Origin of the sequence: Streptomyces sp. NPDC088554, from assembly GCF_044752945.1 — a bacterium.
In the GTDB taxonomy this organism is placed as follows: Bacteria; Actinomycetota; Actinomycetes; order Streptomycetales; family Streptomycetaceae; genus Streptomyces.
This window is the reverse complement of record NZ_JBIVMF010000002.1, coordinates 1-56,373: the sequence shown is the minus strand read 5'-3', so window position 1 is coordinate 56,373 and position 56,373 is coordinate 1. Positions and strand designations below refer to the sequence as shown.

General features: G+C 70.1%; 52 protein-coding genes, 1 tRNA gene and 1 riboswitch (1 of these 54 only partly in view). Of the genes, 17 read left to right on the top strand and 36 right to left on the bottom strand.

Annotated features, from left to right (window positions below):
• A protein-coding gene (locus ACIP8W_RS02280; RefSeq protein ID WP_402150034.1) for a DUF397 domain-containing protein crosses the window boundary here: on the top strand, nt 1-170 show its 3' portion. 40 nt of this gene lie to the left of the window's left edge; 170 of the gene's 210 nt are visible here — the last part of the coding sequence; its start codon lies beyond the left edge, outside the window; its stop codon occupies nt 168-170.
• A gap of 256 nt (nt 171-426) precedes the next feature.
• On the opposite strand, the gene ACIP8W_RS02275 is transcribed toward ACIP8W_RS02280, so the two are convergent.
• Nucleotides 427-1,368, bottom strand: coding sequence for a nuclear transport factor 2 family protein (locus ACIP8W_RS02275; protein WP_401952404.1), 942 nt, complete (start codon nt 1,366-1,368; stop codon nt 427-429).
• A 262-nt stretch (nt 1,369-1,630) separates the two neighbouring features.
• On the opposite strand from ACIP8W_RS02275, the gene ACIP8W_RS02270 reads away from it, so the two are divergent.
• Complete coding sequence (locus ACIP8W_RS02270) at nt 1,631-1,954, top strand: hypothetical protein (RefSeq protein ID WP_402201830.1); 324 nt, start codon at nt 1,631-1,633, stop codon at nt 1,952-1,954.
• A 237-nt stretch (nt 1,955-2,191) separates the two neighbouring features.
• On the opposite strand, the gene ACIP8W_RS02265 is transcribed toward ACIP8W_RS02270, so the two are convergent.
• The 3 genes from ACIP8W_RS02265 to ACIP8W_RS02255 form a co-directional block, all read right to left on the bottom strand.
• A complete protein-coding gene (locus ACIP8W_RS02265) occupies nt 2,192-2,581 on the bottom strand; it encodes a DUF6193 family natural product biosynthesis protein (protein ID WP_402201625.1) in 390 nt (129 codons plus the stop codon).
• A gap of 61 nt (nt 2,582-2,642) precedes the next feature.
• Nucleotides 2,643-7,484, bottom strand: coding sequence for an RHS repeat-associated core domain-containing protein (locus tag ACIP8W_RS02260; RefSeq protein ID WP_402201624.1), 4,842 nt, complete (start codon nt 7,482-7,484; stop codon nt 2,643-2,645).
• Nucleotides 7,485-7,779: 295 nt separating this feature from the next.
• Nucleotides 7,780-9,126, bottom strand: coding sequence for a DUF445 domain-containing protein (locus ACIP8W_RS02255; protein ID WP_402201623.1), 1,347 nt, complete (start codon nt 9,124-9,126; stop codon nt 7,780-7,782).
• Nucleotides 9,127-9,229: 103 nt separating this feature from the next.
• Here ACIP8W_RS02255 and ACIP8W_RS02250 point away from each other — a divergent pair, with 103 nt between their 5' ends.
• Complete coding sequence (locus ACIP8W_RS02250) at nt 9,230-10,648, top strand: GDSL-type esterase/lipase family protein (RefSeq protein ID WP_402150026.1); 1,419 nt, start codon at nt 9,230-9,232, stop codon at nt 10,646-10,648.
• A 313-nt stretch (nt 10,649-10,961) separates the two neighbouring features.
• Nucleotides 10,962-13,442 (top strand): transglycosylase domain-containing protein, encoded by a 2,481-nt coding sequence (locus ACIP8W_RS02245; RefSeq protein ID WP_401952391.1) that lies wholly within the window; start codon nt 10,962-10,964, stop codon nt 13,440-13,442.
• Here ACIP8W_RS02245 and ACIP8W_RS02240 read toward each other — a convergent pair.
• The 3 genes from ACIP8W_RS02240 to ACIP8W_RS02230 form a co-directional block, all read right to left on the bottom strand.
• A complete protein-coding gene (locus ACIP8W_RS02240; RefSeq protein WP_402201622.1) occupies nt 13,436-13,756 on the bottom strand; it encodes a DMT family transporter in 321 nt (106 codons plus the stop codon). The genes ACIP8W_RS02245 and ACIP8W_RS02240 overlap by 7 nt on opposite strands.
• A gap of 34 nt (nt 13,757-13,790) precedes the next feature.
• Nucleotides 13,791-13,863, bottom strand: a riboswitch (guanidine-III (ykkC-III) riboswitch).
• Nucleotides 13,864-13,924: 61 nt separating this feature from the next.
• Entirely contained in the window at nt 13,925-14,227 is a 303-nt protein-coding gene (locus tag ACIP8W_RS02235; protein ID WP_401952821.1) for a GroES family chaperonin, read from the bottom strand.
• Nucleotides 14,228-14,368: 141 nt separating this feature from the next.
• The gene (locus ACIP8W_RS02230; protein WP_401952386.1) at nt 14,369-14,725 is read right to left on the bottom strand and encodes a DUF3618 domain-containing protein; all 357 of its coding nucleotides are present in this window, start codon (nt 14,723-14,725) and stop codon (nt 14,369-14,371) included.
• A gap of 145 nt (nt 14,726-14,870) precedes the next feature.
• On the opposite strand from ACIP8W_RS02230, the gene bcp reads away from it, so the two are divergent.
• The 4 genes from bcp to ACIP8W_RS02210 all read left to right on the top strand — a co-directional run bounded on the left by bcp (nt 14,871) and on the right by ACIP8W_RS02210 (nt 17,092).
• Entirely contained in the window at nt 14,871-15,338 is a 468-nt protein-coding gene (gene bcp / locus ACIP8W_RS02225) for a thioredoxin-dependent thiol peroxidase (RefSeq protein ID WP_401952383.1), read from the top strand.
• Nucleotides 15,339-15,506: 168 nt separating this feature from the next.
• The gene (locus tag ACIP8W_RS02220; RefSeq protein WP_402201621.1) at nt 15,507-16,133 is read left to right on the top strand and encodes an HNH endonuclease; all 627 of its coding nucleotides are present in this window, start codon (nt 15,507-15,509) and stop codon (nt 16,131-16,133) included.
• On the top strand, nt 16,130-16,999 hold the full coding sequence (locus ACIP8W_RS02215; protein ID WP_402201620.1) for an HNH endonuclease: 870 nt from the start codon (nt 16,130-16,132) through the stop codon (nt 16,997-16,999). Before ACIP8W_RS02220 ends, ACIP8W_RS02215 begins: the two co-directional genes overlap by 4 nt.
• A 16-nt stretch (nt 17,000-17,015) precedes the next feature.
• Nucleotides 17,016-17,092: transfer RNA gene (locus ACIP8W_RS02210), tRNA-Leu, on the top strand.
• Nucleotides 17,093-17,154: 62 nt separating this feature from the next.
• On the opposite strand, the gene rdgB is transcribed toward ACIP8W_RS02210, so the two are convergent.
• The 4 genes from rdgB to ACIP8W_RS02190 form a co-directional block, all read right to left on the bottom strand.
• Nucleotides 17,155-17,757 (bottom strand): RdgB/HAM1 family non-canonical purine NTP pyrophosphatase, encoded by a 603-nt coding sequence (gene rdgB / locus ACIP8W_RS02205; RefSeq protein WP_401952378.1) that lies wholly within the window; start codon nt 17,755-17,757, stop codon nt 17,155-17,157.
• 30 nt (nt 17,758-17,787) lie between these two features.
• A complete protein-coding gene (locus ACIP8W_RS02200) occupies nt 17,788-18,183 on the bottom strand; it encodes a hypothetical protein (protein ID WP_401952376.1) in 396 nt (131 codons plus the stop codon).
• 119 nt (nt 18,184-18,302) lie between these two features.
• Entirely contained in the window at nt 18,303-19,034 is a 732-nt protein-coding gene (rph, locus tag ACIP8W_RS02195; RefSeq protein WP_402201619.1) for a ribonuclease PH, read from the bottom strand.
• A 228-nt stretch (nt 19,035-19,262) separates the two neighbouring features.
• Complete coding sequence (locus ACIP8W_RS02190; RefSeq protein ID WP_401952372.1) at nt 19,263-19,496, bottom strand: glucose PTS transporter subunit EIIB; 234 nt, start codon at nt 19,494-19,496, stop codon at nt 19,263-19,265.
• Between the two features lie 171 nt (nt 19,497-19,667).
• On the opposite strand from ACIP8W_RS02190, the gene ACIP8W_RS02185 reads away from it, so the two are divergent.
• Nucleotides 19,668-20,924, top strand: a complete 1,257-nt coding sequence (locus tag ACIP8W_RS02185; protein WP_402153127.1) for a PTS transporter subunit EIIC — start codon at nt 19,668-19,670, stop codon at nt 20,922-20,924.
• A gap of 122 nt (nt 20,925-21,046) precedes the next feature.
• Here ACIP8W_RS02185 and ACIP8W_RS02180 read toward each other — a convergent pair whose 3' ends face one another.
• The 8 genes from ACIP8W_RS02180 to clpS form a co-directional block, all read right to left on the bottom strand.
• Nucleotides 21,047-21,799, bottom strand: a complete 753-nt coding sequence (locus ACIP8W_RS02180; protein ID WP_401952367.1) for an MBL fold metallo-hydrolase — start codon at nt 21,797-21,799, stop codon at nt 21,047-21,049.
• Between the two features lie 252 nt (nt 21,800-22,051).
• Nucleotides 22,052-23,002, bottom strand: a complete 951-nt coding sequence (locus ACIP8W_RS02175; protein ID WP_401952364.1) for a PLP-dependent cysteine synthase family protein — start codon at nt 23,000-23,002, stop codon at nt 22,052-22,054.
• Entirely contained in the window at nt 23,002-23,304 is a 303-nt protein-coding gene (locus tag ACIP8W_RS02170) for a MoaD/ThiS family protein (RefSeq protein ID WP_401952362.1), read from the bottom strand. The genes ACIP8W_RS02175 and ACIP8W_RS02170 overlap by 1 nt, the downstream gene beginning before the upstream one ends.
• A gap of 124 nt (nt 23,305-23,428) precedes the next feature.
• Complete coding sequence (locus ACIP8W_RS02165) at nt 23,429-23,551, bottom strand: putative leader peptide (RefSeq protein WP_402149780.1); 123 nt, start codon at nt 23,549-23,551, stop codon at nt 23,429-23,431.
• A gap of 111 nt (nt 23,552-23,662) precedes the next feature.
• Entirely contained in the window at nt 23,663-24,076 is a 414-nt protein-coding gene (locus tag ACIP8W_RS02160) for a Mov34/MPN/PAD-1 family protein (RefSeq protein WP_401952357.1), read from the bottom strand.
• Nucleotides 24,077-24,194: 118 nt separating this feature from the next.
• The gene (locus tag ACIP8W_RS02155; protein WP_401952354.1) at nt 24,195-25,652 is read right to left on the bottom strand and encodes an amino acid permease; all 1,458 of its coding nucleotides are present in this window, start codon (nt 25,650-25,652) and stop codon (nt 24,195-24,197) included.
• A gap of 314 nt (nt 25,653-25,966) precedes the next feature.
• Nucleotides 25,967-26,560 carry a DUF2017 domain-containing protein gene (locus ACIP8W_RS02150; protein ID WP_401952352.1) on the bottom strand — a complete coding sequence of 198 codons (594 nt, stop codon included), beginning with the start codon at nt 26,558-26,560 and terminating at the stop codon, nt 25,967-25,969.
• Nucleotides 26,560-26,865 carry an ATP-dependent Clp protease adapter ClpS gene (gene clpS / locus ACIP8W_RS02145; protein ID WP_401952350.1) on the bottom strand — a complete coding sequence of 102 codons (306 nt, stop codon included), beginning with the start codon at nt 26,863-26,865 and terminating at the stop codon, nt 26,560-26,562. The genes ACIP8W_RS02150 and clpS overlap by 1 nt, the downstream gene beginning before the upstream one ends.
• Nucleotides 26,866-27,061: 196 nt before the next feature.
• Between clpS and ACIP8W_RS02140 the strand changes: the two genes are divergently transcribed.
• The gene (locus ACIP8W_RS02140) at nt 27,062-28,438 is read left to right on the top strand and encodes a nicotinate phosphoribosyltransferase (RefSeq protein ID WP_401952347.1); all 1,377 of its coding nucleotides are present in this window, start codon (nt 27,062-27,064) and stop codon (nt 28,436-28,438) included.
• Between the two features lie 154 nt (nt 28,439-28,592).
• Nucleotides 28,593-29,192, top strand: coding sequence for a nicotinamidase (locus tag ACIP8W_RS02135; RefSeq protein WP_401952344.1), 600 nt, complete (start codon nt 28,593-28,595; stop codon nt 29,190-29,192).
• A gap of 48 nt (nt 29,193-29,240) precedes the next feature.
• On the opposite strand, the gene ACIP8W_RS02130 is transcribed toward ACIP8W_RS02135, so the two are convergent.
• Both ACIP8W_RS02130 and ACIP8W_RS02125 read right to left on the bottom strand, forming a co-directional pair.
• Nucleotides 29,241-29,561: a hypothetical protein gene (locus ACIP8W_RS02130; RefSeq protein WP_401952342.1), complete on the bottom strand. Its 321-nt coding sequence runs from the start codon at nt 29,559-29,561 to the stop codon at nt 29,241-29,243.
• Nucleotides 29,562-29,720: 159 nt separating this feature from the next.
• The gene (locus tag ACIP8W_RS02125) at nt 29,721-32,144 is read right to left on the bottom strand and encodes an immune inhibitor A domain-containing protein (RefSeq protein ID WP_401952339.1); all 2,424 of its coding nucleotides are present in this window, start codon (nt 32,142-32,144) and stop codon (nt 29,721-29,723) included.
• Between the two features lie 463 nt (nt 32,145-32,607).
• Between ACIP8W_RS02125 and ACIP8W_RS02120 the strand changes: the two genes are divergently transcribed.
• A complete protein-coding gene (locus ACIP8W_RS02120) occupies nt 32,608-32,886 on the top strand; it encodes a hypothetical protein (protein WP_401952336.1) in 279 nt (92 codons plus the stop codon).
• Here ACIP8W_RS02120 and ACIP8W_RS02115 read toward each other — a convergent pair.
• On the bottom strand, nt 32,872-33,579 hold the full coding sequence (locus tag ACIP8W_RS02115) for an RDD family protein (RefSeq protein ID WP_402201618.1): 708 nt from the start codon (nt 33,577-33,579) through the stop codon (nt 32,872-32,874). The genes ACIP8W_RS02120 and ACIP8W_RS02115 overlap by 15 nt on opposite strands.
• Before the next feature lie 165 nt (nt 33,580-33,744).
• Nucleotides 33,745-35,178, bottom strand: coding sequence for an RDD family protein (locus ACIP8W_RS02110; protein ID WP_401952331.1), 1,434 nt, complete (start codon nt 35,176-35,178; stop codon nt 33,745-33,747).
• A 436-nt stretch (nt 35,179-35,614) separates the two neighbouring features.
• Here ACIP8W_RS02110 and ACIP8W_RS02105 point away from each other — a divergent pair, with 436 nt between their 5' ends.
• Nucleotides 35,615-36,091: an SsgA family sporulation/cell division regulator gene (locus ACIP8W_RS02105; protein ID WP_401952329.1), complete on the top strand. Its 477-nt coding sequence runs from the start codon at nt 35,615-35,617 to the stop codon at nt 36,089-36,091.
• Between the two features lie 16 nt (nt 36,092-36,107).
• On the opposite strand, the gene ACIP8W_RS02100 is transcribed toward ACIP8W_RS02105, so the two are convergent.
• Complete coding sequence (locus ACIP8W_RS02100) at nt 36,108-37,475, bottom strand: FAD-binding oxidoreductase (RefSeq protein ID WP_401952326.1); 1,368 nt, start codon at nt 37,473-37,475, stop codon at nt 36,108-36,110.
• Nucleotides 37,476-37,591: 116 nt separating this feature from the next.
• Between ACIP8W_RS02100 and ACIP8W_RS02095 the strand changes: the two genes are divergently transcribed.
• The gene (locus ACIP8W_RS02095; protein ID WP_401952324.1) at nt 37,592-39,025 is read left to right on the top strand and encodes a tetratricopeptide repeat protein; all 1,434 of its coding nucleotides are present in this window, start codon (nt 37,592-37,594) and stop codon (nt 39,023-39,025) included.
• A gap of 131 nt (nt 39,026-39,156) precedes the next feature.
• Here the strand turns inward: ACIP8W_RS02095 and hppD are convergent, their stop codons facing one another.
• Nucleotides 39,157-40,302: a 4-hydroxyphenylpyruvate dioxygenase gene (gene hppD, locus ACIP8W_RS02090; protein WP_401952322.1), complete on the bottom strand. Its 1,146-nt coding sequence runs from the start codon at nt 40,300-40,302 to the stop codon at nt 39,157-39,159.
• 179 nt (nt 40,303-40,481) lie between these two features.
• On the opposite strand from hppD, the gene ACIP8W_RS02085 reads away from it, so the two are divergent.
• Nucleotides 40,482-40,958, top strand: a complete 477-nt coding sequence (locus ACIP8W_RS02085; RefSeq protein ID WP_401952319.1) for an Lrp/AsnC family transcriptional regulator — start codon at nt 40,482-40,484, stop codon at nt 40,956-40,958.
• Nucleotides 40,959-40,968: 10 nt separating this feature from the next.
• Nucleotides 40,969-41,223 (top strand): hypothetical protein, encoded by a 255-nt coding sequence (locus ACIP8W_RS02080; protein ID WP_402201617.1) that lies wholly within the window; start codon nt 40,969-40,971, stop codon nt 41,221-41,223.
• A gap of 292 nt (nt 41,224-41,515) precedes the next feature.
• On the opposite strand, the gene ACIP8W_RS02075 is transcribed toward ACIP8W_RS02080, so the two are convergent.
• The 10 genes from ACIP8W_RS02075 to ACIP8W_RS02030 all read right to left on the bottom strand — a co-directional run bounded on the left by ACIP8W_RS02075 (nt 41,516) and on the right by ACIP8W_RS02030 (nt 53,717).
• Nucleotides 41,516-41,761 carry a hypothetical protein gene (locus ACIP8W_RS02075; protein WP_402201828.1) on the bottom strand — a complete coding sequence of 82 codons (246 nt, stop codon included), beginning with the start codon at nt 41,759-41,761 and terminating at the stop codon, nt 41,516-41,518.
• Between the two features lie 117 nt (nt 41,762-41,878).
• Nucleotides 41,879-42,676 (bottom strand): PDZ domain-containing protein, encoded by a 798-nt coding sequence (locus ACIP8W_RS02070; protein ID WP_401952297.1) that lies wholly within the window; start codon nt 42,674-42,676, stop codon nt 41,879-41,881.
• An 83-nt stretch (nt 42,677-42,759) separates the two neighbouring features.
• Nucleotides 42,760-43,401 (bottom strand): IclR family transcriptional regulator, encoded by a 642-nt coding sequence (locus ACIP8W_RS02065; RefSeq protein WP_401952294.1) that lies wholly within the window; start codon nt 43,399-43,401, stop codon nt 42,760-42,762.
• 530 nt (nt 43,402-43,931) lie between these two features.
• Nucleotides 43,932-45,719, bottom strand: a complete 1,788-nt coding sequence (locus ACIP8W_RS02060) for a DEAD/DEAH box helicase (protein WP_401952291.1) — start codon at nt 45,717-45,719, stop codon at nt 43,932-43,934.
• Between the two features lie 237 nt (nt 45,720-45,956).
• Nucleotides 45,957-47,474, bottom strand: a complete 1,518-nt coding sequence (locus tag ACIP8W_RS02055; RefSeq protein ID WP_401952289.1) for an MFS transporter — start codon at nt 47,472-47,474, stop codon at nt 45,957-45,959.
• Between the two features lie 184 nt (nt 47,475-47,658).
• A complete protein-coding gene (locus ACIP8W_RS02050) occupies nt 47,659-49,962 on the bottom strand; it encodes a xanthine dehydrogenase family protein molybdopterin-binding subunit (RefSeq protein ID WP_401952286.1) in 2,304 nt (767 codons plus the stop codon).
• Nucleotides 49,959-51,305 (bottom strand): (2Fe-2S)-binding protein, encoded by a 1,347-nt coding sequence (locus ACIP8W_RS02045; protein WP_401952284.1) that lies wholly within the window; start codon nt 51,303-51,305, stop codon nt 49,959-49,961. Before ACIP8W_RS02045 ends, ACIP8W_RS02050 begins: the two co-directional genes overlap by 4 nt.
• A complete protein-coding gene (locus tag ACIP8W_RS02040; protein ID WP_402201616.1) occupies nt 51,302-52,195 on the bottom strand; it encodes an FAD binding domain-containing protein in 894 nt (297 codons plus the stop codon). The genes ACIP8W_RS02045 and ACIP8W_RS02040 overlap by 4 nt, the downstream gene beginning before the upstream one ends.
• A 443-nt stretch (nt 52,196-52,638) precedes the next feature.
• Complete coding sequence (locus ACIP8W_RS02035; RefSeq protein ID WP_401952279.1) at nt 52,639-52,932, bottom strand: DUF3039 domain-containing protein; 294 nt, start codon at nt 52,930-52,932, stop codon at nt 52,639-52,641.
• A gap of 224 nt (nt 52,933-53,156) precedes the next feature.
• Entirely contained in the window at nt 53,157-53,717 is a 561-nt protein-coding gene (locus ACIP8W_RS02030; RefSeq protein ID WP_401952276.1) for a YqgE/AlgH family protein, read from the bottom strand.
• 297 nt (nt 53,718-54,014) lie between these two features.
• On the opposite strand from ACIP8W_RS02030, the gene murA reads away from it, so the two are divergent.
• Nucleotides 54,015-55,355: a UDP-N-acetylglucosamine 1-carboxyvinyltransferase gene (gene murA, locus ACIP8W_RS02025; RefSeq protein WP_401952273.1), complete on the top strand. Its 1,341-nt coding sequence runs from the start codon at nt 54,015-54,017 to the stop codon at nt 55,353-55,355.
• A gap of 120 nt (nt 55,356-55,475) precedes the next feature.
• On the opposite strand, the gene ACIP8W_RS02020 is transcribed toward murA, so the two are convergent.
• Complete coding sequence (locus ACIP8W_RS02020) at nt 55,476-55,757, bottom strand: HU family DNA-binding protein (RefSeq protein ID WP_003954777.1); 282 nt, start codon at nt 55,755-55,757, stop codon at nt 55,476-55,478.
• Nucleotides 55,758-56,373: the final 616 nt, after the last annotated feature.

Here is a 56,373-nt window from a genome sequence, read left to right as displayed (position 1 = left end):
TCAAATCCTCGTACAGCGGCGGCAATACGACGGAGTGCGTGGAGGCCGCGTGTCTCCCCCGCTCGACCGCCGTCCGGGATTCGAAGGACCCCGAAGGGCTACGTCTCGCCTTCGGCCGAGCCGCCTGGTCCGGGTTCATAGAGGCGTTGCGGCGCCGGCGGCTCGGCTGACCGTCCCGGTGGCGGCAGGCTCTTCCCTGCGGCCTTCGCATGATCTGCGCGTTCCTCGGCCAGAGCGCGAGTTCAGGCGGAGGCCGCCTGGGGAGGGCATAGCTGGCAAGCCCGTTCTGTGCGGGTGGCGAGGGTGGCAGACCAGCGGCGGCCGGCGCTGGAACACCACCGTCGGCCGCCGGAACACCGTCAAGGCGCTGCCGCGACACCACCAGGTCACCTGGCGGGCCACTGTGGCGCCACCCCAAATCCCTTCCTAGAACATCGTGTTGTCGTTCGCTGACTTCTCCGGTACGTCCTGCACGACATCCCAGTGCTCGACGATCTTCCCGCCCTGGACCCGGAAGAGGTCGATGATCGCCTGGCCCCGCTGCCCCGGCGCTGGAATGTAGTTGCTGTGCACGGCCACGAGGTCGCCCTCGGCAATGACCCGCTTGGGCTCGACCTTCAACTCCGGGAACTGGGCGAAGTACGACCCCAGCCCGGCCTTCACACCCGGGATCCCGTTGGGAATCGTGGGGTTGTGCTGCTGGTAGCCGGAGCCCCAGTAGCGGTCCAGGGCGGTGAGGTCCTTGCGGACCAGGAGCTGGTCGAACGCCTTGGACACGAGCTTCTTGTTGTAAGCCGTCAGCCGCGCGGGGCCCGGCTGCTCGGTACGCGGCCAGGTCACCGTCGAGAACATGTCGTTGCCGTTGGCCGAGGTCTCGGGCACGTCCTGCACGGTGTCCCAGTGCTCTGCGATCTTCCCGCCCTGGAAGCGGAAGATGTCGAAGACGGCCGAACCCTTGGCGCCCGGGGTGAGCACGAGATTGGAGTGGACAATGACCAGGTCGCCCTCGGAAATCACCCGCTTGACGTCGTACCTGAGGTCGGGGAACTGCTGCCGCATCACCCCGGCAAGGTTCTTCAGTGGCTCGGAGCCGTCGGGCGCGACCGGGTTGTGCTGGATGTAGTCCGGGCGGACGTATCGGTCGACGACGGACGCGTCACCCTGCTCGAAGACACCCTTCAGGACTCGGACAGCTATGTCCTTCTGGTACGCGAGGCGGTGGGAACCGGAGCCGGTGACGGCCGCGTAGCCCTGTCCGCCGTACGACGGAGAGGCCGAGGCGAGCGCCGGAACGGCTGCAGTGGCGGTGAGTGCGGCGGCCGCGAGCACGGCGACGAGGACCCGACGGGCGGATGCGCTGGGGGACACAGTTGTTCCTTCCAGGACAGGACTGTTCCTATGAGCTTGAAGTTTCAAACTCACCGGGATACTAACCACGAGAGAGCGCCAACCGCCAGATAGTGCAAGGGAGCGGCAGCGAGCCCCACCCGCCGTGCGCAGACGCTACGTACGACCTGTCACGTCGGGCAGGCCCGGCCAGGTCAGAACGCGCTGGGGGCCAGGCCAACGCGCGCCGTTAGGGTCGGGCCCAGGCAGACAGACCTATACGAGAGGCGAAAAAGTGACAGCCATCCCGAAGATCCCCGCGACAGCCGTGGCGGCGACCGGCATCATCGGCGGGTACGCAATCGCCCGCTGGACGAAGAAGCGCCCCCTCGGCGGCGTCGCCCTGGCCGCCGCGGGCGCGGTGGCCGCGTACGAATGGCATCGCGCCGGCGGGTCCAAGGCATCGGTCGGGCTGAGCACCGCCTACATCGCCGCCTTCGCCGGATCCCACCCCCTGGCGAAGAAGATCGGCGCCTGGCCCGCGGTCTTCACCGCCGCGGGTACGGTCTCCGCCGCGTCCTGGGCGGTCACGCGGCGCGCCAAGGCGTGGGCCGGGCAACCAGCCTGAGGAGTGGGGCCGGGTGCTTCGTCACTGAACGCCGAGCAGGTGTGGATGCCCCGGGTCCACCGGGCAGATGAAGACGCACAACCGGCCACGCCCTGGCGACACCCCTGTCGGTGTGTTGGCTCCCATCCGTCCGATCTCGGGCCGGTACTCCAACGGAATCCAGCTCAGCGTTTCCACCCGGCCGCTACCCAGTCGCGAGACGGGGCGCGACGGCAAGAGGAAGGAGCCGGATGAGCTTCAGGCCAGGTCATCGGCCGTGCCCTCAATCGCTGATCCACAGCCGGGAGGAAGATTCGCGACGATCAGGGCGATGGCCTCTTCCAGAGTTTCCGGCTCACCCACAATGCTGTACTCGGTCCGCAGTGGAACATTCATACGGAGGACTGTAAAGCCGCCACCCATGCGTCGGAAGAGCGCAGGAACATCTCTCGTATAAGGAATCCTTGTACAGCGGCTCAACTGTAGCGATCCGTGACTTACCGCGGGAAAGAGAACCCGCAGGCGCGGATGACTGTAAGCAGCCCGGACCATTTTCGAGTCGATCAGATCGTCATCCATCCCCAAAACAAGCCGCCATTTCGCGGCAATCAAATCTTCAACTTCAGAGTTTCCATCCCGCAAGGACATAACATTCTCCTATACATTTTCGATCATGGGGGAAAATTTCTTCGAAAGTCAGTTCATCGATTCAGCCACCCCCCTTTCGGTGGAACGGATCAAGTTCCGGAATATTTGGCTGCACCACATTCTCTATCCGCTTGTTGCCGGAATACCAATCTATAGAATCCCACGAGCGTCCGCCCAGGTCGGGATCGGCATTGAATAGTTTGACATTTCTTGCGATAACGCTCATCTCCCAGGCTGTACCATTCCCGGACGGGGGTGGATCCTGTCCGTTCCCCAACCCCCATCCCTCTCCTCGCTGAACGGCTACCTGAAAAGCCTCGGCAATCGATTCCGGTGTATTCCAGTTCCCCAGCACTCCCTCTCGGTTCGGCATCCCATCCAGAGTGACCGAAAGAGAAGTATCCCGATCGCGCACGGCGTTTATAACATTGGTCATCCACAGCGGAGCCCCTGCGTCGATCTGATCGAATGGCTTACCGTTGTACGTATGCGCACCCGGATCGCCATTGTTGCGAAGGTGTTCTGCCAGGCGGTTCGATTGCTGGCGCTCATCATTGACACCGAGTACCACACTATGCCTGTGCCCATGATCGGCATGCGGGCTCAGACAGGGTGCCAGGCCCAGCGGGTCTATGAGTGTCGTGGGGTTGTGGACATATGTCACCGTGTTCGGGGACGCGACGAGGCCCAGTGGGTCCGGTGACAGGTAGCGCGCTGTTTCCGGGTCGTAGTGGCGGAATCGGTTGTAGTGGAGGCCCGATTCGGGGTCGAAGTACTGGCCGGGAAAACGCAGCGGTGTGTACGCGGTGGCTGTACGGCTCCAGGTGGTCGCGCCCCATAGGGTGGTGCGGGTGCGCCAGGCGATGTGTCCTGTCTCATCGATGAGTTCGCGGGGTGTGCCCACCAGATCGGTGATGATCGCGAAGAAGCGCCTGTCGATCTCGCGCTGGGACGCATCGGCGGATATCTTGCGCTCGGTCTGCGCCACCGGCTTCGGACCGTCGTAGTCCCAGGTGAGCGATGTGCTCATCTGGGAGTCCGCGGTGTGGGTGGTCTGCTCACAGAGCGTGTCTCCGTCCCAGGTGAAGTCCACCTGTTCCAGGACCTGTTGGCCATCGACGGCCAGTCGTTGCTTGGCGATACGACGGCCGAGAGGGTCGTACCGGTAGCGCCACACCGCGCCATCAGGGGTGGTGACCGAGGTCAGACGGTCCTCCGCGTCCCAGCTGTATCGCCAGGTATCGGGGCGACGGGACAGCCGGGTCTTCTGCCGGAGCGTCACGCGCCCCTGAGCATCGTGTTCGTAACGGACGTCGCCCGCGCGGGTGATCCGGGTGCCCCGGTAGGCGCGGGGGCCGGTGGATTCGCGGGCCGGGTGGCAGTCCGGCCAGGAGGCGTCGGTCTGGTTGCCCGCTTCGTCGTAGGCGTACCGCTCGTTCCAGCTCCGGGACGAGACGGCCGTAACGCGGCCCGACCTGTCGAGGGTGAAACTGCGGGAACCACCCAACGCGTCTTCGGAGGCGATCAGTTGCCCGTCCGCCCGATAGGTGTAGCCACGGCGCTGGATCAGGACATCGTCACCGCCGATGACCGACTGACCCGTGAGGCGACCGTGGGCGTCCCAGCTCTGCTCCAGACCTATGGATTCACCGATCCGACGTGAAATCTCGCGTCCGGCCTCATCGAATTCGAAGGTCAGCGTGTGACCGGATATGTCCAGCTCGGCTCGTCGTCCCGCCGGATACTTCCAGGTGCTCTCCGCCCCCGCCGGTGTGGTGCGGCGGATTCTGCGCCCCAGCTCGTCGTAACCATGCTTCAGCATCCGGCCGTTGCATGTTTCCGAGAGGACGCGTCCCGCGATGTCTCGATGAAATATGAGCTCCGCGTCGGGGCCGTTCGCTGCCGACAGCCGTCCCAGGGCGTCGTACCCGAAATATGTGACAGCACCTGCCACGTCCTTGGTGACGACACGTCCGAAGCCGTCACGCTCGAACCTGATTGTCTCGTCCGCCCCGTTGGTGCGGGAGGCCAGTCGGCCGACGGCATCGTGGGTGTAGTGGAGCGTACGGTTGTCGAAGTCGGTCTCGGAAATAAGGCGCCCGGCCCGGTCGTACTCATAACTCCATGACAGGCCCAGCGGATCGATGACTTCGGCGAGACGCAGTTCGGTGTCGTGTGTGAACTCGTACCGTGTGCTGTCCGGCAGCGTCCGCGCGGCAAGCAGGTCGAAATGGGTGTACTCGAATCGGGACAGTCCGCCGAGTGCGTCAATATGGCTCAGGCAGTTTCCCTCACCGTCGTAGCTCCAGGATTCCTCGGCGCCTTCTGGTCCGATCCGGCGAGCAATCCTTCCCTCCACGGTCCATTCCAGTTCCGTGGTACTGCCGAGCGCATCCGTAATGCGGCGCGGTCTGCCGAACGCGTCGCGTTCGTAGCGTGTGACCGTGCCCGATGGCCCCATGACCGCGAGGGGCAGACCGGCGGCATCGCAATGCACCCGCTCACGGATGCCCTGCCCATCCATGGTCGCGGTGAGGTGTCCGGCCGCGTTGTACTCGTACCGGGTGATCGCTCCGTCCGGAAAGGTGGAGGAGACACGATTGCCGCGTTCGTCGTATGTCTGTTTCCAGACCGAGCCGTCCCGCATGGTCAGTTCAGTGAGCAGGTTCAGCTCGTTGAACACGAGGCGGGAGAAAGCACCGTCCGGCAGACGGGCGCCAGTGAGATTTCCCGCTTCGTCGAAGGACCAGGTCGTTGTATGGCCGAGCGCATCGGTACGGGACAGAAGACGGTCGTAGTGGTCCCAGGTCTGGTGGACGGTGTTGCCGAGCGGGTCGGTCTCGGCGATGACCTGGAGGTGGTCGTTGAGTTGAAAGATGCTGGTGGCGCCGGTGGAGTCGGTGTAGCGGGTTGTTCGTTGGCCGGTCTCGCCGTGGATCTCGTACGCGAAGGTGGAGGAGAGGTAGCCGTCCGGGCCGATGGTGCGGACGACGCGGCCCGCCGGGTCGTAGACGTAGCCGAAGGTGGAGTTGTTGCGGTCGGTCCACGAGGTGATGCGGCCGTGCGGGTCGTAGGTGAACCGCATGGGCAGCCCGGAGGAGTTGGTGACGCCGGTGAGGTGCCCGTGGTCGTCGTAGCCGTAGGTGAGGAGCGGGACGCGGCCCTCGGGGGTGCGCAGGGCCAGGGCGGTGACGCGGGTGTCCTCGCAGGAGAGCTGTGCGGTGTAGCCGCCGCTGTGGGTGACCGTGGTGGGGGTGCCGTCGGGGTGGCGGGTGAGGATGATGTGGTTGTCGTTGCGGTCGCTGATCCCGGTCAGCCAGTAGGCGGGTGAGGTGCGGTAGGGGCTGCCGGTGAAGGAGCGGGTCAGACCGGAGTGCGGATCGGTGACGCGGTACGCGGTGTCCTCGCCGTCCTGTCCGCCGTGGACCAGTGGCAGCCGGGGGCCGTGCAGGGGCAGGACCGGTTCGCCGCCGGGGTGGGGCAGGGCGGGGTAGACGAGAAGCGAGCCGTCCTCGCGGGCCCAGATCGCGCCGCCGCCGAGCGGGTCGAACTCCAGGCGCTCGTCCAGGGTGGAGGCCCAGCTCGGGCCGAACCACTGCCCGTACCGGTAACCCGACAGATGCGTACGACGCAGTACGAGCGGCAGGACACCCGGGAGCGACAGGTCGGTCTGCGGGAGCGTCATCTCCCCTCCGGCCACATCCACCGGATCGCCCTTGCAGGTCTTGCCCTCCAGCGGAATGGCGTTCCTGCGGGCCTCGGGCCTGGCGTCGCGGAGCGCGTCCGGCTTCGTACGAGCGGAGTCCCCACCGGACGCGCGGCCGGCGGGCGGCCTGCCGCCGCCGGAACCGCCGTCGTCCTTTCCGCTCCTGTCGCGCACCCCCGCGATACGGGTCCTGATGTCGTCGTCGATCTTCTTCTGGTCCTTGGAGATCCGCCGGACCGCCTGGGGAAGCTTTTCGCCGAGGTGGTCGCCCATCTCCTTGACGGCCTTCTCCAGCGCGTCCATCGCCTTGTCCGCCACCGGATCGATGACGTTCGCGATGCTGTCCCTGCCCCGGGTACGGCCGTGATGGCGTTTCGCCGTGGCCAGCTTCCCCGCCGTCGTACCGAGCACACTGACACCGACCAGGTTCAGCTTCGTACCGGCACGGGCATGCTCGGCATGATCGATACGGACACCGTCCCCGGCCCCCGGGCCCACGCCCGGCCCCGTGCCTCCCCCGGCGGACGCCAGACTCAGAGCGTCCTTCGCACCGTCGGCCCCCTCGCGAAAGCCCTCCTTCCCCGACTGTCCGACCTGACCGAGGTCCACCCCGTCCCGTACACCCAGCGCGTTCGCGCCGAGCTGGATCACCAGCTCGGCCGCCATGTTCTCCAGCGCCGCGACCGCGGGCTCCGTCAGCGCCGCGACGAGGTACCCGACCGCCTCCTCCATGCACTCCTTGATCAGCCGCTTCACCACCTCCTGGGTGGCCCGCATCGCCGCACCCCCCAGGAGCAGCGACAGACCGCCGGTCACCGGGATCAGCGACAGCGCGATGCCCGCCTCGGCCGCGAGATACCCCAGCTGCACCAGAGCGGCGACCTTCATGCCCTCGATCGCACCGGCCGCCGTGTCCAACGCCCCCGCGACAATGCCCGCCGCGCCCGCGATATCCGCGATGTGCTTGTCCTTGACCTTGCCCCAGTGGCCGTTCAGGGCGTCCATGGCCTCGCCCCGCCCGGACGACAGCAGGCGCTGCACATGCTGGTTGGCCTGCCACCCGTCGTCCTTCAGGTCCTCGGCGAACTCCCGCAACGCGTCCGCCATGTCGCGGTAGGCGTCCTCGTCCACGTTCGGCCACGCGACACCGATGACATCCAGCAACGTATCGGCCCAGTCAGGCACTATGACAGCCACGAACCGTCCCCCGACGAAGTGTCAACAACGGCATCAGTCATACCAGATGACCAACAAAACCGGTGGGTGCGGATCTCCCGGCCTCACCACGCCGTCACCACGCCGTCACCACGCCGTCGGCCCGCCGCCGGCCCGCCTCTGGCGCACCGCAAGAATCTTCGCGCCCCCTTGAACGCCCCCGGCCCCGCCTCCGTACTCATGGGCAACTCCCCCATGGTGGCTGGGCGCGTGAACGGACGACAGGGTCCTCGTCGCGCGCCCAGCAATCTTTCCGGCGGGTACGGCCGAGGGGCGGTCAGCCGCCCAGCGCGTGGGACAGGGTGTAGATCAGCAGGCCGGCCAGGGCGCCGACCACTGTGCCGTTGATACGGATGAATTGCAGGTCACGGCCGATGTGGGCCTCGATCTTCTTCGAGGTGTCGGCCGCGTCCCAGCTCGCCACCGTGTCCGAGATCAGCGACGTGATCTCGCCCCGGTAGGTGGAGACGACGTACGCCGCCGCCTCCTCGATCCAGCCGTCCAGCTTCCCCTGCAACCGGTCGTCCGTCGCCAGCCGCGAGCCCAGCGACAGCAGTGAGGCGCGGGCGCGCAGGCGCAGTTCGCTGCGGTCGTCCTCGGCTGCGGACATGACCATGGCGCGTACGGAGGACCAGGCCGAGGCGATGATGTCCTGCACCTCGGGGCGTGCCAGCAGCTCGGACTTGAGGCGTTCGACGCGGGCACGGGTGTCCGTGTCCGACTGGAGGTCGGCGGCGAAGTCCCGCAGGAAGCGGTCGACGGCGCCGCGCGCCGGGTGGGTGGGCATGTCGCGCATCTCGCTGATGAAGCGCAGCAGCTCCTTGTAGACGCGGTCCCCGATCCTGCGGTCGACGAAGCGTGGCGTCCAGCCGGGCGCGCCGCCCTGGACCGCGTCCATGACCGAGTCACCGTGCTCCACCAGCCAGTCGTGCGCGCGGGAGCAGATCAGGTCGACGGCGCGGTGGTGGGCGCCGTCCGCGACGACCTTGTCCAGGGTCTTGCCCAGGCCGGGCGCGATCTCGACCGCTTCGGCGCGACGGGTGATGGCCTCGCCGACGACCGCCTGGACGTCGGCGTCCCGCAGGACGGTCAGCGCGCCGCGCAGCGCCGTGGCGAGTTCGGCGGTGACCCGGTCCGCGTGGGCGGGCTGCGCCAGCCACGTACCGAGCCTGCCGCCGACGCCGAGGGCGCGCAGCCGGGTCCGTACCACCTCGGCCGAGAGGAAGTTCTCCCCGACGAACCGGCCGAGCGAGGCGCCCAGTTGGTCCTTCTTGTTGGCGATGATCGCGGTGTGCGGGATGGGCAGGCCGAGCGGATGCCGGAAGAGCGCCGTCACCGCGAACCAGTCGGCCAGCGCGCCCACCATTCCGGCCTCGGCCGCGGCGGCGACATAGCCGGTCCAGGCGCCCGCGCCGGAGTTCTTCGCCCAGGTCGCGAGGGCGTAGACGAGCGCGACCAGCAGGAGCAGTCCGGTGGCGGTGGCCTTCATGCGCCGGACGCCGCGCAGCTTCTCCTCGTCGTCGGCGGTGTACGAGAAGGAGCCGAGGGTGGGGCGGGCGCCGGCCGTGGCCTTCGACACCCCCCTGACCGCTCTACCCGTTCCGACCGGATCCGTGCTTTTCATCCACTCCCACCGTTCCACCGTTCATTCCATGCCCGCCGAAGCGCTTCCCCCCGCACATTGTCCCTGGCTTCCTCCGCGATGTCGGATGATGTGTTCTGTGGCCATGATCAAACAGCGAGGATGGGCCCTGCTCGGAGCGCTGGTGGGGGCGGTGGCGCTGATCTGCGGCACGCTCTTCGCCGCGTTCGGCCTCCTCGGTACGAGTGCGGGTGCGGGCGCGAGCCGTGCGGGCGCGGGTGTCAGTGTGGGTACGGGACCGGGTACGGGATCAGGCTCCGGCTCCGGCTCCGGTACGAGTACGGGCAGGCCCGTCGCGCCGGTCCCCTCCGATGGCTGGACCGGCACCTGGACCACGGCCCCGGCCGGAGTGGAGCCCGAGGCGCCGACCGGATATCCGGGCAGCTCCATCCGTAACGTCGTGCACACCAGCATCGGCGGCACCGAGGTGCGCGTCACCTTCTCCAACATCTACAGCCCCACCGCGCTGCTGATCGGCCACGCCTCCATCGCGGTCCGCGCGGGCGACGGCGCCGGGGCGGCCCCCGGGAGCATGCGGCGGCTGATGTTCGAACGGCGCGCGGCCGTGACCGTACCGCCCGGCGGGCAGATCGTCAGCGATCCGGTGGCGTTGGCCGTGCCGTACGCCGGTGAGCTGCTGGTGACGCTCTACACCCCGGCGGCCGGTGGGCCCGTCACCTACCACCCGAACGCGCTCCAGACCTCCTACCTCGCGGACGGCGACCGTACGGAGGACCCGGCCGGCGACGCGTACACCCGGCCCACCAAGGCATGGCGCTACCTCACCGCGGTCGATGTGCTGAACCACCGCACGGCGGGCGCGGTCGTCGCCTTCGGCGACTCGATCACCGACGGGGTCGGCTCCCGCACCGACGCCAACCACCGCTGGCCCGACATCCTCGCCGCCCGGCTGCGCGACCAGCACATCGGCGTGCTCAACGAGGGCATCGGCGGCAACCGCGTCCTCGCCGACTCCGTCGACCTGGCCAAGGGCGAGAGCGGTATCGCGCGCTTCCGCCGCGACGCCCTCGGCCGGGCGGGGGTCCGGGTCGTCATCGTCGACCTGGGCGTCAACGACATCCTGCGCGGCGCCGAGACCGACCCGGCCAGGATCGTCAACGGCCTCCGGGAGCTGACCCACCAGGCCCATGAGCGCGGGCTGCGCGTCATCGGCGCCACGCTCACCCCGTTCGGCGGGCACCGGGGGCACAACGCCACCACCGAGTCCGTACGCGCCCGGGTCAACGCGGAGATCCGGGCGGGCCGCGTCTTCGACGACGTCGTGGACTTCGACCTGGTCGTACGGGATCCGGACGCGCCCGAGCGGCTGAGGCCCGCGTACGACTCGGGCGACCATCTGCACCCGAGCGACGCGGGATACCTCGCGATGGGGGATCGGCTCGACCTCCGGATACTGGAGAAGGCGCTGAACGTACCCTTGACGGAACCGTCGACCGGCCCGACCGGCCGCCCGGCGGAGAAGGCGCTCGCGCGGCGGCTGTGAGGCGCGTCCGCCACGCCGACTCCCCGCGCCCCCACACCACTCCTCGCACCGCTTCTCGCGCCACTTCCCCACCCCTGTCCACGCGCCCGGCCCGTCGTACCGGAGCGCCCCACCTGCCGAAGCGCCCGCTCGTAGCCGTAGTCCACAGGGGCCCGTCGCCACTACCGAATATTCGGTCGGTACCACTTCTCCGTTCTGGCAGTGTTTTATAGGACTGCACAGCGTTTCTTGTGGATGCGGCGCTCATCGCCTGATACGACACCGTTATGCCGGAGAGTGAACCGCCGGCGGCGTCCGAGGAGTCTTCACACGTATGAGTGACGAGCCACAGCAGCAGGGCTGGGCCCCCCGGGACCCCTCGGCCCCAGGTCCGATCCCCCCGGCCCACGGCGGCAAGCGGGCCGAACGCAGGGCCCGGCGCGCCGCGAAACGCCTGGAGCGCAAGCGCCGGCGGACCGGGCTGCGCCGGCTCGTACCGACCTGGCGCATGCTGCTCGGCACGTTCCTCTTCTGCGCGCTCGTCCTCATCGGCGGGTTCTTCCTGGGCTACCGGCTCGTCGACATCCCCGCCGCCAACGCCTCGGCCACCGCGCAGTCCAACGTGTACCTCTACGCGGACGGCACCCAGATCGCCCGCGACGGCGAGATCAACCGCGAGAACATCTCGCTCGCACAGGTGCCCAGGACCGTCCAGCGGGCCGTACTCGCCGCCGAGGACCGCGGCTTCTACAACGAGCCCGCCGTCGACCCCCAGGGCATGGCCCGCGCCGCCTGGAACACCCTCACCGGCAAGGGCACCCAGGGCGGCTCCACGATCACGCAGCAGTACGTGAAGAACTACTACCTCGGCCAGGAACAGACGATCGTCCGCAAGGTCAAGGAGTTCTTCATCGCGATCAAGCTCAACCGCGAGGCGACCAAGGAACAGATCCTCCAGGGCTATCTGAACACCAGCTACTTCGGCCGCAACGCGTACGGGATCCAGGCCGCCGCCCAGGCGTACTACGGCAAGGACATCGAGGACATCAACGCCGCACAGGGCGCCTATCTGGCCTCCCTGCTCAACGCCCCCAGCGAGTTCGACGTCGTCGTCCACCCCGAGAACAAGAAGGCCGCCGTCGCCCGCTGGAACTACGTGCTCGACGGCATGGTCAAGGAGAAGTGGCTCAGCCCCGGCACCCGCGCCACCACCACCTTCCCCGAGCCCGGAAAGGTCAGGACGTCCTCCACCGGACTCTCCGGACAGCGCGGCTATATCGTCCAGGCCGTCAAGGACTACCTCACCAGCCACCGGATCATCGACGAGAACACCCTCGCCGCCGGCGGCTACCGCATCACCACCACCCTCGACCGCACGAAGCAGGCCGCCTTCGTCAAGGCCGTCAAGGACCAGGTCACCTCCCAGCTCAGCCCCGACCGCGCGGCCGACCGCAACGTCCGCGTCGGCGGCGCCTCCATCGACCCCGCGACCGGCAGACTCGTCGCGATGTACGGCGGGATCGACTACACCAAGCAGTACGTGAACACCGCGACCCGCCGGGACTACCAGGTCGGCTCCACCTTCAAGCCGTTCGTCTTCGCCGCCGCCGTCCAGAACGGCTCCGAGACCCAGGACGGCCGGCCGATCACCCCGAACACCGTCTACGACGGCAGCAACCGGCGCATGGTCGTGGGCCCGCAGGGCCCCACCGGCTACGCCCCGGCCAACGAGGACGACGTCGACTACGGTCCGATCACCGTCAGGACCGCCACCGACAAGTCCGTCAACTCCGTCTACGCGCAGATGGCCGAGGACGTCGGCCCCGCCACCGTCAAGGAGACCGCCGTCGCCCTCGGCCTCCCCGCCAACACCCCCGACCTGACCGCCTCCCCCTCCATCGCGCTCGGCCCGGCCACCGCGAGCGTCCTGGACATGACGGAGGCGTACGCGACCCTCGCCAACCACGGCGCGCACGGCACGTACACCCTCGTCGACAAGGTCAGCAAGAACGGTACGGAGGTGGTGCTCCCCACGAGCCGGAGCAAGCAGGTCATCAACCGCGAGGCCGCCGACACCACCACGTCCATGCTGCGCAGCGTCGTCGACGGCGGCACCGGCACCGCCGCCCAGTCGGCGGGCCGCGCGTCCGCGGGCAAGACCGGTACGGCCGAGGACGACAAGGCGGCGTGGTTCGCCGGATACACCCCGGACCTCGCCACGGTCGTCGCCGTGATGGGCGCGGACCCGACGACCGCCGCGCAGAAGCCGCTGTACGGTGCCCTCGGCCAGGCCAGGATCAACGGTGGCGGGCCGCCCGCGCAGATCTGGGGCCAGTACACCGCCGCCGCGCTCCAGGACAGCCCGGCCCGGGAGTTCGATCTCCAGCTGGAGCCGGGCGCGGAGGTCGCGTCCCCGGATCCGCAGCAGTCACCGCCGTCCCAGGGCCCGTCCGAGCAGCCCACCGCGCCCGGCCAGTCACAGCCGCCCGCCACCCAGGGCGGGACGGGCGGCGCCGCCACCACGGGGGGCCAGGACCAGGGCTCCACCACCGGCACCACCCCGGTCACCCCCGGCACCCCCGGTTTCCCGACCACGGGCGGGACGACCACCGACGGAACGGCCACCACCGGCGGAACGGGCGACACCACGGGCAGCACAGGCACCACGGGCACCACCGACACCGGCGGCGGCGGCGGTGCTGCGGACGGCACCAGCACCGGTACGGACACCGGCACCACCACCGGGACCGGCACCGACACGGGCGGCACCGGAGCGGACGGCCCCGGCCCCGGCCCCATCACGCCCTTTCAGTGACCGGACGTCGCCTTGAGCCCGACCACCGCGACCAGCAGCAGCGACACGAAGAAGATCCGGGCGGCGGTCACCGGCTCACCCAGCACCACCATCCCGACCACCGCCGCACCGGCCGCGCCGATCCCTACCCACACGCCGTACGCCGTACCGATCGGCAGTGTCTTCACCGCCTGCGACAGCAGCAGCATGCTCGCGACGATCCCGGCACCGGTGAACAGGCTCGGCCACAGCCGGGTGAACCCCTCGGTGTACTTCATCCCGATCGACCAGCCGACCTCAAGCAGACCGGCGACAATCAGCAGAACCCAGGCCATGACGGCACCTCCGACGAGAAATCACGGACATACAGGTGCGTCGTCCTTCGAATGACCCGGTACGGCGCGTCTCGTCGGGTCCGCACACCGTAGCAACAGCGGGCCGCGGACAGCCGAAAGGGGCCCGACGGGAGATCCCGCCGAACCCCTGACACACGTCGGTCACCGCTACAAATACAACCCGGTGGAGTCCTCGGACCCCTCGAACCGGTCCGCCGCCACCGCGTGCAGATCCCGCTCCCGCATCAGTACGTACGCCACCCCGCGCACCTCGACCTCGGCGCGGTCCTCGGGGTCGTACAGCACCCGGTCGCCGGGCGTCACCGTCCGTACGCTCTGTCCCACGGCCACCACCTCGGCCCAGGCCAGCCGCCGGCCGACGGCGGCCGTGGCCGGGATGAGGATGCCGCCGGACGAACGCCGCTCGCCCTCCGGGATGTCGGTCCTGACCAGTACGCGGTCATGGAGCATCCGGATGGGCAGCTTGTCGTGTTGATCGTGGGGTTTCTCGCTCACGCCCCCGAACCTACCTGCCCGTCGGACCGCGATACGCCAGAGGGGTCACGGCACGCAGAATCGCTTCGCCACACGCGGTTCCCGGCCCGCCCCGGATCAGTCCCAGTGCCGCTTCGAGGCCCTCGCCGACTTCACCGGCTTGGACGACTTCGAGGACATGACGAGCAGCCCCACCACCCCGACCGCGAGCAGCGCGACCGGCACCAGCCGCTCCAGCCGGGGCCCGCCGTCCGGCCCGACGAACGACGCGCGTACGCCCGCCGCCGTCCTGTTCACCGCGACGAACGCCCGCCCGGCCGTCTGGTCCACCGTGGAGGCCACCTTGGCCTTCGCGTCACCGACGATCGTCCTGGGATGTACCCGCACACCGATCTCGTCGAGCGTCTCGGCAAGCTGCCCGCGCCTGCGGACGATGTCCGCCTCGATCTGCGCCGGGGTCCTGGATTCCGACACCGCGCTGCCTCCGTGGTCGTGTCCGGTAGTCCTTCGTCGACAGTCTGTCAGCTCCACCGCCGCCGCACCCGACCGGCATCCCCCGATTACGCTCGGCGGCGTACACCGGGCACAGCCCGGCCCACCCCACGACGTACGGAGAACCATGAGCGAGCGCCTCCAGCCCGGCGACACCGCCCCCGCCTTCACCCTGCCTGACGCGGACGGCAACGACGTCTCGCTCGCCGGCCACAAGGGCCGCAAGGTCATCGTCTACTTCTACCCGGCCGCCCTCACCCCCGGCTGCACCAAGCAGGCCTGCGACTTCACCGACAACCTGGACCTGCTGGCCGGCGCGGGCTACGACGTCATCGGCGTGTCCCCCGACAAGCCCGAGAAGCTCGCCAAGTTCCGCGACCAGGAGAACCTCAAGGTCACCCTGGTGGGCGACCCCACCAAGGCCGTCCTGGAGCAGTACGGCGCCTTCGGCGAGAAGAAGCTGTACGGCAAGACGGTGACCGGCGTGATCCGCTCCACGATCGTCGTGGACGAGCAGGGCCGCGTGGAACAGGCCTTCTACAACGTCCGCGCCACCGGCCACGTAGCCAAGATCATCAAGGACCTGGGCCTCTGACCTCCTCCTGGGGGCCTGGGTGCCTGGGGGCCGATCCCACCCGGACCCCGGCCCCCGGCCCCCAGGAAGCGGCACCAGTTGTTCCGTTTATCGGACGTGACCATCCGATACCCGATTCGTTACCCAGTACGACGCCGCGAACGCGCGGCCGGGTCGAGGGGGCGGGCGATGGCCGTCAGATACACACACGTGCTGATGAAAGAGGCCGCGAGAGAAACGTCGAACTTCGACGACGCGGTGCGCTGGTGCGGAGGCGATCCGACCCCCGGGAGCCGCAGATACCTCCGGGCCAAGATGGCCGAGGCAGGGGTGAACACCTCGCACTTCACCACGGAGCGGGTGCGCCACAGCGACGAGACACTACGCGAACTGGTCGCGTGCTCCCGAAGCGTGAGCGAAGTCGTACGGCGCCTGGGAATCAGCCCGGTGGGCGGAAATCACACGCACATCGGCCGCCGGATAACCGCGCTGGGCATCGACACCTCACACTTCTCGCGAATGCCCCACGGGCACCGCAAGGACGCTTCGAGCAATGCGCTGGTTCTGGGCTCACCGTCGGACAGAAGAGTCCCGGGGGCACGCTTGCGCCGCGAACTGCTCCGCGCCGGGGTGGCGGAATCGTGTGCGATGTGCGGCACCGGCACGGAGTGGAACGGCAAACCTCTACGCCTCGAAACCGATCACATCAACGGTGACTGGTGGGACAACCGTCCGGGGAATCTCCGACTCCTCTGCCCCAACTGCCATGCGGTCACGGACACTTATCGCGGCCGGAAGCGGAGGCGCACGACATGAGCGCGTACCGCGCGTACCCTCGCGACTTACTGGAGCGCACCGCACCGGAAGCCGGCAGCCTTGTCGATCTGCTGCGCAGACTGGACACCCCCCTGGGAAGCGCCCCTCTTCGCTATCTACGTCTGCGACTCGCGCACTACGGCATCGACACTTCCCACTTCCAAGAGGAGCCACTCCCCGCACGGGAACGCCGCTCCTACTCGAAGGAACTACTGACGGAAGCCGCCGCGAAATCGCAGAGCATCAGGGAAATGCTTGAGTACATGGGCTTCCCTCCCTGCAACAGCCCGTATGGCCACATCCGGAAGAAGCTGGATCAATTCGGCATCGACACTTCGCATTTCACCCGAAGATACGGATCCAGTGCGGCCCTCATCCCCCGTGACGAGTTGGCACCGGCTGTCGCGGCCTCAGCCAGTCTCGCAGGGGTTCTGAAGCTCCTCGGCCGGGCGAACTCCGGGGCGACCCGCACTGTCGCCAAACGCAGCATCGAGGCCCATGGTCTGCCGTGCGCCCATTTCACGGGCCAAGGCCACACGCGAGGCGCCCCCTCCCCCTGGCGCAAATCGGCGGCGGACATTCTGCTACGACTCGAGCCAGGCGCACCACGCACGAAGACCGCGCTGCTGAGGCGTGCGCTCGATGATCTCGGCGTGCCGCAGCTTTGCGCCGAGTGCGGTATCGGCGACGTCTGGCAAGGCAGGCAACTCGTCCTGGAGGTCGACCACATCAGTGGCGACCGGTGGGACAACCGGATCGAGAATCTGCGCTATCTCTGCCCCTCGTGTCACAGCCAGACGAGCACCTTCGCAGGCCGCGCCATCAGGTCGGGCATCCCCCTCCGGCCAGGCGGGAAGAACCAGTAGAGTAGACGCCAGGCGCGCGTCTGTGCTCCAACTGGTAGAGAGACTAGTCCTAGGAACTAGGGGTTGTCGGTTCGAATCCGACCAGGCGCACCAAGGCAAAAAGGGCCCGCAACCTTCGAAATGAAGACTGCGGGCCCTTTGCTTGAGTCGCCGATTCAGCCCAGCAGCTCCCGCACCGCTGGGATCAGGGCTCGGAAGGCTTTGCCTCGGTGACTGATCGCGTTCTTCTCGGCCGGGGTGAGTTCCGCGCAGGTGCGGGTCTCGTCGGCCGGCTGGAGGATCGGGTCGTAGCCGAAGCCGTTCGTACCGGAGGGGGCTTCCCTCAGGGTGCCGAGCAGACGGCCCTCGACCACGCGCTGTGTGCCGTCGGGGAGGGCGAGGGCTGCCGCGCAGGCGAAGTGGGCGGTGCGGTGGGGCGGGGCGATGTCGGAGAGCTGGGCCAGGAGCAGGGCGAGGTTCGCCCCGTCGTCGCCGTGGGCACCCGCCCAGCGGGCGGAGAAGATACCGGGGGCGCCGCCGAGGACGTCCACGCAGAGTCCCGAGTCGTCGGCGACGGCGGGCAGGCCGGTGGCGGCGGCGAGGGCATGGGCCTTCAGGAGGGCGTTCTCGGCGAACGTGACGCCGGTCTCCTTGACGTCGGGCAGCTCGGGGTAGGCGTCGGCGCCGACGAGTTCATGGGGCAGGCCGGCGTCCGCGAGGATGGCCTTGAGTTCGGTGAGCTTCCCGGCGTTGCGGGTGGCGAGGATCAGGCGGGTCATGGACCCAGTATCGGGCCGCCCGCCGTCGGCTCAGGGCGTGCAGATCTTGGCCACTTCCGACGCCGCGTCGGTGACGGGTGTGAGGTCGGGGGTCTCGTCGCCGTTCTTGACGGCCGTACGGACGTTGTCGATGCCCTTGCCCAGGTCCTCGACGGCCTTGCCGAGATCCGCGTTGCCGGTCCTGTCCTTCAGGTCGGCGAGTTGCTGGTCGATCGCGTCGAGGTCCTCGTCGATCCGCAGCGGGTCGTCACCCGTGCTGGAGACCGCCTCCTGGAGATCGCCGACGCTGCGGGTGATGGCGTCCGCCGCCCTGACGCAGTCGAGCGCCTTGTCGAGGGCGCCGCAGCCCGCGGTGAGCGGCAGAACGAGCGCGGCCACGGCCGCGAGGGCCGACGCGCGGGGAGCGGTGACGGTCGGTATGGGCATCGTGGTCCCCCGGAGCAGTGGATGGGTCGGTGGGCGGATGTACGTACGGGCGCACGGATGTCCGTGCGCCCGTACCGGGAGGGACGCCCCCGGAGGGCGTCGCGGTTGCCGAGTTGTTGTTAAAGGGTGCGTTCGAGTGCCGCGCGCTGGAGGTTCGCCAGGTCCACGCAGCCCGCCGTGGCGAGGTCGAGCAGCGCGTTCAGTTCCTTGCGGTCGAAGGGTTCGGCCTCGGCCGTGCCCTGGACCTCGACGAAGCGGCCGTCGCCCGTACAGACGACGTTCATGTCGGTCTCGGCGCGGACGTCCTCCTCGTAGCAGAGGTCGAGGAGCGGCGCGCCGTCGACGATGCCGACGCTCACGGCGGCGACCGTGCCGGTGAGGGGCTTGCGGCCGGCCTTGACGATCTTCTTGCCCTGGGCCCAGGCGACCGCGTCGGCCAGTGCGACATACGCGCCGGTGATGGCGGCGGTGCGCGTACCGCCGTCCGCCTGGAGGACATCGCAGTCGAGGACGACGGTGTTCTCGCCGAGCGCCTTGTAGTCGATGGCCGCGCGCAGGGAGCGGCCGATGAGCCGGCTGATCTCGTGCGTACGTCCGCCGATCTTGCCGCGTACGGACTCACGGTCGCCGCGGGTGTTGGTGGAGCGGGGCAGCATCGAGTATTCGGCGGTGACCCAGCCTTCTCCACTGCCCTTACGCCAGCGGGGCACGCCCTCGGTGACGGAGGCGGTGCAGAAGACCTTGGTGTCACCGAAGGAGATGAGGACGGAGCCCTCGGCGTGCTTGCTCCATCCGCGTTCGATGGTGACGGGACGGAGCTGTTCGGGGGTGCGGCCGTCGATTCGAGACATGGCCGTGAGCCTATCGGGAGCTACGGGAGGGGCTGTTCCGGTGGTCCGGATCAAGCCCCTCCCGGGTGACCTGTCGGGCCGGGGGCCGGGGGCCGAAGGCCGAGGGTCCGGTCGTGGCCGGGGGCCGAAGGCGTAGGCGTAGGGCGTAGGCGTAGGGCGTAGGCGTAGGGCGTAGGCGTAAGTCCGGGAAGCCCGGTCGGCCCGAGGGCCGGGGCTCGGAGGGGCCCGCTACATCATGTCCTCGATGTCCGCCGCGATCGGGTCCGCGTCCGTGCCGATGACGACCTGGACCGCCGTGCCCATCTTGACCACGCCATGGGCTCCCGCGGCCTTCAGCGCGGCTTCGTCGACCAGGTCTGGGTTGACGATCTCGGTACGCAGGCGGGTGATGCAGCCCTCGATCTCCACGATGTTGTCGAGTCCGCCGAGCCCGGCGACGATCTTCTCAGCCTTGGTGGCCATGCGTTTCTCTCCGTCCATGAACGTACTTTTTGTCACGTTAACGCACAGTTGGACCATCCTCGCGGGCGAACCGTCTCCCCGTGCCGAATCATGGCGATCACCACATATCCGTCATCCGTCATCCGTCCCGGAGAAGCACGGGAGAGCACGGGAGAGCACGGGAGAACCGCCATGAGCGTCGCCGGCACATCCGCCCCCGCCCGGCTGCCCTGGTGGAACGGGCCGTTCCAGGGGTTCCAGAAGGTCGGGCGCAGCCTCCAGCTACCGGTGGCCGTCCTGCCCGCCGCCGGGCTGCTGGTCAGCCTCGGCAACCTGTTCTCCGCGTATCTGCACGGCGCCTTCTGGGAGAAGACCGCCAAGGTGTTCACGATGGGCGGCACGGCCATCCTGGACGGGTCGTTCGGGCTGCCGCTGCTCTTCTGCATCGGGGTCGCGATCGGCTTCGCCAAGAAGGCGGACGGCTCCACCGCGCTCGCCGCCGTCGCCGGTTTCCTCGTCTACCACGGCGTCCTGGCCGCGTTCCCGATCGGCGGTACGGTCACCAAGGCGCTGCCGGGCGGCACCCCGCAGAATCCGGGGGTGCTCGGGGGCATCCTGATCGGGCTGCTGACGGCGATCGTCTGGCAGCGCTACCACCGTACGAGGCTGGTCGACTGGCTCGGCTTCTTCAACGGCCGCCGGCTGGTGCCGATCCTGATGGCGTTCATCTGCGCGGCCCTCGGGGTGGCCTTCGGGCTGCTGTGGGAGCCGGTGGGGGACGCGCTGACCTCGTTCTCCAAGCAGCTGATCAGCCTGGGCGCCTGGGGCGCGGGTATCTTCGGGCTCGCCAACCGGCTGCTGATCCCGGTCGGGATGCACCAGTTCCTGAACACCTTCTTCTGGTTCCAGGCCGGGGAGTTCACCAAGCCGGACGGGACCGTCGTCCAGGGCGATCTGACCCGGTTCTTCGCCGGGGATCCCTCGGCGGGCCAGTTCATGTCGGGGTTCTTCCCGATCATGATGTTCGGGCTGCCCGCCGCCGCGCTCGCCATCGCGCACTGCGCCCGCCCGGAGCACCGCAAGCGGGTCGCCGGGCTGATGGTCTCGGTCGCGCTCACCTCGTTCGTCACCGGGGTGACCGAGCCGCTGGAGTTCTCCTTCCTGTTCGCCGCGCCCGTGCTGTACGGGGTGCACGCGCTGCTGACCGGCGCGTCGATGGCGATCACCTGGGCGCTCGGGGTGCACGCGGGCTTCAGCTTCTCGGCCGGGCTGATCGACTACGTCGTCAACTGGCATCTCGACACCAAGCCCTGGCTGATCATTCCGATCGGCCTGTGTTTCGCGGTCGTCTATTACGCGGTCTTCCGCTTCGCGATCACCACGTTCCGGCTGCCGACGCCGGGGCGCGAGCCCGAGGAGGACCAGGTGGAGCCGGAGCGGGCACCGTGAATCCGGGTGCCTGGTTCACGTACCCCGGCTCGCGTGCCCCGGTCCCCGGCCCCGCCCACCCGTACGCGTACGCCCGCCCGGCCCCGTACCCGTACGTGTACCCGTACGTGTACCCGTACGTGTCAGATCTCGTACACCGCGCCGGGCGTGGCCAGTTCCGCCGGGCCCGCGTACACCTCTCGGGCGTCGGACAGGTTCAGCTCGCCGTCCGTCCACGGCGGGATGTGCGTCAGCACCAGCCGCCGTGCCCGTGCCCGTGTCGCGTGGGCGCCGGCCTCGCGCCCGTTCAGATGGAGGCCCTCGACGTCCTCCTTGCCGAAGGTGAACGCCGCCTCGCAGAGGAAGAGGTCCGTCTCCTCGGCCAGCTCGACCAGCGGCTCGCAGGCGCCCGTGTCGCCGGAGTACGTGAGTGAGCCGCCGCCGTGCTCGACCCGGATCCCGAAGGTGTCGACGGGGTGCGCCATCTTCTCCGTACGGACCGAGAAGGGCCCGATCTCGAAGGAGCCGGGTTTGAGGGTGTGGAAGTCGAAGACCTCGCTCATGGACTTGTCCGTGGGCGTGTCCGCGTAGGCGGTGGTGAGGCGCTGCTCCGTGCCCTCGGGGCCGTACACGGGGATGGGCGCGGGACGGCCGCCGTCGAAGCGGTAGTAGCGCGCGACGAAGTATCCGCACATGTCGATGCAGTGGTCGGCGTGGAGGTGACTGAGGAAAATGGCATCGAGGTCGTAGAGACCACAGTGACGCTGCAACTCGCCGAGGGCGCCATTACCCATGTCGAGGAGCAACCGGAAGCCGTCGGCCTCTACGAGGTAGCTGGAGCAGGCCGACCCCGCGGAGGGGAAGGAGCCCGAACAGCCGACGACGGTGAGCTTCATGGAGCGTGAACCTCCGTGGCGTGGAAGAGGGGGCGACGGGGGTCGTACGGGGTCATACGGTTTGTCGAGCGTAAAGCGCGAAACGGCTGGTCGCTCCTCCACGGTGGGCCGTTGTGGGGGAACTCACCCACGGTGTCACCGGTTCGAGTGGCCCGCCCGGGGTCGTCACGGGCGGTGGGAGATATACGGAAGGGGCGGGTCCGGGGACGAGCCCCGGTACCACGCCCCATCGGCACGATCCGAACGGAAGGTCTACGCCCAGAGCTGGCCCTGGAGCGTCTCGATCGCCTCTTCCGTCGTGGCCGCCGTGTAGACGCCCGTCGACAGGTACTTCCAGCCGCCGTCCGCGACGACGAACACGATGTCGGCGCTCTCGCCCGCCTTGACCGCCTTGCGGCCCACGCCGATCGCCGCGTGCAGCGCCGCGCCGGTGGAGACGCCCGCGAAGATGCCTTCCCGCTGGAGGAGTTCGCGGGTACGGGTGACCGCGTCGGCGGAGCCCACGGAGAAGCGGGTGGTGAGGACGGAGGCGTCGTACAGCTCGGGGACGAAGCCCTCGTCCAGGTTGCGCAGGCCGTAGACGAGATCGTCGTAGCGCGGTTCGGCGGCGACGATCTGGATGTTCTCGACGTTCTCGCGCAGGTAGCGGCCCACGCCCATGAGCGTTCCCGTGGTGCCCAGGCCCGCCACGAAGTGGGTGATGGAGGGCAGGTCGGCGAGGATCTCGGGGCCGGTGGTGGCGTAGTGCGCGCCCGCGTTGTCGGGGTTGCCGTACTGGTAGAGCATGACCCAGGAGGGGTTCTCGGCGGCCAGTTCCTTCGCCACGCGTACGGCGGTGTTGGAGCCGCCCGCGGCGGGGGACGGGACGATTTCCGCCCCCCACATGGTGAGCAGGTCGCGCCGTTCCTGGGAGGTGTTCTCCGGCATGACGCAGACGATGCGGTAGCCCTTGAGCTTGGCCGCCATGGCGAGCGAGATGCCGGTGTTGCCGCTGGTGGGCTCCAGGATGGTGCAGCCGGGGGTGAGCCGGCCGTCCTTCTCGGCCTGTTCGACCATGTGGAGCGCGGGCCGGTCCTTGATGGAGCCGGTGGGGTTGCGGTCCTCCAGCTTGGCCCAGATCCGGACGTCCGCCGAGGGCGACAGCCTGGGGAGCAGGACCAGGGGCGTGTTGCCGACCGCCGCCAGCGGGGAGTCGTAGCGCATCAGGCCGGGTACGTTTCGAGCGCGCCGCCGGCGACCGCCGGGAGGATGGTGACGGTGTCGCCGTCGGTGAGCTTGGTGGAGATGCCGTCGAGGAAGCGGACGTCCTCGTCGTTGAGGTAGACGTTCACGAAGCGGCGGAGCTGGTTGTCCTTGGCCGGGTCGATGAGGCGCTCGCGGATGCCCGCGTGCCGGGTTTCGAGGTCGGCGAAGAGGTCGGCGAGCGTGTCACCACTGCCGTCGACCGCCTTGGCGCCGTCGGTGTAGGTGCGGAGGATGGTCGGGATGCGGACCTCGATGGCCATGGCATGGGCTCCTGTCGGGAGAGGCATGGAGTGCGTGACGGGCGCGCGGCTCGGCCCCCGCGCGGGGGAAGTGCGTGGTGCGGATCGCCGCTCGGGACAGCGGTGGGCCGGGTCGGGCCGTCGCTCAGCGGGCGGCGCTGTCGCTGCCCGGACAGATGGCACTGGCGAGACGGCACAGATCGACGTGCAGCCGCGCGACGAGCAGCGGGGTGCTCGGCGTCTTGTCGGTCACGTCGAGGGAAACCATGCGCTCATCGTATCGATTCCCGGTCCGCGTACGGATATGGCCGCTCGCATCGTGGACGGTCGGCGTTCGGCAGGTGGACGGAGTCGGGGCGGCGCCCCTCGTCCGGTGCCGTCAGACGATCTCCACGTCCTCCTCCGCGACCTGTCCCTCGACGATGCGGTACGAGCGGAACTGGAAGGGGCCCGCCCCGTCCGCGTCGGCGGTGGAGACGAGGACGTAGTGGGCGCCGGGCTCATTGGCGTACGTGATGTCCGTACGGGACGGATAGGCCTCGGTCGCGGTGTGCGAGTGGTAGATGATGACCGGTTCTTCGTCGCGGTCGTCCATCTCGCGGTAGAGCGTGAACAGATCCGCCGAGTCGAACTCGTAGAAGGTGGGCGACCGCGCGGCGTTCAGCATGGGGATGAACCGCTCGGCCCGTCCGCCGCCGGCCGGTCCCGCGACCACGCCGCAGGCCTCGTCGGGGTGGTCGGCCCGCGCGTGCGCGACGATCCGGTCGTACAGGTCCTGGGTGATGGTGAGCATGCGGAAAATATAGAGGGACATACGGAAGACCCCCGGGGCCGGGAGGTCTTCTCCGGGTCCGGGGGTCTTCCGCGCGGTACGCGTCTTCCGTGCGGTACGCGTACGGGTACGGCTGCCGCTACTCGACGGCGGAGGCGTGCTCGGCGTCCCCGGCGATCTGCGGGTTCTGCCGCTTGAGGTACCGCCAGCCCACCACGAGGCCGACCGCCCAGACGGCACCCACGTAGAGGGAGATCCGCCCATCGCTGTCGAACGCGATCATGCAGGTGACGCAGAGCAGGAAGATGACCGCGACCCAGCTGAAGAACGATCCGCCGGGGGCCGGGAAGGAGGAGGCCGGGAGCCGGCCCGCGTCCACGGCCTTGCGGTAGCGGATGTGGCTGATGAGGATCATCAGCCAGGTCCAGATACCCGAGGCGGTGGCCACGGAGATCACATACCCGAATGCCTTCTCCGGGACGATGTAGTTGAGGATCACCCCGATGCCCATCAGGGAGACGGAGACGGCGATGCCGACGGCCGGGGTCTTGCGGGAGTTGAGCCGGCCGAAGGACTTGGGGGCCTCGCCGTTGGAGGCGAGGTCGCGCAGCATCCGGCCGGTGGAGTACATCCCGGAGTTGCAGGAGGAGAGCGCGGCCGTCAGCACGACGAAGTTGACGATGCCCGCCGCGAGCGGGATGCCCATCTTCTCGAAGGCGTACACGAAGGGGCTGGTGCCCGCCTGGAACTCGGTCCACTTGACCACCGAGAGGATGATCAGGAGCGCGCCGACGTAGAAGACGATGATCCGCCAGGGCAGCGTGTTGATGGCCTTGGGGAGGGTCTTCTCGGGGTCCTCGGACTCGCCCGCGGTGACACCGACCAGCTCGACGGCGAGGTAGGCGAACATCACGCCCTGGAGGGTCATCAGGCTGGTGCCGACGCCGTTGGGGAAGACCCCGCCGTGGGACCAGAGGTTCGACACGGCGGCGGTCTGACCGGCGTCGGAGAAGCCGAGGGTGAGCACGCCGAAACCGATGACGATCATGCCGATGATCGCGGTGACCTTGATCATCGAGAACCAGAACTCGACCTCACCGAAGATCTTCACCGAGATCAGGTTGACGCCGAAGAGCACCACGAGGAAGACCAGGGCACTGACCCACTGCGGGATGCTCGGGAACCAGAAGTGCATATAGATGGCGGCGGCCGTCAGCTCTGCCATACAGGTGACGATCCACATCAGCCAGTAGGTCCAGCCGGTGGCGAAGCCGAAGAAAGGGCCGAGGAACTCACGGGCGTACTCCGCGAAGGAGCCCGAGACCGGCCGGTAGAGGAGCAGCTCGCCGAGCGCCCGCATGATGAAGAAGATCACTACGCCGGCGAGGGCGTAGATGAGGATGACGCTGGGACCGGCCTTGGCGATGTTCGCCCCGGCGCCCATGAAGAGCCCGACGCCGATCGCACCGCCGATGGCGATCATCTGGACCTGGCGGCTGCCGAGCCCGCGCTCGTATCCCTCTTCGGGCGGGCCGTCGCCGGCCGCCCGCGGGACGGTCCCGTCGCCGTACTCCTTGTCGACCTGCGCAGAGGTCATGGTCGTGTGCCTTTCTCCACACTGATCCGCGCCGTTCGTCGGCCACGGACCAGTTCCTGATCCCCCCGGATATGAATGGAGTGCCACCGGCGGTCGGCCGACGAAGGCGCCCCGGGGACAGGGGTGGCGTACCCGGGGAGTCGTGAAGATTTATCACGGTGGCAATGTTTCGGGGAAGGGTTCCCCGGTGGCACGACCCACGAGAAAATCCGTACAAAATCCACCAGAAACCACAAAGAGCGCTCAGGTGGTGACGTGATCGTTACGTCGAATTGAGCGTTATCTGAGAATCCTACGGAAACGGAAGGAGTCCTTCAGGGCAGCAGCGTCTCCACCAGTGTTTCCTGGAGCGCGCCGAGCCAGAGGTACGCCATCACCATCGGCTTGCGCGGGTCGCCGTCCGGCAGCCGGTACAGCTCGCCGCCCTCGTCCTCGTCGGTGACGTCCAGCCGGGTGCCGATCGTCAGCCGCAGGTCGTTGAGCGCGCCGAGCCAGTGCCGGCAGTCGTCGGGGGTCAGTTTGAGTACGGCGCCGCCCTCGCCCGTGGCGGTGAGCCCGTCCAGGGTGCGGACGAGCGCCATCCCGTCCTCGCGCTTGCGGTCGCGCAGGTCGTTCTCGGTGAACCGCCTGAACTCGGCGGCGTACTCCCGCAGTTCCGCTTCGTCACCGGAGGCGTCCGGGCCGCCGTACGCGTCCGGGAAGAGCCTGGCGAGCGCCGGGTCGCTGGGGGGTTCGCTGGGGCCGGGGGCGAAGAGGGCGGCGAGCGGGTCCTCCCCCTGGGTGGGCTCGGCGCCGGGGCCGATGAGCTCCAGCAGCTGTACGGCGAGGGAGCGCAGGATCGAGATCTCGACCTCGTCGAGCGCGACGGCCGCGCCGCCGCCGGGGATCGCCTCGAAGTGCCCGGCCATCAGTTGCGGTCCTGCGAGAGGGTCGCCCAGAGCCCGAAGCCGTGCATCGCCTGCACGTCGCGCTCCATCTCCTCGCGGCTGCCGCTGGAGACGACGGCGCGGCCCTTGTGGTGAACGTCGAGCATCAGCTTGTGTGCCTTGTCCTTCGAATAGCCGAAATAGGCCTGGAAGACATACGCCACGTAACTCATGAGGTTGACCGGGTCGTTGTGGACGATCGTCACCCAGGGCACGTCGGGTTCGGGGACGGCGAACGTCTCCTCGGCCGACTCTGGGCGTTCGATCTCTGTCGGAGCGACACTCACGGTTGGGGCGACCTTCTTCTCTGCCGGGGGCGTGCCGGAAGCCACAGCCTCACCCGACCCATGCTGCCACTCTGGGCGGCGTGTCGCACAAACGAAGACCGGCGACGGGGTGGCGGCCGGACGTCGGCCGGATGACCGCCGGGCGACCGGAAACAGAAATCGTCAATGTGACGAGTATTAGGGGTAGCATCTTCGTATGAACACTGCGGACCTTGGGCTGCCGTATGAGAAAGCGCGCGCAGCGCATCCGAACAAGGGTGGTGGGCTGCCGGTGGATGTGCCGTCGACCGCGCTCTTCACCGATCAGTACGAACTGACGATGCTCCGGGCGGCGCTCCAGGCCGGTACGGCCGATCGCCGCTCGGTCTTCGAGGTCTTCACCCGGCGGCTGCCCGAGGGACGCCGTTACGGGGTCGTGGCGGGCACCGGGCGGGTGCTGGACGCCGTGGAGAACTTCCGCTTCGACGCGGACGTGCTGGGCTTCCTGCGCGAGAAGGAGATCGTCGACGGACCGACGCTGGAGTGGCTCGCCGCGTACCGCTTCAACGGGGACATCTGGGGCTACCCGGAGGGCGAGGTCTACTTCCCGGGCTCGCCGGTCCTGCGGGTCGAGGGCTCCTTCGCCGAGTGCGTGCTGCTGGAGACCGTGATCCTGTCGATCCTCAACCACGACTCGGCCATCGCCGCCGCGGCCTCCCGGATGTCGGCCGCCGCGAGCGGGCGCCGGCTGATCGAGATGGGCGCGCGCCGTACGCACGAGCTGTCCGCCGTGGCGGCGGCGCGCGCGGCGTACGTCGGCGGCTTCGACACCACCTCCGACCTGGCGGCCGGTTTCCGCTACGACATCCCGACCGTCGGGACGAGCGCGCACGCCTTCACCCTGCTGCACGACAGCGAGCGCGACGCCTTCCGCGCCCAGGTCGACGCGCTCGGCCCGGGGACGACGCTGCTGGTCGACACGTACGACGTCGCCGAGGCCGTCCGGACCGCCGTGGAGATCGCCGGGCCCGAGCTGGGGGCCGTCCGGATCGACTCCGGCGATCTGCTGCTGGTGGCGCACCGGGTCCGGCAGCAGCTGGACGAGCTGGGCGCGGTCGACACGAAGATCGTGGTCACCTCCGACCTGGACGAGTACGCCATCGCCTCGCTGGCCGCCGCCCCGGTGGACGCGTACGGCGTCGGCACCCAGCTGGTCACCGGCAGCGGGCACCCCACCTGCTCCATGGTCTACAAGCTGGTCGCCCGCGCACGGTCCGCCGATCCGAAGGCCCCGCTCGTCCCGGTGGCGAAGAAGTCCCTGGGCGGGAAGGCTTCGGTGGGCGGCCGCAAGTGGGCGGCCCGCCGGACCGACGCGCAGGGGTACGCCGAGGCCGAGGTGATCGGCACCGGTCCCGTACCGCCCGAGCTGGCGGACCGGCAGCTGCTGGTGGAGCTGGTCAAGGGCGGCGGGATAGTGGCGCGGGAGCCGCTGGACGCCGTACGTCAGCGGCATATCGCGGCCCGCGCGGGGCTGCCGATGTCGGCGATCCAGCTGTCGCGGGGCGAGCCGGTGATCCCGACCGAGTACGTGTGAGGCGATACGTGTGAGGCGGGCGGGACGGTGGTAGCAGTTGTTCGAACGCTCCCGCGGGACCGCCCCGGCTCCGCGTCCCCGCCTCGCCCCGTACCCGCTGCCGAATCCGCCCCCGAGCCCGTGGCCGAAGAACCCGTCATCGAAGGATTGCCCCATGCACCGCGCATTGATCGTCGTGGACGTCCAGAACGACTTCTGTGAAGGCGGCAGCATCGCGGTGACGGGGGGCGCCGAGGTCGCGGCCTCCATCACCGATCTGATCGGCCGCTCCTCCCCCGGATACCGGCATGTGGTCGCCACCCGCGATCACCACGTCGACCCCGGCTCCCACTTCGCGATACCCCCGGCCGTCCCCGACTTCGTGGACAGCTGGCCGGTGCACTGCGTCGCCGGTACGGAGGGCGGGGGCTTCCACCCCAATTTCGCCCCGGCCGTCGCCTCCGGCGCGATCGAGGCGGTGTTCGACAAGGGGGCGTACGAGGCGGCGTACAGCGGCTTCGAGGGCGCCGACGAGAACGGCGTGCGGCTGCTGGAGTGGCTGCGGGAGCACGAGGTCACCGAGGTCGACGTGGTCGGCATCGCGACGGACCACTGCGTCCGCGCGACGGCGCTCGACGCGGTCCGCGGGGGCTTCACCACCCGGGTCCTGCTCGATCTGACGGCCGCCGTGTCGAAGGAGACCACCGCGCACGCCCTCACGGAGCTGCGCGCGGCGGGCGTGGAGCTGACCGGCACCCCGGTCCTGCCCGACTGAGCCGCCCACCGGGCCTCCGGCGGGGCGCTCGGCGGGCCGCCGGAAGCCCTACCAGGCAGCCCCGGCCTGTCGGCCCAGCAGCGCCCGTATCGGCTGCCAGAGCTGCTCCAGGCACTCCGGTGTGGCGCGCCAGAGCAGGCCGTCCGGATGGTGGAGCACGGCGGTGATCTCGTCCGGTGTGGGCGGGTGGGCGTTGCCCCGGAGGTAGACCGCCCGCAGCCCGAGGTTCCGGAGCCGGGTCAGGGCACGGGCCCGGTTCACCGCGTGCACCAGGACGCGCACCATGCCGCCCTCGGCCCGGGGGCTGGGCAGGGTCACCGCCACCACCACCGTGCCGTTCGGGAGTCTGCTGAAGCCTCCGCCTGCCATGCCGGTCATCTCCCCCGTGCGCTGTCGTGGGTGGGGTCATGGGCCTGTCCCGTGGGACGCCCTGTCAATAAGAATCCGTAGGACGCACCTAAACACGATCGGCCGCCGCCCGCTAGGGGGCGACGGCCGATCACTGCTTTGACCTGCGATTACTCGCGGTTACTTAGTGGACTTGCCCACCTTGACCGTCATCGTCCGGCCATCCAGCGGCTGGCTGACGATGCTGATCCTGGTGTTGGTGTCAGGAACCTTCACGCTGGCGCGCGGGTTCTCCGCGCTCCAGTACGTGCCCTTCCTGTCGTCGAAGAACGGCACCCCGAGCTGCGGCGCGATCCGCGTCAGCCGGTCGGCCTGGTGCAGCTTCAGGCCGGTCGTCGGCCACCAGCTGAACGTCGAGTCGTACGACTGGATGCGCGAGCGCATCAGCGTGCCGTCCGCCCACTTCAGCGGCGTGGCGTGGGCGTCCACCGGCAGGACCAGGCCCTCGCCCTCGTGCTGGCTGGTGTTGTTGTCCTTCTGCGAGGTGTCCCACAGCCAGATCAACAGGCCGTTCTGGTACGCGTAGTGCTCGACCGTGGCGTTGTTCGGCGCCGAGAAGCCGAAGTTGTACGGGCCGGTCTTGAGCGTCTTGTCGTACGAGACGTACTGCCGGTTCTCCGCGATGTAGTACTGGTCGTAGTCCTGCGTGAAGTTCTCGCCGATCCGCGAGAAGCCCTTCGGGGTCCAGCCCGCGTCGTCGCCCTCGGCGTTGTCGGCGAAGACCGGCGTACCGTCGGCGATCACCTTGATGTCGTCCGCCGCGAAGCCCTTGTCGGCCACGCCGCCGTCGGTCAGGTAGCGGAAGCGGAGGTCGACCTTCTGGCCCGCGTAGGCGTCCAGCGGGTAGACGAGCTTCTTGTACGTGCCCGAGACGCCGGTCAGGGCCGTACGGTCGGCCGCGTCGCGCGTCAGGGACTTGCCGTCGGCCGTGCCGTCGAGCGGCGTGTAGGTGGCGCCGCCGTCCGTCGACACCTCGGCGTACAGGTAGTCGAAGTCGGCCTCGATGTCCCACCAGCCCTGGAGCTCCAGCGCCGCCGTGGACCTACCGGTCAGGTCGACCGAGCGGGTCAGGGTGTTGCTGAGGTCGTTGCCCATGCCGCTCCACCACTGCTTGGAGCCTTCGGCGGGCTTGACGACCGTCGTGGTCTTCTCCTTCTTGGGCAGTTCGACCACGAGCGCCTGCGGGTTCTTGGTGTTGTACGCCGAGACCCCCAGCTTGTGCGTGGAGTCGGTGGCCGCCTTGGCCACGTCGTAGTCGAGCCAGCCGAGCTGGAGCTTGTCCCAGGCGGTCATGTCACCGGGCAGGTCACCGATGGATTCCTTGCCGGTGCCGAGCCAGGAGCCGGACGACATCAGCGTCCAGAACCCGGTGGAGTTCTCGCCGCCCGCGGTGTCGTACAGGTCGGGCAGGCCGAGGTCGTGGCCGTACTCGTGCGCGAAGACGCCGAGGCCGCCGTTCTCCGGCTGCATCGTGTAGTCGCCGACCCAGATGCCGGAGTTCCCGATCTGGGCGCCGCCGGCCTTGTTGTCCGAGGGGCCCGTGGTGCCCGCGCTGGAGCCGTACGCGTACCAGCGGTGCGCCCACAGGGCGTCCGTGCCCTGGGCACCGCCGCCCGCGGACTCGTCCTCGCCCGCGTGGACGATCTGGAAGTGGTCGATGTAGCCGTCGGGCTCGTTGAAGTTGCCGTCGCCGTCGTAGTCGTACCGGTCCCACTGGTCGTACTGGGAGAGGTAGTCCTTGATCTCGGCGTCGGTCCTGCCCTGCGCCTTCTGGTCGGCGGCCCAGGCGGTGACGCCGTCGCGCACCAGGTCCCAGACGTTGGAGCAGTTGGAGGAGCCGCAGTAGTTGGAACCGTAACGGGCCTCGTTCCAGGGGACCTTGACCCAGTCGGAGACCTCGCCGTCGACCGAGTAGCGCCCGGAGGACGTCTTCTCGTAGTAGGTCTTCAGCGATTCCTTCTGCTTGCCCTTGCTGTCCTTGCCCGTACCGAAGTACAGGTCCTGGAAGTGCTCCTGGTTGTAATCCGCCTGCCAGGCGGTCGAGTTGTCGACCGAGCGGTCGGGCGCGGCTATCTCGTTGTGCAGGGGACCGGGGGTCCCGCCGAACTTCGTGACGGGCGGGAGCGGCCCGTCGGGTCCGTCCGGGTCGTGCGTCGTGGTGCTGTCGACCTGGTTGCCGAACTCCACGAGGATGGTGAAGATCTTGTCGGTCTTCTCCCGGCCCAGCTCGACGTACTTGCCCCGGTCGAGCTTCACCACCTGGGAGCCGCCGCGCTTCTGCACCGTGGCGTCACCGGATATGACCTGCTGGAGCGCGTCCTCGCGCTGCTTCGACTGCTGCTTGCTGAACGGGCCGTCCAGATCGTGTTCGACCTGGCCCTGCTGCGGTGCCGGGTCTCGGCTCTCGGTCGCGGTGGGGCCGGCTGCGGGATTACCGGAGTTGTCATGCGCCTGGGCCGTGGTGAAGGCCGAGGCCGTCGCGGCGGTCGCGGCCAGGGCCACGATCACCGCGGACATTCTTCCAGCCCGTCGATTGCTGATCACTTGATGCTGTTCCTCCCCGACGCACGCGATCCGCGGGTGGCAAGTTGAGGGATCCGCGCGCGTAGATACGCCATAAGTGACGACATTGGACAGGACTTGAAGGAGAAAAGACAGACCTTGACTTGAACCCGTCAACTGCACTATGGGGGCCCTCGTTCCGCCCTTCGGACAGAACTCCTGATCTTGAGCATTCGGGACAAGTGGGAGCATGTTTTCGGCCGGTCGCCCGGGGGCGGTGCTGCCGTGCGCCCCCCGTGCACCGGCCCTACCAATTGCGCAGCGCTTACTAGCCGTTCCGCTCGGGCATCGAGTCTCGTAGAGTCGCCAGGAGGGTGCGATCCACCCGGCCATCCTGTAGTCCGAGATTTCCGTCGTACATGCGAGACCCGCGAGACACCCCCACGTAGATCCCCCACAGCACCATCGATCCCCAACGCCGATGCTCCGAGGGACGGATTCCGCCATGCCGCGTCCGACTGCCGCTCAGCTCGCCTACGGCTCCGCCACCATCGTCTGTTCGACCCTCGCCATGCTCCTGTTGTCCGGCACCACCGCGGGCATAGGTGTCGCGGTGATCGGGGTCGCCGCGCTCGGTCTCGGCCTGCTGGTGGCCATGACCGTGCCCCTGCCGAACAAGCCGGGCCGGGCCCGTACGAGCGCTCGCGCCACCGCCCGGGTGACCGCCACCGCCACCGAGACCCCGGTGGGTGCCGGGGCCGGCCGGCACTCACCGCTGCGCTGACACCACGACGGTCCCGGCGGCCTTGTCGTGCAGACCCTGTCTGTACGGCCTGCTCGCCAGGACCGTCGCGAGCAGCACCAGCCACCAGAGCAGGAAGCAGCAGATCAGCGCGGGCACCCAGAGCACCGCCGCGCGCAGCAGCGAGGACCGCGTGTCCGGATTGGCCCCGTCGTTCAGCATCGCGACCCTGATCTTCAGCCAGCGCTTGCCGAGGGTCTGCCCGTACTTCTTCGTCATGAAGGTGTCGTAGCCGGCGTAGGCGAGGAGCGAGACCAGCGACCAGACCCAGTGCCGTCCGGTGTTCATCTGATTGGTGACGTTGTCCCACTCCCCGTTGTCGCCCGTGGAGTACCAGGCGCCTCCGGTGATCAGCGAGATGATCGCCAGCGGGATGAAGACGATCACGATGTCGATGATCCGGGCCAGCAGCCGCGTCCCGAACGGCGCGAGCGGCGGCATCCCGGCGAGCGGATCGGTGCCTCCGTAGGGTCCGCCCGCGCCATGGGCGTTCGGATCGTACGGAGGGGCGTGCGGCGGCCCGTTCCCGTCGCCGTCGGGGGGCGGCGGCGGCTTGCGGAACGGGTCGTTCTCCGGCGGCGGCTGACGTGACGAACCGAACGGGTCGTTCTCCGGCGGCGGCTGACGTGACGAACCGAACGGGTCGTTCTCCGGCGGCGGCTGATCGTTGCTCATGAGGGCAGTGCACCCCGCCACGCGGGGGCCCGCAACGGAGCGCCCGCCGTTCGGGAGGAACGGTCCTCCTGGTGGGCTATACGGCCACCGACAAGCCATCAGCTCACCGGGCGTCAGCCGGGCGCCCGGTCGGACACCCGGCCGACCGCTCAGCCACTCAGTTGCTCAGCCGCTCACGAAGGTACGGGCCGCCTTGTCGTGCCAGCACTGCCGCCACGGCCGGTCGAACAGGCACCACAGCACGTTCAGTACGCCCACGACGAGCAGCCCCAGCACGCTGTAGACCAGCCAGCGGCGCACCGCCGCGCCGAAGCCCGGGGGCTCGTGGGTCTCGATGTCCCGTACGTCCAGACCGCAGAGCCTCTTGCCCAGCGTGCGCCCCCACTTCGCGGTCGGCAGCGCCTCGTACACCACCCCGACGACCAGCAGCGCGGCGAGCAGGACGCCGAGGTAGACGCCGGTCGTGCCGTCGAGCAGCCAGATGGTGACGGTCTCGCCGGTCTGCTCGGCCGCCGCGATCTTGCCGTCGATGTGGGTACGGGTACGGGAGACGAGCGGGACCGCCAGGGCACCGATGACCAGCCCGAGGACCAGGGTGTCGATCAGCCGGGCCACCAGCCGCTTGCCGGGACCGGCCGGCCTGGAGGCGGTCTGGGCGCGCGCGGCCAGCAGGAACGCGTCCTCGACCGGGGGCTTCCAGCCCACGACGGCCTGGTCGTCGTGGGCGAGCTGGTGCACCTGCTGGGCCCAGGACGTGGCGCCGCCGCCCGCGCCGGCGCTGATGGGGGCGTACGGCTCCGGGGCGGCCCACTCGGCGCGCCGCTGGTCGTCGGGGCGGGGTGGCAGGGCCCGGGGCGCCGGGGGCTGCGGGGGCTGGAGCTGGGGCGCGGTGGGCTGCGCGGGCTGGAGCTGCTGGGGCTGGGCCGGGACCTTCGGCAGGGCCTTCGCCGCCTTGCCCGCCTCGCAGGCCCCCTGGCTCAGGGCGCGGATCGACATCGTGCCGTCCGCCGGTCCGGTGCGGCCGGCCGCCGCGTCGCCCTGGGCCTTGGCGCGCCGGGCCGCGCGCAGGGCGCGGAGGGCGACGGTGCTGTCCACGGGCGGCTGCGCGCTCGGCGGCGGGACCAGCGGCCGGTGCGGCGTGGCGCCGTCACCGGGCTCACCGTCGCCGCCCGCGCCGGAGCCGCCCGTACGCCTGCCGGGGAGGGCGGGACGGGGTGCCTGTACGTCGAGGCGCGGGTCGGCGGGCGCGCCGGGGGACCGGGGGTCCGGCGCCGGGGCGCCCCAGGAGACCCGGGTGTCACGGTCACCGCCGAAGCCCGTCTGCCGTGCGGCGTCGGCCTGCCAGGCGGAGGCCGGTTCCTGCGGGGCGCCGGGCGGGTCGTCGTCGAGGAAGACGGGGCCCGTCTCGTCGAGGGCGGGGGCGGGGGCCGGGGCGGGGGCCGGGGCGCTCCGTACCCCCGGGGCGTCCGGGGGCGCGGGCCTGCTCGTACCGGGCACCCAGGCGGTGCCGTTCCAGTATCTGACGTATCCGGGAATGGACGGGTCCGGGTAGAAACCTTCCCGGGGCGCGTTCCCGCCGTCACCAGGTGGAGTAGCCACTGACCCCAACTCCGTTCACTCTCACCATGTCCACGGGCCTCCGCTTGTCCAGGCAGACATTAACGAAGAAGACGGGTGCTCGAAGAAGGAGACCAGCGGAGAGAACCGCGTTCGGGCGGAAGAGGAGAGACGTCGATGCGAAGCGTAAGGCTGTGGGGTCGGATTCGTTCGACAAGGTGCGCGAAAAGCCGGACATCAGTCCGTTTCTCGCGCCTCCCTCACGCCTTCTTCACAGCGGGAACCGATCGGGGACGGCCGAAAGCCGCCCTGAGGCCCGCCGAAAGCCAATCGCCGGCCCGCCGAAAGCCCGCCGAAAAAATAATCCCCGAAAGTCGCGTCATAGCCGGCGGGGAAGCGCCTCTCACTCGGTACGGCCTCCGTACGGCCCGGCCACCGGGCCCGGTCGTACCGCCGAACAGGAGAGGAAGTACGGCTCATGCATACTGCGGTGGAACGCGAACTGGAGCTGAATCTGGTGCTGTCGCCCGAGCACAGCATCCCCGTACCGGCCCGGCTGACGTACCGTACGGACGATCCGTACGCCGTGCACATCACCTTCCACATCGGCTCGGACTCCCCCGTGCACTGGACCTTCGCCCGGGAGCTGCTGGTCGAGGGGGTGTTCCGGCCGTGCGGGCACGGTGATGTACGGATCTGGCCGACCAAGGTCGCCGGGCGCGGGGTGCTGTGTTTCGCGCTCACCTCGCCCGACGGTGACGCGCTGCTGGAGGCGCCGTCCTCGGCCGTGTCCGCGTGGGTGGAGCGGACCTTGCGCATCGTGCCGCCGGGTACGGAGACGGAGGAGCTGCGTATCGACGACGGGCTGGCCGTACTGCTGGCCCCGACCCCGGCGGACGATCTGTGGCTGCGGAACCCCTGGCCGGCGGACGAGTCGGCCGACGGCGAGTCCTGACGGCATGCGGAAGACGTCAGAAGAGCTTGCCCGGATTGAGCAGCCCCAGCGGGTCGAAGGCCGCCTTGATGGAGCGCTGCAACTCCATCCCCACCGGCCCCAGCTCCCGCGACAGCCACTCCTTCTTGAGGACGCCGACGCCGTGCTCACCGGTGATCGTGCCGCCCAGTTCCAGGCCGAGCGCCATGATCTCGTCGAACGACTCACGGGCCCGCCGCGACTCGTCCGGGTCCGCCTGGTCGAAGCAGACGACGGGGTGGGTGTTGCCGTCGCCCGCGTGCGCGCAGACGCCGATGGTCAGCCCGTACTTCTCGGCGACGGCGGTGGTGCCCGCGAGCATCTCGGCGAGCCGCGAGCGCGGGACACAGACGTCGTCGATCATCGTCGCGGACTTGACGGCCTCCAGCGCGGGGAGCGCGAGCCGGCGCGCCTGGAGCAGCATCTCGGACTCGGCGTCGTCCTCGGCGGGGACCACCTCGGTGGCCCCGGCGGCGGTGCACAGCTCCCCGACCGCCGCCAGATCGCCCGCCGGGTCCGGGGTGTCGAAGGCGGCGAGCAGCAGCGCCTCGGTGGTGTCGGGGAGGCCCATGTTCGCCATCGCGTTGACGGCGCGGACGGTCGTACGGTCCATCAGTTCGAGGAGGGACGGGGTGTGCCCGCGCTCCATGATCCGGCAGACGGCGTCGCACGCGGCGGCGGCGGACGGGAACTCCGCGGCCAGGACGAGCTGGCGCGGCGGCTGCGGCCGGAGCGCCAGGACCGCCTTGACGACGATGCCGAGGCTGCCCTCGGAGCCCACGAACAGCCGGGTCAGGTCATATCCGGCGACCCCCTTGGCGGTGCGACGGCCGGTGGTGAGGAGGCGGCCGTCCGCGAGGACGACATCGAGGCCGAGGACATATTCGGCGGTGACGCCGTACTTGACGCAGCACAGCCCGCCGGAGGCCGTGCCGATGTTCCCGCCGATGGTGCACATCTCCCAGCTGGAGGGATCCGGCGGATAGTAGAGCCCCTGCTCGCCGACGGCCCGGGAGAGCGTGGCGTTGATGACGCCCGGTTCGACGACGGCGATCCGGTCGACCGGACTGATCTCCAGGATCCGGTCCATTTTCGTCAGCGAGAGGACGACGCACCCGTCCGAGGCGTTGGCCGCCCCCGACAGCCCCGTACGGGCCCCCTGCGGGACGACGGGGACCCGGAGCGCGGTCGCCGTGCGCATCACGTGCTGGACCTGTTCGACCGTACGCGGCAGGACGACCGCCGCGGACTCGCCGGCCTCGCAGAAGCCGGCCATGTCGTGGGCGTACGAGGCCATCACGTCGGGATCGGTGATCAGGGCTTCGGCGGGGAGCCCGGCCCGCAGCTGTGCGAGGAGATCGTCCATGGCCCCAGCCTCGCATCCGGGGCCATCGGTGTGAACCCCGTCGCGATCCGCCACTCCAACCACGGACGCATTCTTCGTATTGACGCACAGTAACCATCATGAACGCCATGAATGCCATGAAAACTGAGCAGATCGGTCAGGTCAGAAGAGCGGCGCTGGCGGCCGGGATCGGCGCGGCGCTGGTCGGCGGCGTCCTGCTGTTCGTACCCGACCGGGGCCCGGCCCCGGAGACCGCCGGCCCGCAGGCGCGGGCGCGGGCGGCGATGGAGGCCGGGGCGCCCGCCGCGCTGCCGGATCTGGCCGCGCTCATCCGCGACCGGGAGGCCCGGGTACGGACCCACCCCGAGGACGGCGGGGCCTGGGCGGTGCTCGGTTCCGCCTATGTGCGGCGCGGGCTCATGGGCGCCGATCCCGCGTACTACCCGAAGGCCGACCGGGCCCTGCGGCACTCGCTCGCCGTCCGCCCCGGCGAGCCGTCGACCGCCGCCTCCCCCCGGGCCGCCGGGGGCGACGACGCCAAGGCGGGCACAGGCCACGCCCCCGGGGCGCTCCTCGGGCTCGCCGAACTCGCGGGCGCCCGGCACGACTTCGCCGCCGCCAAGCGGTGGGCCGAGACGGTACGGAAGCAGCGGCCCGCCTCCTGGTCCGCGTACCCGGTGCTGATCGACGCGTACAACGGGCTCGGCGACTACGCGGCGGCGGGCAAGGCCCTCGACAAGCTGCGGGAGCTGCGGTCGGACTCCCCCGTCCTGACCCGCGTCGCCACCGTCTACCGCGACCGGGGCTGGCGCGAGGACGCGGTGGTGAAGGCCACGGAGGCGGCGGCCCGCGCCACCACCCCCGCCGAGAAGGCCGCGGCCCTGCACACCCTGGGCGAACTGGCCCGGGAGCGCGGCGAACCGGCCGAGGCCCTCGGCCACTACACCGCGGCCCTGGCCGCCTCCCGCGACCACCACCCCGCCCTCGCCGGCCGGGCGGCGGCGCTGGCCGCGCTGGGCCGTACGGACGAGGCGTACCGCGACTACCAGGCCGCCCTGGCGAAGTACCCCAGCCTCGAATACACCCTGGAACTGGGTGAGTTGTACGAATCCAAGGGCCTCGACGGCGACGCCGCCACCCAGTACGCGGCCCTGCGCGCCCAGGGCGACCGGGCCCGGGAGAACGGGGTGAACGAGGAACTCGTCCTCGCCCGCGCCGAATCCGACCACGGCGACCCCGACTCCGCCGTCCTGCGCCTCAAGGCCGAGTGGAACAAGAAGCACCGCAGTGTGGCGGTCGCGGACGCGCTGGGCTGGGCGCTGTTCCGTGCGGGCCGGGAGAAGGAGGCCCTGCCCTACGCCCGGAAGGCGACCGAACAGGGCCTGCGCAGCGCCCTGTTCACCTACCACCGGGGCGAGATCGAACGCACCCTCGGCCTGGACGACCCGGCCCGCCGCCATATCGGCGAGGCGCTGCGGATCGATCCGTACTTCTCCCCGCTGCTGGCACCGAAGGCGCTGGACGCACTGGAGGAGCTGGGCGAGCCGGCGGCGACGGAGGCGCCGAAGTAGGGGACGGTGGTCCCGTACGTACAGTTGATCCCGTACGTACGGGCACACGGCCCTCCCCACCTGCTGTTATTGACGGTCTGTCCACGCGTCCGTCACGCGTCAGAGATTCCCGGCGTCAGGGATTCCCGGCGTCAGAGATTCCCGCGCTTCTCCTGTTCGCGCTCGATCGCCTCGAACAGCGCCTTGAAATTGCCCTTGCCGAAGCCCATCGAGCCATGGCGCTCGATCATCTCGAAGAAGACGGTCGGCCGGTCCTGGACGGGCTTGGTGAAGATCTGGAGCAGGTAGCCGTCCTCGTCCCGGTCGACCAGGATCTTCAGCTCGCGCAGCGTCTCGACGGGCACCCGGGTCTCGCCCGCCCATTCGCCGAGGGTGTCGTAGTACGAGTCGGGCGTGTCCAGGAAACGCACACCGGCGGCGCGCATCGCGCGTACGGAGGCGACGATGTCGTTGGTGGCGAGGGCGATGTGCTGGACGCCGGCGCCCCCGTAGAACTCCAGATACTCGTCGATCTGCGACTTCTTCTTGGCGATGGCGGGTTCGTTGATCGGGAACTTCACCTTGAGGGTGCCGTCCGCGACGACTTTCGACATGAGGGCGGAGTACTCGGTGGCGATGTCGTCGCCCACGAACTCCTTCATATTGGTGAACCCCATGACCTGGTGGTAGAACTCCACCCATTCGTTCATCCGGCCGAGCTCGACGTTGCCCACGCAGTGGTCGATGGCCTGGAAGGTGCGCCGGGCGGGGGGCTCCACCATCGGGTCGGCCGCGACGAATCCGGGCAGGTACGGGCCGGTGTAGCCGGAGCGGTCGACCAGGGTGTGCCGGGTCTCGCCGTACGTCGCGATGGCGGCCAGGACGACGGTCCCGTACTCGTCCTTGATCTCGTACGGCTCCTGGAGCCCACGGGCGCCGTGCCCGGTCGCGTAGGCGTACGCGGCCCGCGCGTCCGGGACCTCGATCGCCAGGTCCACGACCCCGTCGCCGTGCTCGGCGACATGCCCGGCGAGGAAGCCGCCCCACTCGGTGGACGCCTTGATGACACTGGTGAACACGAAACGGGCCGCGCCGTTGGTGAGGACGTAACTGGCGGTCTCACGGCTGCCGTTCTCCGGTCCGGAGTAGGCGACCAGCTTCATGCCGAAGGCCGTGGAGTAGTAGTGCGCGGCCTGTTTGGCGTTGCCGACGGCGAAGACGACCGCGTCCATCCCCTTGACCGGAAAGGGGTCCGTGGCGCGCGGGGCAGCGGGGGCGTGCGTGGAGGTGTCAGCCATGGGACCAGGGTCACCCCACTCCACAAGGTGTGCAACAGTTCGCATTTCAGCTGGACAATATGCATAGCGATAGGCCGCGCCATCCGGTCTTTCTGCACAAGATGACCATGTTTGAACCGGAGATCCCCGAGCGGAAGATCCCCGAAGCGGGAGATCTTCGAACGGGAGGGAGACACGCCATGGACAGTGCCGGCATCGACGGACTCGACGGCAGGCTGATCGTGCTGCTGGCCAGGGAGCCCCGGATCGGCGTACTGGAGGCATCGCGCCGGCTGGGCGTGGCGCGCGGGACCGTACAGGCGCGGCTGGACCGCCTCCAGTCGAACGGCGTCATCCGCGACTTCGGCCCCACCGTCGACCCGGCGGCCCTCGGCTACCCGGTCACGGCCTTCGCCACCCTGGAGATCAAACAGGGCCAGGGCGCCGACGTACGCACCCATCTCGCCGGGGTCCCCGAGGTGCTCGAACTCCACACCACCACGGGCTCGGGCGACATGCTCTGCCGCCTGGTCGCCCGCTCCAACGCCGACCTCCAACGGGTGATCGACCTCGTCGTCGGCTTCGACGGCATCGTGCGCGCCTCGACGGCAATTGTCATGGAGAATCCCGTACCGCTGCGGATCATCCCGTTGGTGGAACAGGCAAGCTCCGACTGACGGGGGAACGATGAGGAATCCGAAGGCGGAACTCGCCGCGATGTACGGGGTGGCGGCGGCCATCCACCTGACGGCGGCGATCAGCGCGTACGTATGGGGCGGCTGGGTCCTGATGCGCTTCGCACCGCCGTGCCTCGGGTCCGGGCTCGCCGTCTGGTGCATCCACCGGGCGAACAGCACGACGCCGCCGAGGCGCCCGAACCCACCCGCGGAACAGACCCGCGAGACCGTCACCACCACCGCCGAAGCACCCCCGGGACGGTGACAGGAACCGGCCAACGCGCTTCCGTCCGGGGTTCTGTCCAGGTTCCCGTCCGGCTTTCTGTCCGGCTTCTGTCCGGGTCGTACGGCGCGACCTTCCGTGCCCCCGAGGGGATCGCCCAGCGAGGCACGTACGTTTCGGAGGTGTACGCGTGAGCGCGGGCAGCGGCGGTACGGACAACGGTACGACCGAAGGCGAGGACGAACCCGGCTGGGAGCCGGACGACGACTCCGCGGCGTCATCGCGACAACGGCTCACTTCTCGGCCTCGTTGAGGAGTGAGCCGTCCACGGGTGTCAGTGCGTAAGGAGCACTCGCGTCTCGTCACTCACCTTGGGCGATTCGCTCCGGTCCGCCCAGGTCGAGTCGTCGTGCTCGGTAAGGACAACCGGCTCGCGCTTCTCGACAGTGACGGCAAAGGTGAACTGTCGGGTCAGCAGACCGTTGTCGGATGCGTAGTCGAAGGCACCGACGTAGCCGGTGACTTCGGAGACAACGAGGCCGGTCTCCTCCATGACCTCCCCGCGCAGCGCCTCTTCCAGTTGCTCGTCCGGCTCGACGCCGCCGCCGGGCAGCTCCCAGAGGCCGCCGAGGAAGTCGTCGGGCTTCGTATGAGCTGGAGCGTTCGGCCATCCCCGTCCCCCGTCCCCCGTCCCCCATCAGCAGCTCGGGACCTTCTCGTCCTTCCCCAGTGCCTTCAGCGCCGACACCGCGCCCTTCAGGGTGGTGACGGGGATCAGCCGCATCCCCTTCGGCAGCTCCGACCGCGCGTCCGAGCACTCCGCCTTCGGTACGAGGAAGACGGTCGCCCCGTCGCGTCCGGCCGCCTGGGTCTTCAGGGAGACGCCGCCCACCGCGCCGACCTCGCCGTCGCCGGTGATCGTGCCCGTACCCGCGATGGTGTGGCCGCCGGTCAGGTCGCCGCCGGAGCCGTCGCCGTCGAGTTTGTCGACGATGCCGAGGGCGAAGAGCAGACCGGCGCTGGGGCCGCCGACGTCGGCGAGGTGGAGGCTGACGTCGACGCTCTTGGCGTCCTTGCCGAGATAGCCGAGCGCCGCGCGGGTCGCCGCGTCCTGGGAGTCGACCATGTCCTCGGTGTTGCGCTCGCGGATCTCGCTGTCGGACTTGCCCGACGGGTAGACCGCCTCGCGCGGGAGCACCGCCCGGTCCGTACGGAACCACGCCTCGGCCACGTCCCCGAGGCTGATGTCCGTCGACGGGCCGGTCGCCAGGATTGTCGTCATCCGCAGCTCGCCCGTGGTTCTACGGGTGGGCGTCCCGCTGATCGCGATGACCGGCCGGCCCCGGTCCGAGCCGAGGACGTCCGTGGTCGAACCCGGCTGCGCCACGGCGTACGGCAACGGCGCGGCCAGGGTGACGGCGAACAGCGCGACGACCGGGAGGGCGCACACCGCGAGAACAGCGGGACGCGGGAGACGAGAGAGACGTGAGAACACGGGTGTCAATCTATCTGCCGCGTTCCGGGCGGGCTCACACCCTCCGCCGCCGGTCAGCCGGGCCTCACACCCTCCGCCGCCGGTCAGCGCAGTGCGTCGGCGACCTCCCTGGCCGCGTCGACCACGCGCGCGCCCACCCGTTCCGGTACGGCGTCGGTGAGCATCACCACGCCCACGCTGCCCTCTATGCCGGTCACCCCGACCAGCGCCGCCGCCGCGCCGCTGGCGCCCGCCTCCAGCTCGCCGTGGGTGAGGGTGCAGTGCGGTTCGGTGAAGACGGTCTGCCGGGCGGCGAGGATCGCCTTCCCGGCCGCGCCCCGGTCGAGCGGGTGGCGGAAACCGGTGCGGTACGCGACGTGGTAGTCCGTCCAGGTCGGTTCCACGACGGCGACGGCCAGCGCCTCCGCCCCGTCGACGAGCGTCAGATGCGCGGTGGCCCCGATGTCCTCGGCGAGCGAGCGCAGGGCGGGCAGGGCGGCTTCCCGTACGAGGGGATGCACCTGTCTGCCGAGGCGCAGCACACCGAGGCCCACTCTGGCGCGTCCGCCCAGGTCACGGCGGACCAGGGCGTGCTGTTCGAGCGTGGCGAGGAGCCGGTAGACGACGGTTCTGTTGACACCGAGCCTGGTGGACAGCTCGGTCACGGTCAGCCCGTGGTCGGTGTCGGCGAGCAGTTTGAGGACGCGCAGCCCTCGGTCGAGGGTCTGGGAGGTCTCCGCGGTCACGACGCCCTCTCCTTCGGATTCGGTGGGGGAGGTTGGTCCGGAGTGGGTCTCGCGAACCTGCGGCACCGGTCGCGGGGGCGGGGGTGCCACGGAGCGTTGACGTTTGCGGGGACAGTAACCACGGACACCGCTCAGCGGAAGCCCTCGTCCAGAATCCGGGCACATGAGGCTATGGATCCGTAACGGACCGGAGTCGTCCGGGGCACGTCCCGTCGCCCCGGAGCCCATGACAGGAGCACACAAAAGGCACAGATGCGACACAGAGGCAGCACGGCACGCGTACAGGGAGCGGGCGAACGCTCACGCTATGCCGCATACCGGCGCGCTTCGGGTCCGTACGACAGTGGCCGCTGCCGGATCCGGCAGCGGCCACGTGCGTATGGACTCCCGCGCCTCGCGGCTACGGAGAGCTATGCGGTGTGACGCATATCTTTACGACTCGCCGCATCCTCTTCACGAGGTACGACACACAACAACCTGCTGCACGAGGTACGACACGGCGCGGCGTCACCGCGAGGCGGCCCGCGGCGTCACCGCATCCGGGTGGCCCACTCCCCCACCTTCGCGATCCGCTCCCTGAGCTGCCCCGCCGTCGCCTCCGCGCTCGGCGGCCCGCCGCAGACCCGGCGCAGCTCGGTGTGGATCACGCCGTGCGGCTTGCCGCTCTGGTGGACGTAGGCGCCGACCATGGTGTTGAGCTGTTTGCGCAGCCCGAGCAGCTCCTTGTGGGAGACCACGGGCCGTTTCTCGGCGGGCAGCTCCAGCAGGTCCGCCTCGGCGTCCGGCCTCTTGCGGCTGTGCGCGATCTGCCGGGCCTGGCGCTTCTGGAGCAGCATCTGCACCTGGTCGGGCTCCAGCAGTCCGGGGATGCCGAGGTAGTCCTGCTCCTCCTCGCTGCCGGGGTGGGCCTGCATGCCGAAGGAGGCACCGTCGTACATGACCCGGTCGAAGACCGCGTCGGACTCCAGCGCCTCGAAGGTGAACTGTTCCTGCTCGCCGGTGTCCTCGTCCTGGAGCTTCTCGGCCTCCGCCAGCTCCTTCTCGGACTCGGCGTAGGGGTCGTCCTCGCCCTTCTTCGGCTTGTCGAGCACATGATCACGCTCGACCTCCATCTCGCTGGCGAAGCCGAGCAGGCCGGGGATGGTCGGCAGGAAGACGGAGGCGGTCTCGCCGCGCCGCCGGGACCGTACGAAACGGCCCACGGCCTGCGCGAAGAAGAGCGGGGTCGAGATGGTGGTCGCGTACACGCCGACCGCCAGCCGTGGCACGTCGACGCCCTCCGACACCATGCGGACCGCGACCATCCAGCGGTCGGTGGAGCCGCTGAACTCGTCGATCCGCTTCGACGCGCCGGTGTCGTCGGAGAGGACGACGGTGGCCTTCGTGCCGGTGATCTCGCGGATGAGCTTGGCGTACGCGCGTGCCGAGTCCTGGTCGCTGGCGATGACCAGGGCGCCCGCGTCCGGGATGCCCTTGCGCACCTCGGTGAGCCGCTGGTCGGCGGCGCGCAGCACGTTGGGCATCCAGTCGCCGCGCGGGTCGAGCGCGGTGCGCCAGGCCTGCGAGACGGCGTCCTTGGTCATGGGCTCGCCGAGCTTGGCCTCGATCTCGTCCCCGGCCTTGGTGCGCCAGCGCATGTTGCCGCTGTAGCTGAGGAAGATCACGGGCCGGACGACTCCGTCGCCCAGCGCGTTCCCGTACCCGTAGGTGTAGTCGGCGGACGAGCGGCGGATGCCGTCGTCGCCCTCCTCGTACGCGACGAAGGGGATGGGGTTGGTGTCGGACCGGAACGGCGTCCCGGTCAGCGCGAGCCGCCGCGTCGCGGGCTCGAACGCCTCCAGGCAGGCCTCGCCCCAGGACTTGGAGTCGCCCGCGTGGTGGATCTCGTCGAGGATGACCAGGGTCTTGCGCTGCTCGCACCGGTTGCGGTGGAGCATGGGCCGGACCCCGACACCCGCGTAGGTGATCGCGACGCCGTCGTACTCCTTGCTCACCGGCCCGGCGCTGTACCCCGGGTCGAGCTTGATCCCGATCCGCGCGGCGGCCTCCGCCCACTGCTTCTTGAGATGCTCGGTCGGCGCGACAACGGTCACCTGCTGGACCACATGGTGGTGCAGCAGCCAGGAGGCGAGGGTCAGCGCGAAGGTGGTCTTCCCCGCTCCGGGGGTCGCGACGGCGAGGAAGTCACGGGGCTGCTCCTGGAGGTATCGGCCGAGGGCGTTCTCCTGCCAGGCACGCAGCTTGTTGGCGGTACCCCAGGGCGCGCGGCCCGGGAAGGCGGGAGAAAGGTGATGGGAGGAGGAGGCGGTAGTAGTCACGGTCTCCGGTTCGGACGCTCGGGTTCACGGGGTCTACGTACGACGACAACCGGGCCACCCTACCCGCGGGGCGCCCCGGTTCCGCGACGAATCCGGCACCGCCGGGACGACTGCGACGGCGGTCACACCGGGCCCCGGCTGCCGGGCGAAGCGGGGAAGCAGCTCGGCGATCTCCGGCGTTCGCGGCGTCTCCGGCCCGCCGGGACGGGCCCTGGAGCAGCCTGCCACCCACCGGTGTTACGCCATCGGCTCTCGCGTCCGTACCCGTGTCGCCACCCAGACCCCCACCAGCGCCACCGCCGCCATCGGCAGGAACACCGCCACGAAGGCCACCGGGTGCGAGGCGCCCGCGGCCGTGGCCGCCGTGTGGGCACCGACCGCGCCGCCGCCCAGGGCGGCGAACGCCGCGCCGCCCGCCGTCAACAGGAGGGCGTTCGTCAGGCCGTCGGATATCTGGAGCGCCGCCGAGTTGGCGCCCGCCTCCTCCGGCGCGGAGAGCTTGAGCAGCAGCACGCTCGTGGAGGCGATCACCGCGCCCATGCCGAGGCAGCCGACCGCCCAGCCGAGGCCGAGGACCCAGACGGGGACGGAGTGGATCAGTACGGTCGGCGCGACCGCGATGGCCAGGGCGACCAGCACCATCCCGCCCGCCATCAGCCGCTCGCGGTACGGCTCGACACGCGGCCTGGCCTGTATGTACGAGCCGAGCGCCCAGGTCGCGCCGCCGACCGCGAGCGAGAGCCCGGCCATCGTCGGGGAGAGCCCGCGCTCGGCGACCAGCATCAGCGGGACGAAGCTCTCCGCCGCGATGAACGACCCGGCGGCGACCCCGCGCAGCAGCACCACCGACGGCAGCCCGCGCGCCGCGCGCCAGGTGCCGGCCGGCAGCAGTCCGAGGACGGCGGGTACGAGGAAGGCGACGCCCGCCAGCATCGGCAGCAGCGAGAACCAGCGCAGCTCCTGCCCCGCGTACTGGAGCAGCCCCGCGCCCAGCGAGATCCCGAGCGCCAGCCGGATCCGCCGCCGGTCGAAACCGGGAACCGGCGCCGAGGCGTCGGCGGGCCCCGCGGCGGTACGCCGTATCGCGGGCAGCGCGAGCGCCAGCGCCGGTACGACGAGGACCGGGATCCCGACGAAGACCCAGCGCCAGCCCAGGTGCTGGGTCACGGTGCCGGACGCGAGCGGCCCGACGACGGAGGGGATCACCCAGCTCGCGGAGAACGCGGCCATGATCGAGGGCCGCAGCCGTTCCGGGTAGGCGCGGCGGATGACGACGTACAGCGAGACGATCACCAGCCCGCCACCGAGCCCCTGGACGGCCCGGCCGAGGATGAACAGCAGCATGGAGGACGCGGTGCCGGAGAGCAGCAGCCCGGTACCGAACCCGGCTATCCCCACGGTCAACGGCGCCAGCGGCCCGCTGCGGTCGGCCCACTGACCGGCCAGGACCATCGCGAAGAGGCTGGTCGTGAAGTACGCGGAGAAGGCGAACGCGTACAGCCCGATCCCGTTCAGCTCCCGCGCGGCCACCGGCATCGCGGTACCGACCGCGGTCGCCTCGAAGGCGATGAGCACGACGACGGCGACGATCCCGACGCTGAGCGCCCGATGCTCCGGCCCCAGGATCCCGGCCTGCCCGGCTTTCCCCGCCTTCCCCGTTCTCCCGGCCTTCTCAGCGGGTACGGACGGAGGCTTCCCGGCACGGCCGGACGGAGCGGGGGCGACGGCGGCGTCACCTGGTTCGAGGGCGGTCATGGACTTCAGCGTAGGGGGCGTACGGCCGCCTGAACCCTGTCGGACGATGGACCAGTGCTGGTCCCTTGGTCGTACGACCGCCGTCCGACCGCCCGCCTCCGGCCATGGACGTGGCAGGGCGGAGAGCGGCCCCCGTCCTCAGGGGCCGCTCTCTGTCGTACGGCTACGGCTACGGCTCGTACCGCTACGGCGCCGCCACCGCGGCCTGGGGGCGTACCGGGAGGCGGCTTACCGGGCGGCCGGTGGCGGCGCGTACCGCCGCGGCTACCGCGGCCGGGGAGGTGACCACCGGGGCGGCGCTGGCGGGTTTGGCGCCGAAGGGGGCCACCACGTCGCGTTCCTCGACGAGTTTGACGATACGGATGTCCGGCGCGTCCAGCGAGGTCGGCAGGGCGTAGCCGGTGAGGTCGGGGCGGCGGATCACACCGCGGGTGGTGCGGAGGTTCTCGGTCAGGGCCGTGCCGATGCCCTGGGTGACGCCCGCCTCGATGCGGGTGGCGAGCTGGGCCGGGTTGAGGATGCGGCCGACGTCCTGGGCGACGGCCATCTCGACGACCCGGATCGAGCCGAGTTCGATGTCGACGTCGACGACCGAGCGGATCGCGCAGAAGGCCATGCCCACGAAGGCGTCGCCCTGGCCGGCGGCGTCGAGCGGTTCGGTCGGGTGGGGGCGGCACTGGGCGGTGGCCCAGAGTTCCTTGCCGTCCATGGCCTCGGTGACGGTGGTGGAGAGCACACCGTCGTACGAGGTGATCTTCCCGTCGGTGATCTGGAGCAGCTCGGTGGACATGCCGAACTTGTGGGCCAGCGGCTGGAGCAGCTGGGTGCGGACCATCTTCGCGGCCCGTTCGACCGCGCCGCCCGAGACCCAGGTGTGGCGTCCGTGGGCGGCCGGGCCGGCCGGGGGCTGGTCGGTGTCGACGGAGGCCACCTGGACCTCTTCGATACCCAGGGTCTCCTGCACGATCTGGCGGGCCAGCGTGGTGAAACCCTGGCCGGTCTCGACGGCCGCGCAGATGACGGTGGCGATGCCGTCGTGGACCTTGACGGTGGCCGTGGAGACCTCGTCCGCGCCCTCCGCGCCGAGCATGTGGACCATGCCGACCGCGTACCCCACGCCCCGGCGCACCGCGCCCGGTTCGCCCGCGCCCTCGGGGCCGCCGGGCAGCAGCCAGGCCGTCTCCGGGGTGTCCTTGGGCAGCGGGGGCAGCGGGAAGTCCCGTACGGCACGGAGCAGTTCGGCCACCGGGGCCGGGCAGGTCACGGTCTGGCCCGTGGGCAGGATGTCGCCGGTGGCGAGGACGTTGCGCAGGCGCAGCTCGGCCGGGTCGATGCCCAGCTTGGCGGCGAGTTTGTCCATCTGGCCCTCGTACGCGGCGCACACCTGCATGGCGCCCTCGCCCCGGACGTGTCCGGAGGGCGGGTTGTTGGTCCGTACGGCCCAGCCCTCGATGAAGGCGTGCGGGACGACGTACGGGCCGCAGGCGAAGGCGACGGCCGCCGCGAGGGACTCGGACGAGGAGTCCGCGTACGCGCCCGCGTCCAGCAGGATCTGCGCCTCGACCTTGACCAGCCGGCCCTCGGCGTCGGCGTGGTGGCGGTAGCGCAGCAGGGCCGGGTGGCGGTGGGCGTGGCCGAGGAAGGACTCCTCGCGGGTGGCGGCGAGCTTGACCGGGCAGCCGGTACGGAGCGCGAGCAGGCCCAGCGGGATCTGGAAGCCGGGGTCCTCGCGGTCGCCGGTGGCGCCGGGGACGCCGGTGACGACGACCTTGACCATCTCGGGGGCGAGCCCGAAGCAGGCGGCGGCGAGGTCGCGGTCGGTGTGCGGGTCGGTGGAGGCGGTGTAGATCTCCACCCCGCCGTCCGGCCTCGGCACGGCGAGTCCGGCCTCGGCGCCGATGGGCGCGGGGTCCTGGCGGCCGATCCGGTAGAGCCCCTCGACGATGACCTCGCCGGTGATCTCGGAGTCGCCGTACCGCAACGGGATATGGCGGATCAGATTGCCGTCCGGGTGCAGTGGTTCGGCGGCGAAGGCTTTCTCGGGGTCGGTGACCGGGTCGAGGATCTCGTACTCGACGGCGATGGCCGCGGCGGCGAGCCGGGCCGTGTCGGGGTGGTCGGCGGCGACGGCGGCGATGGCCTCGCCGTGGTGGCGTACGACCTCGGAGGCGAAGACGGGGCGGTCGGCGACGCGTCTGCCGTACGCCGAGTCGCCGGGGACGTCCTGGTGCGTGACGACGGCGCGGACGCCCGGCATCTCGGCCGCCGCCGCGGTGTCGACCGACACGATGCGGGCGTGCGGGTGCGGGGAGCGCAGGATGGCCGCCCACAGCAGGCCCTCGGCCCACAGGTCGGCGGCGTACGGAAAGGTGCCCTCGGTCTTCGCGCGCGCGTCGGCCGGGGGGAGCGATGCGCCGAGGCCGTGTGCGGGCGGCTCCGGCTGGGGACCGTCGGGCGCCGTGGCCGCGGTGGCCGCGTCTGTGCTCACGCCATGCCTCCGTCGGGCGAGTGCGGGGTGGAGCCGGGCCGCGGCCGGTCGCCGTTGGTCCCGGGCTGTGTCTGGTGCGGTACGCGGGCTTCCTCGGAGGCGGCCGCGGCGGCCTCCGCCGTGGCTCTGCGCTCGGCGACGACCTGGTCGACCGCGTCGAGCACGCCGCGATAGCCGGAGCAGCGGCAGAGGTTGCCGCAGAGCGCCTGCCGGGTCTCCAGTTCGCTGGGGGCGTGGTTGCCCTCCAGCAGGTCGTGGACGGTCATCGCCATGCCGGGGATGCAGAAACCGCACTGCACCGCCCCGCAGGTGGCCAGCGCCCGCTGGACGTCGGAGGGTTCGCCCTCGGTGGCCAGCCCCTCGACCGTACGGACCTCGGATCCGGCGGCGGTCGCGGCGGGCACCAGGCAGGAGGCGACGAGCCGGCCGTCGACCTGGACGTTGCAGGCGCCGCACTCGCCCTGCGAGCAGCCGTCCTTGGCGCCCGCGAGGCCGAGGCGCTCGCGCAGGACGTACAGCAGCGACTCGCCGATCCAGGCGTCGGTGACGGGCCGGTCGGCGCCGTTGACGCGCAGGACGTAGGAGCCCGCGGGGTGTTCGGCGCTGTCGCCGCTGGTGAGGAGCGGCACGGGATCCGTCAGCGGATCCGGCTCGCGGGCGGGTGCGGCCTCCGGTACGGAACCGGCGGCCGCCGGCGCCTCCGCCGTGTCGGCGTCGCCGTCGGCGGTCTCGTTCGTGTCGTCGCCGGTCTCCGCCCAGGGGGCGAGGGCGCCGCCCGGCAGCGTGGCCGACAGGCCGCCGCCCGCCCACTGCGAGGTGAGGACGGAGGTACTGAACTCGCCTGATTCGTCCGGGAGATCGCCCTGCGCGACCGGGATCGCCCACTGCCCGGTCGGCGCGGCGGGCGCCGCGCTCCCGGCGGCGGCCGCGTCCGCGTCGGCGGCGACGTCCTGGAAGTTCCAGTGGCTGGTCCCCTGCGGGGTGTAGCCGCCGGGGCCGTAACCGCCGTGCGCGTAACCGCCCTGGCCCGGTTCCGGCCACTGCGTCTGCGGCTGCGTCCCGCCGTCCTGGCCCGGCTCGGGCCACCGTACGCCGTCGCCCGCCCCGACGACCGGCTGAGCGGCCCAGCCGCCCGGCGCGGCGGACGCGCCCGCCGCCGGATCCGAGGGAGCGGGAGGGACGATGCTCGGCGGTACGTAGCCGTGCCCCGGCGCGGCCAGCGGCGCGTCCAGGGCGTCTTCCGGGGGCAGTTGTACGAACGCGGTCGACTCGCCGTCGTACTCACCGCCCTGCGGGACCGGCTGCCAGCCGCCCCGGCCCCCGGGGTTCTCCTCGGTGCTCACGACAACGCCCTCCCCAGTGCCCGTCGGGCCAGCGCGGCGACGGTACGCCGCAGATGCAGTATGGCGGCCGATGGCGTGGGCGCCTCTCCCCCGCCGACCGGAGCCTGGTCCGGGATGCAGGCGGCGGCGACGTACTCGCCGAAGGCCGCGAGCGCCTCCTGCGCGAGCCCCCGCGCGCCGTCCCAGTCGATCAGCGAGGCGATCCAGCGCTCCGCCTCCAGCGGGCGCAGCGGCATCGGCGCGATGGCGCCGACCGCGCAACGCACCCCGCGCCGTGCCGGATCGAGCACGACGGCGACGGACGCGGTGGCCCTGCCGGGCCCGGTGCGCCCCGTCGCCTTGAGGAAGACCTGCGGCGCGTGCAGCAGCGGTACGCGGACGAAGCCGATCAGCTCCGCGGGGGCCAGCATCTCGCGGCCCGCCAGCAGATGTGACACGGGGATCTCACGGCGCGCGCCGTCGGGTCCCGCGACCACCAGATCGGCTTCCAGCGCGGCGAGTACGGGGAGCGCGTCCCCGGTCGGGGCGGCGCTGGCGATGTTGCCGCCGAGCGTGCCCGCGTTACGGATCTGGGGCGGGCCCGCCGCGCGCGCGGAGGCGGCGAGCGCGGGGATGAGCGCCGCGAAGTCGGGTCTGCCCATGCGTGCGTGGGTGAGGCCGGCCCCGAGGAGGGCGTGCCCGTCCTGGTAGTGCCAGCCGCGCAACTCGCTGATCCTGCCGAGCCCGACGAGTCCCGCGGGGCGCAGCTGGCCCTTGTTGACGGCCGCCATCAGATCGGTTCCGCCCGCTACCGGCACGGCGGCAGGCATCGCGGTGAGCGCCGCCACGGCCTCGTCCAGCGAGGCCGGCAGCGTGACGAACTGCGCCGTTTGCGGTGCGTGCGTGGTCAACCCAGCTGCCCCTTTCCGGTGTCCCGGTATCCCGCCTGTGTTGCCGTACCGTACGTGCTCACAGCCGGGACGTGGCAACTCTGGCACATCTTCCCGGCCTGCCGACGCGAGGGTCCACGAAGGACGCATCCGTCCCCCACCAGGGTGAAGGTCCGCTTTCGCGCCTCTTGTACACGACTTATCCTGCCGTCCGCCCCGAGTTCACACACGCGGGTTCACACGGACGGGCTCCCCGGGACCAAGTCCCCGCCGGACGGCCGGTATTCGCCCCACGGCGCCCCCGCGAGGCCCCGCGGCGCCCCAGGACGCGTCGCCCCCCACGGCACCCCCATGGAGACCTGCGGCGCGACACGCGGCGACACGCCCGGCGCGACATGCGAACGGCCCCCGGGGCGCGCTCCACGCGCACGCCCCGGGGGCCGTTCCCGACAGACGGCCAACGGCTACTTCTTGCCGTCGCCCTTGCCGCCCTTGCCCTTGTCCCCACCGGGGCCCATGGACTCGTAGATCTCCTTGCACATCGGACAGACCGGGTACTTCTTGGGGTCGCGCCCCGGCACCCAGACCTTTCCGCACAGTGCGACCACGGGAGTGCCCTCCAGGGCACTGGCCATGATCTTGTCCTTCTGGACGTAGTGGGCGAAGCGCTCGTGGTCGCCGTCACCGTGCGACACCTGCGGTGTCGGCTCCACGAGGGTGCTTGTGCCTGCCCCGCGATCGGGCTCAAGAGTGCTCATGGGAGCCAAGGGTACCCACGCCGGACGCGTCATGGGGGCCCGGGTCCGTGCACTCCGCAGCCGAATGCTCACGCATCGCGCCGACACGCCGAACGACGAGCGCGCCGAGAGCCGCGAACAACGAGAACGCCGACCGCCGAGCGCGCCGCATCACCGAGGGCACCGAACAGCGAGAGCACCGGACAACAAGAGAGCGACACGATCCAGCCAATCCGGCTGATGCGTCAGTTGAGCGATGGATCGTCCGGATATGTCGCGATCATCGCCAGCTCGCTGCGCTGCCGGCGCAGCACCGCCCGCCACAGCCCCTCCGGGCGGGGCGACGATACGTCGCCGGGCTCCGAGTCGACGACATACCACGCGCCCTCGCCCAGCTCACCCTCCAGCTGGCCCGGCCCCCAGCCCGCGTACCCCGCGAAGATCCGCAGCGAGCCGAGCGCCTTCGCGAGCAGTTCGGGCGGGGCCTCCAGGTCGACCAGGCCGATCGCCCCGTACACCCGGCGCCAGCCCAACGGACCGTCACCGCCGGGTATGACGGCGAGGCCGAGCGCGGAGTCCAGCGAGACGGGGCCGCCCTGGAAGACCACGCCGGGCTCGCCCGCCAGCTCCCCCCAGGACTCCAGGATGTCCCCGACGTCCACGGGGGTGGGCCGGTTGAGGACCACGCCGAGGGAACCCTTCTCGTCGTGATCGAGCAGGAGGACCACCGCGCGGTCGAAATTCGGGTCGGACAGGGCGGGGGTCGCGACGAGCAGCCGCCCTGTGAGCGAGGACACCTCGGTCATGCGAGACATGATCCCGCATATTCGGCCCGCGCGGGCGCGCCCGGCACAGTAAGGCGTGAACATGGCCCCGGGCGTGGCGCGACATCATCCCGTACGACCGTCGTACCGGTCACCGCGCCGACGGGTACGCCGACCGCGTGGTGACCGTGTGCGAGGGAGATGCCACCGAGGGTGTCCCGCCCGTTCCGTTACATGTCCATTACGTGTCCCACCCGCCCCGGGCCTTACGGGTCAGGGGCCCCTGACCCTTACCCTTTTCCTTGACCGCCAGCCCGCCCACTCCGGAACGCGAGATTCATGACCGCCACAGACGATGTAATGCTTGTCCACGGTGGAACCCCGCTCGAGGGCGAGATCCGCGTCCGCGGCGCGAAGAACCTGGTGCCGAAGGCCATGGTCGCCGCGCTGCTCGGCAGCGGCCCCAGCAGGCTCCGCAATGTGCCGGACATCCGCGATGTGCGGGTGGTCCGGGGACTGCTCCAACTGCACGGCGTCACGGTGCGCCCCGGCGACGAGCCGGGCGAGCTGATCCTCGACCCGACCCATGTCGAGAGCGCCAACGTCGCGGACATCGACGCCCACGCGGGTTCCTCGCGTATCCCGATCCTCTTCTGCGGACCGCTGCTGCACCGGCTCGGCCACGCGTTCATCCCCGGTCTGGGCGGCTGCGACATCGGCGGCAGGCCGATCGACTTCCACTTCGACGTGCTGCGCCGGTTCGGCGCGACGATCGAGAAGCGGGACGACGGCCAGTACCTGGAGGCCCCGCAGCGGCTGCGCGGCACCAAGATCCGGCTGCCGTACCCGTCGGTCGGCTCGACGGAGCAGGTGCTGCTGACGGCCGTGCTGGCCGAGGGCGTCACCGAGCTGTCGAACGCGGCCGTGGAGCCGGAGATCGAGGACCTCATCTGCGTGCTCCAGAAGATGGGCGCGATGATCTCCCTGGACACCGACCGGACGATCCGGATCACCGGTGTCGACCGCCTCGACGGCTATACGCACCGGGCGCTCCCGGACCGGCTGGAGGCCGCGTCCTGGGCCTCGGCCGCGCTGGCCACCGAGGGCAACATCTACGTCCGCGGCGCGCAGCAGCGGTCGATGATGACGTTCCTGAACACCTACCGCAAGGTCGGCGGCGCCTTCGAGATCGACGACAAGGGCATCCGCTTCTGGCACCCGGGCGGCTCGCTCAACGCCATCGCGCTGGAGACGGACGTACACCCCGGTTTCCAGACCGACTGGCAGCAGCCCCTGGTGGTGGCCCTGACGCAGGCTTCGGGGCTCTCCATCGTCCACGAGACGGTGTACGAGTCCCGGCTCGGTTTCACCTCCGCGCTCAACCAGATGGGCGCGCACATCCAGCTCTACCGGGAGTGCCTGGGCGGCTCCGACTGCCGCTTCGGGCAGCGCAACTTCCTGCACTCCGCGGTGGTGTCGGGCCCCACCAAGCTCCAGGGCGCGGATCTGGTCATCCCCGACCTGCGCGGTGGTTTCTCGTACCTGATCGCGGCGCTGGCGGCCCAGGGCACGTCCCGGGTGCACGGCATCGACCTGATCAACCGCGGCTACGAGAACTTCATGGACAAGCTCGTCGAGCTGGGGGCGAAGGTCGAGCTTCCGGGCGGCGCGCTCGGCTGACGCCCGACGGGGCGGTGAGCCCGTACGACATCCGCACACAGCAGGGGCGGCCATCCGGATCGGATGGCCGCCCCTGTGCGTTACTCCGGCGCCGTGACCGGCGCCGCCTGCCTATGGGTGTTACTTGCCCTTGGCGGCTTCCTTGAGCTTGGAGCCCGCGGAGACCTTCACGCTGTAGCCGGCCGGGATCTGGATCGGGTCGCCGGTCTGCGGGTTACGAGCGGTGCGAGCGGCACGGTGGGTGCGCTCGAAGGTCAGGAAGCCGGGGATGGTGACCTTCTCGTCGCCCTTGGCGACGATCTCACCGACGGTCTCGGCGAGAGCGGCCAGCACAGCGTCGGCGTCCTTGCGGGTCACCTCGGCGCGGTCGGCCAGGGCGGCCACCAGCTCACTGCGGTTCATGTTGTTACTCCCGTGTTCTTCTTGCCTGTGAGGCGTGAGATCGAAGCCGATGCTGCCAGGGCCCTCGGACAGTCCCCGGACCCGGGTCTGCTGACAGACCCTCGCGCCCGAATACGCATCCTGCCCCCACCAGCGGCGGGAAAGCCAATCCGGCACCCTCCGGAGTCACACGAAAAGCGCCACCGCCTCGCCGTTTGTGACGTTCCGTCGACTCTGTGGGGACTCCTTGGAGCCTTGGGGCTCTGAGAAGGCGTGTCGCCCCCGGAAGGCCCTGAAACCTTCCCGGAGCGGCGGGGCTCATGGTCCGCCACCCTAGAGGGGGCCGTGCTGCCCGGCGAATCGCGACGCGCCGGGCACCGGACGGACGTGAGATGTACCGCAATCAGGGACGACGCGGCGCCGGCCCGCGCCCGGTCCCGTGTGGGACGAGTCACCCGCGCCGCCGGACGGACGGCCGGAGCGGGTGTTACGGAACCGGCGCGGCGCCGCTGGAGAAAGGTTTAACCGGTCTTGACTAGCCCCAAGGCCGTGAAGTTATGGCTCTGGCTGCGTTGTCCAGAGGGCCTTGAGGTGCGGTTTCGGCGGACATGAGGAGCGGAGCCCCGGTAGAACTGGC

Bases quoted from the DNA above. Each gene is read 5' to 3' on its own strand.
- rph (WP_402201619.1), bottom strand. From the start codon at position 19,034: ATGTCTCGAATCGACGGCCGCACCCCCGAACAGCTCCGTCCCGTCACC.
- ACIP8W_RS02235 (WP_401952821.1), bottom strand. From the start codon at position 14,227: ATGCTCCATGACCGCGTACTGGTCAGGACCGACATCCCGGAGGGCGAG.
- bcp (WP_401952383.1), top strand. From the start codon at position 14,871: ATGAGCGAGCGCCTCCAGCCCGGCGACACCGCCCCCGCCTTCACCCTG.
- ACIP8W_RS02175 (WP_401952364.1), bottom strand. From the start codon at position 23,002: ATGCGCTACGACTCCCCGCTGGCGGCGGTCGGCAACACGCCCCTGGTC.
- ACIP8W_RS02170 (WP_401952362.1), bottom strand. From the start codon at position 23,304: ATGGCCATCGAGGTCCGCATCCCGACCATCCTCCGCACCTACACCGAC.
- ACIP8W_RS02080 (WP_402201617.1), top strand. From the start codon at position 40,969: ATGAGGAATCCGAAGGCGGAACTCGCCGCGATGTACGGGGTGGCGGCG.
- hppD (WP_401952322.1), bottom strand. From the start codon at position 40,302: ATGGCTGACACCTCCACGCACGCCCCCGCTGCCCCGCGCGCCACGGAC.
- ACIP8W_RS02165 (WP_402149780.1), bottom strand. From the start codon at position 23,551: ATGGTTTCCCTCGACGTGACCGACAAGACGCCGAGCACCCCGCTGCTC.
- ACIP8W_RS02020 (WP_003954777.1), bottom strand. From the start codon at position 55,757: ATGAACCGCAGTGAGCTGGTGGCCGCCCTGGCCGACCGCGCCGAGGTG.
- ACIP8W_RS02155 (WP_401952354.1), bottom strand. From the start codon at position 25,652: ATGACCTCTGCGCAGGTCGACAAGGAGTACGGCGACGGGACCGTCCCG.
- ACIP8W_RS02160 (WP_401952357.1), bottom strand. From the start codon at position 24,076: ATGCTCACCATCACCCAGGACCTGTACGACCGGATCGTCGCGCACGCG.
- murA (WP_401952273.1), top strand. From the start codon at position 54,015: ATGACCGCCACAGACGATGTAATGCTTGTCCACGGTGGAACCCCGCTC.
- ACIP8W_RS02095 (WP_401952324.1), top strand. From the start codon at position 37,592: ATGAAAACTGAGCAGATCGGTCAGGTCAGAAGAGCGGCGCTGGCGGCC.
- ACIP8W_RS02220 (WP_402201621.1), top strand. From the start codon at position 15,507: ATGGCCGTCAGATACACACACGTGCTGATGAAAGAGGCCGCGAGAGAA.
- ACIP8W_RS02055 (WP_401952289.1), bottom strand. From the start codon at position 47,474: ATGACCGCCCTCGAACCAGGTGACGCCGCCGTCGCCCCCGCTCCGTCC.
- ACIP8W_RS02255 (WP_402201623.1), bottom strand. From the start codon at position 9,126: ATGAAAAGCACGGATCCGGTCGGAACGGGTAGAGCGGTCAGGGGGGTG.
- ACIP8W_RS02265 (WP_402201625.1), bottom strand. From the start codon at position 2,581: ATGTCCTTGCGGGATGGAAACTCTGAAGTTGAAGATTTGATTGCCGCG.
- ACIP8W_RS02115 (WP_402201618.1), bottom strand. From the start codon at position 33,579: ATGAGCAACGATCAGCCGCCGCCGGAGAACGACCCGTTCGGTTCGTCA.
- ACIP8W_RS02100 (WP_401952326.1), bottom strand. From the start codon at position 37,475: ATGGACGATCTCCTCGCACAGCTGCGGGCCGGGCTCCCCGCCGAAGCC.
- ACIP8W_RS02035 (WP_401952279.1), bottom strand. From the start codon at position 52,932: ATGAGCACTCTTGAGCCCGATCGCGGGGCAGGCACAAGCACCCTCGTG.
- ACIP8W_RS02120 (WP_401952336.1), top strand. From the start codon at position 32,608: ATGCCGCGTCCGACTGCCGCTCAGCTCGCCTACGGCTCCGCCACCATC.
- ACIP8W_RS02105 (WP_401952329.1), top strand. From the start codon at position 35,615: ATGCATACTGCGGTGGAACGCGAACTGGAGCTGAATCTGGTGCTGTCG.
- ACIP8W_RS02240 (WP_402201622.1), bottom strand. From the start codon at position 13,756: ATGGCCTGGGTTCTGCTGATTGTCGCCGGTCTGCTTGAGGTCGGCTGG.
- ACIP8W_RS02030 (WP_401952276.1), bottom strand. From the start codon at position 53,717: ATGACCGAGGTGTCCTCGCTCACAGGGCGGCTGCTCGTCGCGACCCCC.
- ACIP8W_RS02185 (WP_402153127.1), top strand. From the start codon at position 19,668: ATGAGCGTCGCCGGCACATCCGCCCCCGCCCGGCTGCCCTGGTGGAAC.
- ACIP8W_RS02130 (WP_401952342.1), bottom strand. From the start codon at position 29,561: ATGGCAGGCGGAGGCTTCAGCAGACTCCCGAACGGCACGGTGGTGGTG.
- ACIP8W_RS02245 (WP_401952391.1), top strand. From the start codon at position 10,962: ATGAGTGACGAGCCACAGCAGCAGGGCTGGGCCCCCCGGGACCCCTCG.
- ACIP8W_RS02200 (WP_401952376.1), bottom strand. From the start codon at position 18,183: ATGCCCATACCGACCGTCACCGCTCCCCGCGCGTCGGCCCTCGCGGCC.
- ACIP8W_RS02150 (WP_401952352.1), bottom strand. From the start codon at position 26,560: ATGGCCGGGCACTTCGAGGCGATCCCCGGCGGCGGCGCGGCCGTCGCG.
- ACIP8W_RS02215 (WP_402201620.1), top strand. From the start codon at position 16,130: ATGAGCGCGTACCGCGCGTACCCTCGCGACTTACTGGAGCGCACCGCA.
- ACIP8W_RS02085 (WP_401952319.1), top strand. From the start codon at position 40,482: ATGGACAGTGCCGGCATCGACGGACTCGACGGCAGGCTGATCGTGCTG.
- ACIP8W_RS02135 (WP_401952344.1), top strand. From the start codon at position 28,593: ATGCACCGCGCATTGATCGTCGTGGACGTCCAGAACGACTTCTGTGAA.
- ACIP8W_RS02180 (WP_401952367.1), bottom strand. From the start codon at position 21,799: ATGAAGCTCACCGTCGTCGGCTGTTCGGGCTCCTTCCCCTCCGCGGGG.
- ACIP8W_RS02140 (WP_401952347.1), top strand. From the start codon at position 27,062: ATGAACACTGCGGACCTTGGGCTGCCGTATGAGAAAGCGCGCGCAGCG.
- ACIP8W_RS02250 (WP_402150026.1), top strand. From the start codon at position 9,230: ATGATCAAACAGCGAGGATGGGCCCTGCTCGGAGCGCTGGTGGGGGCG.
- ACIP8W_RS02190 (WP_401952372.1), bottom strand. From the start codon at position 19,496: ATGGCCACCAAGGCTGAGAAGATCGTCGCCGGGCTCGGCGGACTCGAC.
- rdgB (WP_401952378.1), bottom strand. From the start codon at position 17,757: ATGACCCGCCTGATCCTCGCCACCCGCAACGCCGGGAAGCTCACCGAA.